General features: G+C 35.6%; 55 protein-coding genes and 1 pseudogene (1 of these 56 running past the window's edge). 6 read left to right on the top strand and 50 right to left on the bottom strand.

Translation table 11 applies throughout. From position 1 onward, the window contains the following. The 18 genes from RV04_RS09715 to RV04_RS09630 all read right to left on the bottom strand — a co-directional run. Nucleotides 1–577, bottom strand: partial view of an acetyl-CoA carboxylase carboxyl transferase subunit alpha gene (locus RV04_RS09715; RefSeq protein ID WP_071858269.1) — the 5' portion only. The gene continues 209 nt to the left of window position 1, outside the view; only the first 577 of its 786 coding nucleotides appear in the window; its start codon is at nt 575–577; its stop codon lies off the left edge, out of view. 3 nt (nt 578–580) lie between these two features. Further along, entirely contained in the window at nt 581–1,444 is an 864-nt protein-coding gene (gene accD / locus RV04_RS09710) for an acetyl-CoA carboxylase, carboxyltransferase subunit beta (RefSeq protein ID WP_071858268.1), read from the bottom strand. Nucleotides 1,445–1,455: 11 nt separating this feature from the next. Further along, nucleotides 1,456–2,820: an acetyl-CoA carboxylase biotin carboxylase subunit gene (locus tag RV04_RS09705; RefSeq protein ID WP_071858267.1), complete on the bottom strand. Its 1,365-nt coding sequence runs from the start codon at nt 2,818–2,820 to the stop codon at nt 1,456–1,458. A gap of 6 nt (nt 2,821–2,826) precedes the next feature. Then, a complete protein-coding gene (fabZ, locus tag RV04_RS09700) occupies nt 2,827–3,249 on the bottom strand; it encodes a 3-hydroxyacyl-ACP dehydratase FabZ (RefSeq protein ID WP_071858266.1) in 423 nt (140 codons plus the stop codon). A 61-nt stretch (nt 3,250–3,310) separates the two neighbouring features. Continuing rightward, the gene (accB, locus tag RV04_RS09695) at nt 3,311–3,781 is read right to left on the bottom strand and encodes an acetyl-CoA carboxylase biotin carboxyl carrier protein (RefSeq protein ID WP_071858265.1); all 471 of its coding nucleotides are present in this window, start codon (nt 3,779–3,781) and stop codon (nt 3,311–3,313) included. Nucleotides 3,782–3,783: 2 nt separating this feature from the next. After that, on the bottom strand, nt 3,784–5,010 hold the full coding sequence (fabF, locus tag RV04_RS09690; protein WP_071858264.1) for a beta-ketoacyl-ACP synthase II: 1,227 nt from the start codon (nt 5,008–5,010) through the stop codon (nt 3,784–3,786). A gap of 17 nt (nt 5,011–5,027) precedes the next feature. Beyond that, nucleotides 5,028–5,759 (bottom strand): 3-oxoacyl-[acyl-carrier-protein] reductase, encoded by a 732-nt coding sequence (gene fabG / locus RV04_RS09685; protein WP_071858263.1) that lies wholly within the window; start codon nt 5,757–5,759, stop codon nt 5,028–5,030. A 9-nt stretch (nt 5,760–5,768) separates the two neighbouring features. Then, nucleotides 5,769–6,707, bottom strand: coding sequence for an ACP S-malonyltransferase (gene fabD / locus RV04_RS09680; protein WP_071858262.1), 939 nt, complete (start codon nt 6,705–6,707; stop codon nt 5,769–5,771). A 65-nt stretch (nt 6,708–6,772) separates the two neighbouring features. Continuing rightward, entirely contained in the window at nt 6,773–7,000 is a 228-nt protein-coding gene (locus RV04_RS09675; RefSeq protein ID WP_071858261.1) for an acyl carrier protein, read from the bottom strand. 54 nt (nt 7,001–7,054) lie between these two features. Further along, nucleotides 7,055–8,014 (bottom strand): beta-ketoacyl-ACP synthase III, encoded by a 960-nt coding sequence (locus RV04_RS09670; RefSeq protein WP_169818205.1) that lies wholly within the window; start codon nt 8,012–8,014, stop codon nt 7,055–7,057. Beyond that, nucleotides 8,011–8,451, bottom strand: a complete 441-nt coding sequence (gene fabT, locus RV04_RS09665; protein ID WP_071858259.1) for a fatty acid biosynthesis transcriptional regulator FabT — start codon at nt 8,449–8,451, stop codon at nt 8,011–8,013. The genes RV04_RS09670 and fabT overlap by 4 nt, the downstream gene beginning before the upstream one ends. Nucleotides 8,452–8,677: 226 nt before the next feature. Then, the gene (locus RV04_RS09660) at nt 8,678–9,841 is read right to left on the bottom strand and encodes an SAM-dependent methyltransferase (protein WP_071858258.1); all 1,164 of its coding nucleotides are present in this window, start codon (nt 9,839–9,841) and stop codon (nt 8,678–8,680) included. Between the two features lie 158 nt (nt 9,842–9,999). Then, nucleotides 10,000–10,230 carry a YkuJ family protein gene (locus RV04_RS09655; RefSeq protein ID WP_010740403.1) on the bottom strand — a complete coding sequence of 77 codons (231 nt, stop codon included), beginning with the start codon at nt 10,228–10,230 and terminating at the stop codon, nt 10,000–10,002. Nucleotides 10,231–10,340: 110 nt separating this feature from the next. After that, complete coding sequence (locus RV04_RS09650; protein ID WP_071858257.1) at nt 10,341–11,246, bottom strand: NAD(P)-dependent oxidoreductase; 906 nt, start codon at nt 11,244–11,246, stop codon at nt 10,341–10,343. Between the two features lie 19 nt (nt 11,247–11,265). Further along, the gene (locus tag RV04_RS09645; protein ID WP_071858256.1) at nt 11,266–12,504 is read right to left on the bottom strand and encodes a glycosyltransferase family 4 protein; all 1,239 of its coding nucleotides are present in this window, start codon (nt 12,502–12,504) and stop codon (nt 11,266–11,268) included. A 15-nt stretch (nt 12,505–12,519) separates the two neighbouring features. Further along, nucleotides 12,520–13,563 carry an LTA glycolipid anchor biosynthesis glycosyltransferase, IagA/BgsA family gene (locus RV04_RS09640; RefSeq protein ID WP_071858255.1) on the bottom strand — a complete coding sequence of 348 codons (1,044 nt, stop codon included), beginning with the start codon at nt 13,561–13,563 and terminating at the stop codon, nt 12,520–12,522. Between the two features lie 164 nt (nt 13,564–13,727). Continuing rightward, nucleotides 13,728–15,455, bottom strand: a complete 1,728-nt coding sequence (gene ptsP / locus RV04_RS09635) for a phosphoenolpyruvate--protein phosphotransferase (protein WP_071858254.1) — start codon at nt 15,453–15,455, stop codon at nt 13,728–13,730. Beyond that, the gene (locus tag RV04_RS09630; protein WP_071858253.1) at nt 15,455–15,721 is read right to left on the bottom strand and encodes a phosphocarrier protein HPr; all 267 of its coding nucleotides are present in this window, start codon (nt 15,719–15,721) and stop codon (nt 15,455–15,457) included. Before RV04_RS09630 ends, ptsP begins: the two co-directional genes overlap by 1 nt. Before the next feature lie 424 nt (nt 15,722–16,145). On the opposite strand from RV04_RS09630, the gene RV04_RS09625 reads away from it, so the two are divergent. Together RV04_RS09625 and RV04_RS09620 are read left to right on the top strand one after the other, a co-directional pair. After that, on the top strand, nt 16,146–18,362 hold the full coding sequence (locus tag RV04_RS09625) for an ATP-dependent Clp protease ATP-binding subunit (protein ID WP_071858252.1): 2,217 nt from the start codon (nt 16,146–16,148) through the stop codon (nt 18,360–18,362). A 140-nt stretch (nt 18,363–18,502) separates the two neighbouring features. After that, nucleotides 18,503–18,799 (top strand): DUF1827 family protein, encoded by a 297-nt coding sequence (locus RV04_RS09620; RefSeq protein WP_071858251.1) that lies wholly within the window; start codon nt 18,503–18,505, stop codon nt 18,797–18,799. 17 nt (nt 18,800–18,816) lie between these two features. Here the strand turns inward: RV04_RS09620 and RV04_RS09615 are convergent, their stop codons facing one another. The 4 genes from RV04_RS09615 to RV04_RS09600 form a co-directional block, all read right to left on the bottom strand. After that, on the bottom strand, nt 18,817–20,595 hold the full coding sequence (locus RV04_RS09615) for a hypothetical protein (protein WP_071858250.1): 1,779 nt from the start codon (nt 20,593–20,595) through the stop codon (nt 18,817–18,819). A 23-nt stretch (nt 20,596–20,618) separates the two neighbouring features. Further along, nucleotides 20,619–22,196: a peptide chain release factor 3 gene (locus tag RV04_RS09610; RefSeq protein ID WP_071858249.1), complete on the bottom strand. Its 1,578-nt coding sequence runs from the start codon at nt 22,194–22,196 to the stop codon at nt 20,619–20,621. A gap of 172 nt (nt 22,197–22,368) precedes the next feature. Beyond that, on the bottom strand, nt 22,369–23,745 hold the full coding sequence (locus RV04_RS09605) for a hemolysin family protein (RefSeq protein ID WP_071858248.1): 1,377 nt from the start codon (nt 23,743–23,745) through the stop codon (nt 22,369–22,371). Between the two features lie 123 nt (nt 23,746–23,868). Continuing rightward, a complete protein-coding gene (locus RV04_RS09600; protein ID WP_071858247.1) occupies nt 23,869–24,993 on the bottom strand; it encodes an AI-2E family transporter in 1,125 nt (374 codons plus the stop codon). Between the two features lie 76 nt (nt 24,994–25,069). Here RV04_RS09600 and RV04_RS09595 point away from each other — a divergent pair, with 76 nt between their 5' ends. Continuing rightward, nucleotides 25,070–25,504 (top strand): GNAT family N-acetyltransferase, encoded by a 435-nt coding sequence (locus RV04_RS09595; protein WP_071858246.1) that lies wholly within the window; start codon nt 25,070–25,072, stop codon nt 25,502–25,504. An 84-nt stretch (nt 25,505–25,588) separates the two neighbouring features. Here RV04_RS09595 and RV04_RS09590 read toward each other — a convergent pair whose 3' ends face one another. The 4 genes from RV04_RS09590 to recX form a co-directional block, all read right to left on the bottom strand. Next, nucleotides 25,589–27,337, bottom strand: coding sequence for a DUF6056 family protein (locus tag RV04_RS09590; RefSeq protein WP_071858245.1), 1,749 nt, complete (start codon nt 27,335–27,337; stop codon nt 25,589–25,591). A gap of 200 nt (nt 27,338–27,537) precedes the next feature. Next, nucleotides 27,538–28,071, bottom strand: coding sequence for a nucleoside tri-diphosphate phosphatase (ntdP, locus tag RV04_RS09585; protein WP_071858244.1), 534 nt, complete (start codon nt 28,069–28,071; stop codon nt 27,538–27,540). Between the two features lie 96 nt (nt 28,072–28,167). After that, nucleotides 28,168–29,319, bottom strand: a complete 1,152-nt coding sequence (gene mutY, locus RV04_RS09580) for an A/G-specific adenine glycosylase (protein WP_071858243.1) — start codon at nt 29,317–29,319, stop codon at nt 28,168–28,170. Continuing rightward, nucleotides 29,312–30,109, bottom strand: a complete 798-nt coding sequence (recX, locus tag RV04_RS09575) for a recombination regulator RecX (protein WP_071858242.1) — start codon at nt 30,107–30,109, stop codon at nt 29,312–29,314. The genes mutY and recX overlap by 8 nt, the downstream gene beginning before the upstream one ends. A 273-nt stretch (nt 30,110–30,382) precedes the next feature. Here recX and rlmD point away from each other — a divergent pair, with 273 nt between their 5' ends. Then, nucleotides 30,383–31,756, top strand: coding sequence for a 23S rRNA (uracil(1939)-C(5))-methyltransferase RlmD (gene rlmD / locus RV04_RS09570; protein ID WP_071858241.1), 1,374 nt, complete (start codon nt 30,383–30,385; stop codon nt 31,754–31,756). Nucleotides 31,757–31,797: 41 nt separating this feature from the next. Here the strand turns inward: rlmD and RV04_RS09565 are convergent, their stop codons facing one another. The 3 genes from RV04_RS09565 to RV04_RS09555 all read right to left on the bottom strand — a co-directional run bounded on the left by RV04_RS09565 (nt 31,798) and on the right by RV04_RS09555 (nt 34,432). Next, nucleotides 31,798–33,054, bottom strand: coding sequence for an LCP family glycopolymer transferase (locus tag RV04_RS09565; RefSeq protein ID WP_071858240.1), 1,257 nt, complete (start codon nt 33,052–33,054; stop codon nt 31,798–31,800). Between the two features lie 230 nt (nt 33,055–33,284). Further along, a complete protein-coding gene (locus RV04_RS09560; protein ID WP_071858239.1) occupies nt 33,285–33,893 on the bottom strand; it encodes a superoxide dismutase in 609 nt (202 codons plus the stop codon). 71 nt (nt 33,894–33,964) lie between these two features. Next, nucleotides 33,965–34,432, bottom strand: a complete 468-nt coding sequence (locus RV04_RS09555; RefSeq protein WP_071858238.1) for a GtrA family protein — start codon at nt 34,430–34,432, stop codon at nt 33,965–33,967. Between the two features lie 161 nt (nt 34,433–34,593). On the opposite strand from RV04_RS09555, the gene RV04_RS09550 reads away from it, so the two are divergent. Both RV04_RS09550 and RV04_RS09545 read left to right on the top strand, forming a co-directional pair. Next, the gene (locus tag RV04_RS09550; RefSeq protein ID WP_071858237.1) at nt 34,594–35,409 is read left to right on the top strand and encodes a DUF1189 domain-containing protein; all 816 of its coding nucleotides are present in this window, start codon (nt 34,594–34,596) and stop codon (nt 35,407–35,409) included. A gap of 83 nt (nt 35,410–35,492) precedes the next feature. Beyond that, nucleotides 35,493–36,440 carry a phosphoglycerate dehydrogenase gene (locus tag RV04_RS09545; RefSeq protein WP_071858236.1) on the top strand — a complete coding sequence of 316 codons (948 nt, stop codon included), beginning with the start codon at nt 35,493–35,495 and terminating at the stop codon, nt 36,438–36,440. 11 nt (nt 36,441–36,451) lie between these two features. Here RV04_RS09545 and RV04_RS09540 read toward each other — a convergent pair whose 3' ends face one another. The 21 genes and pseudogenes from RV04_RS09540 to RV04_RS13260 form a co-directional block, all read right to left on the bottom strand. Further along, nucleotides 36,452–37,384, bottom strand: coding sequence for a glycosyltransferase family 2 protein (locus RV04_RS09540; RefSeq protein ID WP_071858235.1), 933 nt, complete (start codon nt 37,382–37,384; stop codon nt 36,452–36,454). A gap of 12 nt (nt 37,385–37,396) precedes the next feature. After that, the gene (locus RV04_RS09535) at nt 37,397–37,684 is read right to left on the bottom strand and encodes a HesB/YadR/YfhF family protein (RefSeq protein WP_071858234.1); all 288 of its coding nucleotides are present in this window, start codon (nt 37,682–37,684) and stop codon (nt 37,397–37,399) included. Nucleotides 37,685–37,694: 10 nt separating this feature from the next. After that, the gene (locus RV04_RS09530) at nt 37,695–38,360 is read right to left on the bottom strand and encodes a potassium channel family protein (protein WP_071858233.1); all 666 of its coding nucleotides are present in this window, start codon (nt 38,358–38,360) and stop codon (nt 37,695–37,697) included. Nucleotides 38,361–38,475: 115 nt separating this feature from the next. After that, nucleotides 38,476–39,108: a response regulator transcription factor gene (locus tag RV04_RS09525; RefSeq protein ID WP_071858232.1), complete on the bottom strand. Its 633-nt coding sequence runs from the start codon at nt 39,106–39,108 to the stop codon at nt 38,476–38,478. Nucleotides 39,109–39,186: 78 nt separating this feature from the next. Further along, nucleotides 39,187–40,242, bottom strand: coding sequence for a sensor histidine kinase (locus RV04_RS09520; protein WP_071858231.1), 1,056 nt, complete (start codon nt 40,240–40,242; stop codon nt 39,187–39,189). Next, complete coding sequence (gene liaF / locus RV04_RS09515; RefSeq protein ID WP_071858230.1) at nt 40,239–40,961, bottom strand: cell wall-active antibiotics response protein LiaF; 723 nt, start codon at nt 40,959–40,961, stop codon at nt 40,239–40,241. Before liaF ends, RV04_RS09520 begins: the two co-directional genes overlap by 4 nt. Nucleotides 40,962–41,092: 131 nt before the next feature. Then, entirely contained in the window at nt 41,093–41,572 is a 480-nt protein-coding gene (gene greA, locus RV04_RS09510; RefSeq protein WP_071858229.1) for a transcription elongation factor GreA, read from the bottom strand. 96 nt (nt 41,573–41,668) lie between these two features. Continuing rightward, nucleotides 41,669–42,811 (bottom strand): endolytic transglycosylase MltG, encoded by a 1,143-nt coding sequence (gene mltG / locus RV04_RS09505; RefSeq protein ID WP_071858323.1) that lies wholly within the window; start codon nt 42,809–42,811, stop codon nt 41,669–41,671. A gap of 680 nt (nt 42,812–43,491) precedes the next feature. Continuing rightward, nucleotides 43,492–44,442: a glycosyltransferase family 2 protein gene (locus RV04_RS09500; RefSeq protein WP_071858228.1), complete on the bottom strand. Its 951-nt coding sequence runs from the start codon at nt 44,440–44,442 to the stop codon at nt 43,492–43,494. Nucleotides 44,443–44,511: 69 nt separating this feature from the next. Beyond that, a complete protein-coding gene (locus RV04_RS09495; protein WP_071858227.1) occupies nt 44,512–45,462 on the bottom strand; it encodes an NAD-dependent epimerase/dehydratase family protein in 951 nt (316 codons plus the stop codon). Between the two features lie 129 nt (nt 45,463–45,591). After that, the gene (locus RV04_RS09490; protein ID WP_071858226.1) at nt 45,592–47,016 is read right to left on the bottom strand and encodes a lipopolysaccharide biosynthesis protein; all 1,425 of its coding nucleotides are present in this window, start codon (nt 47,014–47,016) and stop codon (nt 45,592–45,594) included. A gap of 16 nt (nt 47,017–47,032) precedes the next feature. Then, nucleotides 47,033–48,013 (bottom strand): glycosyltransferase, encoded by a 981-nt coding sequence (locus RV04_RS09485; protein ID WP_071858225.1) that lies wholly within the window; start codon nt 48,011–48,013, stop codon nt 47,033–47,035. A 122-nt stretch (nt 48,014–48,135) separates the two neighbouring features. After that, nucleotides 48,136–48,981 (bottom strand): LicD family protein, encoded by an 846-nt coding sequence (locus tag RV04_RS09480; RefSeq protein WP_071858224.1) that lies wholly within the window; start codon nt 48,979–48,981, stop codon nt 48,136–48,138. Next, nucleotides 48,978–50,390, bottom strand: coding sequence for an O-antigen ligase family protein (locus RV04_RS09475; RefSeq protein ID WP_071858223.1), 1,413 nt, complete (start codon nt 50,388–50,390; stop codon nt 48,978–48,980). Before RV04_RS09475 ends, RV04_RS09480 begins: the two co-directional genes overlap by 4 nt. 13 nt (nt 50,391–50,403) lie before the next feature. Next, nucleotides 50,404–51,381, bottom strand: a complete 978-nt coding sequence (locus tag RV04_RS09470; protein ID WP_071858222.1) for a glycosyltransferase family 2 protein — start codon at nt 51,379–51,381, stop codon at nt 50,404–50,406. Beyond that, nucleotides 51,381–52,436 carry an NAD-dependent epimerase/dehydratase family protein gene (locus RV04_RS09465; protein WP_071858221.1) on the bottom strand — a complete coding sequence of 352 codons (1,056 nt, stop codon included), beginning with the start codon at nt 52,434–52,436 and terminating at the stop codon, nt 51,381–51,383. The genes RV04_RS09470 and RV04_RS09465 overlap by 1 nt, the downstream gene beginning before the upstream one ends. 10 nt (nt 52,437–52,446) lie before the next feature. Next, nucleotides 52,447–53,148: an IspD/TarI family cytidylyltransferase gene (locus RV04_RS09460; RefSeq protein WP_071858220.1), complete on the bottom strand. Its 702-nt coding sequence runs from the start codon at nt 53,146–53,148 to the stop codon at nt 52,447–52,449. Beyond that, complete coding sequence (locus RV04_RS09455) at nt 53,149–54,021, bottom strand: LicD family protein (RefSeq protein WP_071858219.1); 873 nt, start codon at nt 54,019–54,021, stop codon at nt 53,149–53,151. 14 nt (nt 54,022–54,035) lie between these two features. Then, a complete protein-coding gene (locus RV04_RS09450; RefSeq protein ID WP_071858218.1) occupies nt 54,036–55,076 on the bottom strand; it encodes a glycosyltransferase family 2 protein in 1,041 nt (346 codons plus the stop codon). A gap of 14 nt (nt 55,077–55,090) precedes the next feature. After that, complete coding sequence (locus RV04_RS09445; RefSeq protein WP_071858217.1) at nt 55,091–56,482, bottom strand: sugar transferase; 1,392 nt, start codon at nt 56,480–56,482, stop codon at nt 55,091–55,093. A gap of 202 nt (nt 56,483–56,684) precedes the next feature. After that, nucleotides 56,685–57,671 (bottom strand): annotated as a pseudogene (locus RV04_RS13260) (hypothetical protein); the annotation flags it as partial.

The following is a 57,671-nucleotide window of genomic DNA, read 5'->3' as shown; positions in this document are numbered from 1 at the left end:
CCGCTTCATCGGCCCTTTTTCCATCTTTCCATAGAATCGAAGCAAAACCTTCAGGAGATAAAATTGCATAAATACTGTATTCCATCATCCAGACTTCATCTGCTAGTGCTAGAGCTAATGCACCACCACTTCCACCTTCACCTGTAACAATCGAGATAATCGGTACTTTTAAATCAGCCATCTCCATCAAATTTTGTGCGATTGCTTCGCCTTCACCACGTTCTTCTGCTTCAACGCCGCAAAAAGCCCCTGGTGTATTAACAAAACAAATCACTGGTCGGTTGAATTTTTCCGCTTGCTTCATTAATCGCAAAGCTTTGCGATAGCCTTCAGGATTCGGTTGACCAAAATTACGGGCCATATTTTCTTTTAAATCATTTCCTTTTTGGATCCCAATTACTGTCACGGGCTTACCAACAAGCTTAGCGATTCCGCCCACAATAGCGGGATCGTCGCCAAATAGTCGATCTCCATGGAACTCTTGGAAATCAGTAAAGACTTTTTTAAAATAATCCAAACTAGTTAAACGATCTTGATGTCGTGCTAACTTAACGATTTCTCCAGCAGTCAGACTCATCCATTAACACCAGCCTTTCTGTTGGTGAAGATCCAATAGTTGCGCTAACCGACCTTTAAGTTCCAAACGTGGAATGATTTGATCAATAAACCCATGTTGCAGAAGAAACTCTGCTTTTTGGAAATCTTCCGGTAATTGTTGACGAATCGTTTGTTCAATGACGCGACGACCAGCAAAACCGACTAATGTCTGTGGTTCAGCTAAAATGATATCGCCTTCCATCGCAAAACTAGCTGTGACACCACCAGTAGTTGGATCAGTCAAGACAGTGATATAAAGCAATCCGGCATTGCTATGACGCTTGACCGCTGCAGAAATTTTAGCCATCTGCATCAAAGAAAAAATCCCCTCTTGCATTCGAGCCCCACCAGAAGCAGCAAATAGTACCACTGGCAGCTGTTGTTCGGTTGCTTTTTCAAACAGACGGGTAATTTTTTCTCCAACAACAGTCCCCATACTACCCATAATAAAGTTAGCATCCATGACGCCGATGGCTATTGGCTGTTCAGCAATCGTAGCTAAACCAGTAACAACGGCTTCATCTAATCCAGTCTTCTCACGCATCTTATCTATTTTTGCTAGATAATCTGGGAAGTTGATTGGGTTCTTTTGCTCCAACTCATTGTCCCAATCAACAAAACTTTTTTCATCAATTGTTAGTGCCAAGCGTTCCCAAGCACTGATTCGAAAACTATATCCGCAATGAGGGCAGACTTTTTCAGCACCCATTTCTTTTTTATAAAGTGTTCGTTTACAATTCGGGCACTTCGCCCACATGTCATCAGGCACAGTTGGTTTAGTTGTTGGCATGTTATCACGGTTAGGATTGATCCGAATGTAGTTTTTTTTCTTGTTAAAAAGTCCCACCTATATTCCTCCTACTCGCTTTGTTGCCACTCTGGTAAAAATGTTGTTTGTAAGAAACTTGTATCATAGTCCCCAAATAAAACATTCGGATGACTGATTAGATCCATTTGAAAATCAACGTTAGTGATCACACCTTCTGAAACGAATTCACTTAGTGCACGTTGCATCTTCATCAAAGCATCCAAACGATCATCACCATGAACAATAATTTTAGCAATCATTGAATCATAAAATGGCGGAATCGTCACGCCGCTGTACATCGCACTATCCACTCGTAATCCTAAACCACCACTTGGTAAAAGAAGGGTCTTGATTTTACCAGGAGACGGGGCAAAATTGAATGCTGGATTTTCAGCATTAATTCGACACTCGATTGAATGGCCTTGGAACGTCACATCGGATTGTTCTAGTCCTAATGGCTCCCCTGCTGCAATATTGATTTGCTTTTTAACGATATCGATTCCAGTTACCATTTCTGTAATTGGATGCTCTACTTGAATCCGAGTATTCATTTCCATGAAATAAAAATTTCCCGCTTCATCCCGTAAAAATTCGATCGTACCAGCACTTTCATAATTCACAGCTTTCCCTGCTTTGACTGCGATATCCCCTAACATAGTTCGCGTTTTGTCATCAATCACAACAGACGGCGATTCTTCTAATACTTTTTGATTATTTCGCTGTAAAGAGCAATCACGTTCACCTAAATGGATGACATTTCCGTGTTGATCACCTAAAATTTGAACTTCGATATGACGAGCTGGATAAATAATTTTTTCCAGATACATCGCATCGTCACCAAAGGCCGCTTTAGCTTCTGATTTAGCAGATAAGAAATTCTTTTCTAACTCATCTTTATTGGGAACTTTTCGAATCCCTTTTCCACCGCCGCCTGCAGCTGCTTTTAACATAACTGGGTAGCCGATTTCATCCGCTAAAGCTTCTGCTTCAGCCAATGTATCGATGGCACCATCACTGCCTGGAATCACGGGAACGCCAGCTTGTTGCATCAATTGACGCGCATGGATTTTATTGCCCATCGCATCGATCGTTTCTTCACTAGGACCAATAAATTTAATATTGCACTCCGCACACATCGTCGCAAACAAACTATTTTCTGATACGAAACCAAATCCCGGATGGATTGCTTCGGCATTTGTTACGATTGCTGCGCTTAAAATAGCTTGCATATTCAAATATGAATCTGCCGAACGAGCAGGTCCAATACAGATTGCTTCATCTGCCATCTCTGTGTGTAATGCTTCTTTATCCGCTTCCGAATAGACAGCGACTGTCAAAATTCCTAATTCACGACAAGCACGAATAATTCGAACAGCGATTTCGCCACGGTTGGCGATCAATATTTTTGAGAACATAGACATCTATCCAATCATAAAAGTTAGTTCTGCTTCGGCCACTTTTTTTCCATCGACATAAGCGATGCCTTTTCCGCAACCAGCTGAAGAACGAACTTTTGTTAATTCTACTTCTAAGACTAACGTATCACCAGGCACTACTTTCTTACGGAATTTTGCTTTGTCAATTCCGCCAAAATAGGCTGTTTTTCCTTTGAATTCATCCATTGATAGTAATGCGACTGCACCTGCTTGAGCCATTGCCTCAACGATTAGGACACCAGGCATTACTGGTTCGTGAGGGAAATGTCCTTGGAAAAACGGTTCGTTAACCGAAACATTTTTCTTGGCTTTAATTGTTTTACCGGGTTCTAATTCTTCCACACGATCAATCAACAGCATTGGATAACGGTGGGGAATAATTTCTTTGATTTCTTCAATCGTTAACATATTTACGCTCCTTGTTTATGAAAAAGATTTTTATTCAAACGATTCTAGTACCTATAGTTTATTACCCAATTCGAAAGAGTGGTTGACCAAATTCAACAACGTCTTCGTTTTCTACTAAGATTTCAGTAATCGTTCCTTCAAAATCACTTGTGATTTCATTTAATAATTTCATCGCTTCGATGATGCAAACTGTGTCACCTTTTTTAACTGTTTCACCAACCGCTTTAAACGCGGGTTGTTCTGGTGAAGGTTGTAAATAAACGATCCCAACGATTGGTGAAGTAATCACTTGACCTTCTGCAGCAGGCTCAGTAACTGAAACTGTTTCAGTAGCCGTATTCGTTGCATTCGTTGACGGTATAGTTGGTGCAGATACAGATTCACCGATTGTTTCTGTTTGAACAGGAACCGCTTGGCGACTCGTTTGATTTTTATTCATGTATAATTCAAAACTACCTTCACGTAAATCAAATTCTGTAAGACTCGAATCATTGAATTGATTTAATAGTTCTTTGACTTCTTTTATTTCCATTGTTAAGCCTCCCAGCGTTTTAAGCAGATTACTGCATTGTGTCCACCAAAACCTAGAGAGTTACTTACGGCGTAATTCACTTGCGTTTCTTTTGATTCGTTCACAACAACATTGACTTCGATTTCAGGGTCTACTTCTTTGATATTTGCAGTCGCTGGAATGAATTGATGTTGAAGCGCCATTAATGAGGCTACTGCTTCGACTCCTCCAGCTCCGCCTAATAAATGTCCGGTTAATGATTTTGTACTGCTGACATAAGCATTTTCAGTTAAAGCTGCTTTGATAGCTTTACTTTCGGCTTTATCATTTGCTTGTGTACTTGTTCCATGAGCATTTACATAATTGACTTCAGCTGGATCGATTCCAGCTTCTTTGACTGCTTCTTTAATTGCACGTGCAGCTCCTTCACCATCTGGTGAGGGCGAGGTCATATGGTAAGCATCACAAGTAGCGCCATAACCCACGACTTCACCTAAAATAGTTGCACCACGTTTTTGGGCGTGCTCTAGTGATTCAAGTACTAAAACACCTGCACCTTCGCCCATTACGAAACCATTACGATCTTTATCAAACGGAATCGAAGCACGAGCTGGATCTTCAGAAGTACTTAAAGCTGTTAATGCTGCAAAGCCTGAGATCCCGATCTTATTGATACAAGACTCGGCTCCGCCCGCGATGATCACATCTGAATAACCATGCTTAATATTTCTAAATGCTTCACCGATTGAATGTGTACCACTTGCACAGGCGGTAACCGTACTAGTACAAATACCTTTCGCACCGATTCTCAAAGCAACATTTCCAGCGGCCATATTTACGATTGCTAATGGTACGAACATAGGTGATACACGAGCTGGTCCTTTTTTATCCATTTTGATTACTTGGTCTTGGATTGTTCCTAAACCACCAACACCTGAACCAATCATTACACCGAAACGTTCCATATCTTCTTCTTCTGTATTGATGCCACTCATTTCTAAAGCTTCTAATGCTGAGTAGATTGCATACAATGAATAGGTTTCCATCCGTTTTGTATCTTTTTTTACGAAATATTTTTCTAATGGAAAATCTGTTATTTCACCAACAACGCTGATCCCCGTTTCACTAGCATCAAAGCGAGTGATTGGTCCAAAACCATGATTTCCTTCTTTTAAGTTGTTTAAAAATGTTTCTTCATCATTACCAATCGGTGATGCAACACCGAATCCTGTAATTACGACACGATTCATTTTTTTACTTCCTTTCTTTACATGACCATTCCGCCATCAACATTTAATACTTGTCCTGTAATGTAATTATTTTGAGCTAGGAATAAAGCAGCATTTGCCACATCCTCTACCCGACCAAAACTTTTAAGCGGAATTTGTCCTTCCATTTGTTCTTTGACTTTATCATTTAGTTCATTTGTCATATCTGTTTTGATAAATCCTGGTGCTAGCGCATTACAAGTGATGCCTCGAGGAGCAACCTCGCGAGCGACCGCCTTCGTAAAGCCAATCACGCCGGCTTTACTAGCCGCGTAATTACTTTGACCGACATTACCGATCAATCCAACAACACTAGAAAGATTAATGATCACGCCAGCGCGTTTTTTCATCATTTGCTTCAATACTTGCTGCGTCATGTTGAATGTTCCTTTTAAATTGATCGCTAAAACTGCATCAAATTCTTCTGGTTTCATTCGCAAAAGCAATTTATCATTTGTAATGCCGGCATTATTGATCAAGATATCGATCGTCCCTAATGTCGTTTCACATTTTTTGATCATTTTTCCGGCATCCTCAAATGAACTGATATCTCCGCAAATACTGATACACTTCACGCCGAACGACTCGATTTCTGCAATTTTTTCTTGCGGAATTTCTTTTCGTCCGTTCAATACGATATTTGCCCCTGCCTGGGCAAAAGCTTGGGCAATCCCCCAACCAATCCCCCGGCTACTTCCAGTGATAAAAACGGTCTTATTCGTTAATTCCATTCGGACCTCCTACTTCTTTTTCTCAGAATCTAAAAAGCTGATGGTTTCAGCTAATGTTTGTTCATCTTCTACTCGACTAGTTCCTAGTCCGCGATCGATTTTTTTGATAAAACCGGTCAGTGTTTTGCCTGGCCCAATCTCTACAAAATTTAAGATCCCGAAATCTTTTAGCGTTACGATACTATCGCTAAAGCGAACCGGTGACATGACTTGTTGGGTTAATAAAGAAACGATAGCTGACTGATCCATAACTGCCGCAGTCGTATTTGAAATAACTGGAATTCTCATTTCTTTAAACGAAATCGTCTCTAATACTTCGTTCAAGCGTTTACTTGCTGGTGCTAATAAAGCAGTATGAAAAGGTCCACTGACATTTAACGGAATCATTCGTTTTGTTCCAGCAGCTTTTAATAAGGCTTCCGCTTTTTCGACTGCGGCTACTTCACCGCCAATCACGATCTGTTGCGGAGTATTATAATTAGCTGGTGAGACAATACCTAGATCAGAAGCTTGCTTACAACACTCTTCGATCACGGCTGCATCGGTATTCAATACGGCAACCATTTTGCCGCTGCCTGTCGGTGCTGCTTCACTCATAAATTGTCCACGTTGATGAACTAGTTGAACAGCATCACCAAATGACAATGCTCCTGATGCAACCAATGCTGTATATTCACCCAGACTTAAACCCGCAACTGCATCTGGTTGAAATCCTTTAGCTTGTAGCACTCTTAAAAAAGCTGTACTAACAGTTAAAATAGCTGGTTGAGTATATTTGGTCTCATTCAACTGGTTGTTTTCTTCGAAACATAGTTCTTCCATTGAAAAACCGAGTAAATCACTAGCTTCTTCAAAAGTTTCTTTTACAATTTTTTCTTGTTGGAATAATTCTTTTCCCATTCCAACATACTGAGCGCCCTGCCCACTGAACAAGAATGCTGTTTTCATGTTTTTCTCCTAATAACAGGAAAGGCCAGGCCTGATGCCTAGCCTTTTCCTAAAAATTTTATTGATTAAGCGTTTTGTTGTTTTTCAACGTAGTCAACTAAATCTTTAACCGTTGCAATTCCGTCTTCTGTTTCGATTTTCACATCGAATTCATCTTCGATTTCGTTAATGATTTGGAATAAATCTAAGCTATCTGCTTCTAAGTCTTCTTGGATGTTCGTATCCAATTTTACTTCTTCTTTTTCTACTCCTAGTTCTTCCACGATGATGTCTTGAATTTTTTCGAATGTCATAAGTTGTTTCCTCCGATAATTTTTAAATTTAATTTTTTATATTTTTAACAAAACTTACAGCTGGATCAATAGGTTTCCCCAGGCCAATCCACCGCCGTAGCCTGTCAATACCACTTTTTGTTTTTCGTTTAAAGTTAAAATGCCCGCTTCAATCAATTCATCCAATAAAATTGGAATACTTGCTGCCGACGTATTGCCGTAGTTCATTAAATTCATTGGAAATTTTTCAATCGGCTCATTCATCTTACGTGCTATTTTTTCAATGATTCGTTTATTGGCTTGATGCAGTAAATAGTAATCGACTGATTCATCACCGATAAATTCTTTCAAACTTTTTGTTACATCGTTTAAGGCAAAGTTCCATATTCCTCGACCATCCATCGCTAAAGACGGATTTACTTCGGGATTGGTACAGAATGGATTTTTATTTTGGCGATAACCGGCAGTTAACGACGTTGCTCTTTCGCCATCTGCTCGCAGCATTTGTTTCATGATAGACGCTTGTTCACTTGCTTCTAATAAAACACCTGCAGCACCATCACCAAATAATACTGCTGAAGAACGATCCTCCCAGTCTAATAACTTGGATGTTTTTTCGCCACCGATCACAAGACCACGTTTCATACCGCTGCGAATAAAGTTTTCGGCTGTTGCTAATGCATAAACAAATCCAGCACATGCCGCTGTGACATCAAATGCCATTGCTTGATTAGCCCCAATCATTCCTTGAACTTGGCAAGCAACTGATGGTGACGTGTAATCCGGCGACATCGTAGCAACGATCACGAAATCCAAATCAACTGGTTCTAATTTGCTTTTGGTCATCAATTTTTCCGCAACTTTAAAACACATATCAGAAGTATTTTCGGCTTCTGCTATGTGACGCTGCCGAATCCCTGTGCGTGACTGAATCCATTCATCGGATGTGTCCATCCATTTAGTAAGATCTTCGTTGGTCACGACTTTTTTTGGGAGATAGCGAGCAGTTGCGGTTATTTTTCCGAAACTCATTATTTGATCTCCCCTAAGTAATTATAAAGATTGACTAATGCTTTCAAGAAAACTTCTTGTTCGTCTGCATCTAAATCCTTGATTGCACTCTTCACCATCTCATGATGAAAATGCTGATGGATTCGAAAGACTAAACGGCCCTTCTTCGTCAACCCTAACTTTACAACACGACGATCGTCTTCACTGCGAATACGCTCTACATAACCTTTTTTAACTAATCGGTTGATCGATGTCGTAAGTGTCCCTACCGTAACAAGTAATTCTCTTGCCACTTCGGTAGTCGTCTTCTTTTTGTACATCCCGATCGCATCGATCGTATGCATTTCCGTGATCGTCAAATCGCTAAATTGCGATTTCTTTAGTTCGTTTTCTTCAATCGATAAAACATCATTGAAGATTGAAACTAAATAGGTATTTAATTCTTCCCAGTTTCTTTCCATATCCTCACCTAATTAGTTTGATTATCAAATCATTTGATGTTCAAACTATATCTTATTTTTTTTATGAATGCAACAACATTTTTTCAATTAACTAAAAATTAATGATTCGTGCAATAAACAAAGTATTTTGCTGACGATTATTTACTTTGGTCATCAAACAAGTTGTACTAAATAATTGGTCTTGATCTTCAATTAAATCAAAAAAAATAAGCGGGAGACCCGCTTATTAAACATTCCGATGCATCGGAATCGTATTATTGTTTGGATGGACCAACAAGTATTGAATGACATCAATATTACTTGCTTGGAATGATGCTGCACAAGCTTGTAGATAAAGATCCCACATTCGATAGAAGTCTTCGCCTTTTTGGGCAATAACTGCTTCTCCTACTTGATGGAAATTTTCTGTCCAGTGTTCCAATGTTAATTGGTAATCACGACGCAAACTTTCTAAATCAAGCAATTGTAAATTATTTTCTGTGATATGACCGACCAATTCAGTCACGCCTGGAATATAACCACCTGGGAAAATGTATTGGTTGATCCATGCATTTTTAGCGCCACCTTGTTGACGAGTGATTCCGTGAATCAAGGCTGTCCCGTTTGGTGCTAAATGATTTTCAACAACTTTAAAGTACTCTTGTAGATTTTCTGCCCCTACGTGTTCAAACATTCCGACACTTGTGATATGATCAAATGTTTCTTTCAAATCACGATAATCCATCAGTTCTACAGAAACAGTCTCTTCCAAATGTTCTTCTTTGATAATTTCTTGGATATGTTGGTATTGTTCCTCACTTAATGTGATTCCCTTGGCTTTTACTTTATATTCTTTCGCTGCAGTAAGGATCAATGTGCCCCATCCACAACCAATATCTAATAATGTTTCACCGGGTTGAATAAATAATTTATCTAAAATATGATGGACTTTATTAATCTGAGCTTGTTCCAGTGTATCCTCTGGCGTCTCAAAATAAGCGCAAGAATACGTCAATGTGCGGTCTAACCACATTTCATAAAAATCATTTCCTAAGTCGTAGTGACTATGGATATCATGAGCAGATTGTTTTTTGGTATGTTTTTCTTTTGGCATCCATTTTTTGAAATTACTATTATGGAAAAACCCATTGGCTTGATTATAAATATCATAAATCAACGCTTGGATATTTCCTTCGATTTCGATTTTCTTTTCCATGTAAGCTTCACCGAGTGCTAAAGACGCATTATTCAGTAAATCCTTGACTGGAATCTTTTCATTAAAAATAATTTTAAAGACAACGTCACCTTCAGAATTGCCATATTCTTTAACTGAGTCATCCCAAAAAGTCACTTGTGTTTTTTGAGAAAACGATGGTTTAAATAATTGATTGTATACTTCTTTATCTAACATATTATCCCTCCATAAGATATTTTGTTCCTAAAAAGAGATAAGTTCAAAAGAAAAACTAGCCATTTGAAAAAAAAATAGCTAATTCTCATTGAATTTTAATTAAAAATGCATGTAACCCCTTAAATAAAGGTAAAAAAAATAAAACGGGAAAACCCGTTTTATTGAATCAAATCATAAATTTCCATCGCAACGATATCAATGTTATCAAATTGATATGATTGTTTGCTGTCGCTTTCAGTAAGCTCGAACGTTTCTGTTGTATTATCATAAGTTACAGTACATTTTTCAACGCCTTCTTTTTCAAAACGACGTAATTGTACTTCATTATCAGTTGATTCAGTCATTGCTTCTAAGCGTTTAATAATGGCAACTAATTGTGAGTGTTTCATCTAGATGCCCCCCTTCTTCTCAATTCTGTCTTATTGTATCAAATAAGATCGTCTCTTGCATTGATTTTAATCAATTAATTTATGAATTTTTTGCTAAATCTAACTTAAGTTTACGACCACCATAATTTGATCAATGCTTGAGTCCCATCATTTTCAAATCCATCCGCTGCTAAACGTTCATAAAGTTCCGTGGCAAGTTTTGTGGCAGGTAAGTCTAACTGCATCTTTTCAGCTTCATCTAATGCTATTTTTAAGTCTTTGATAAAGTGTTTAACAAAAAAACCTGGCGTATAGTCCGCTTTTAAAATACGAGGGGCATAGTTGTCCATCGACCAATTCTGTGCTGCTCCACCGCCTAATGTTTCTAATACTTTAGGAACATTCAATTTTGCAGCCTTCGCATACACCAACATCTCTGTCATACCAGTCATTGTACCTGCAATCATGATTTGATTCGCCATTTTAGTATGTTGACCTGCCCCAGCAGCACCTTGTAACGAATAACTTTTACCCATTGTCTCAAATAAGGGGACTACTTTATCATAAGTTGTTTGATCTCCACCAACCATGATTGTCAATGTTCCATTTTTCGCACCCAGATCACCGCCAGAAACAGGAGCATCTAACGCTTCTGCATCCTTCTCCTTGGCTGTTTGATAAATTTTTTGCGCTAATGTCGGCGTTGAGGTTGTTAAATCAATCAATATTTTTTTCGTGACATCAACTGAGAAAATTCCTTCAGCTCCATAGAAAATCTCTTCTACATCACTAGGATAACCAACCATTGAAAAAATGATTTCACTGGCTATCGTCACAGCAGCAGGCGTATTTTGCCAAACAGCCCCTTGTTCTACTAATTCATTGGTTTTACTTTTGGTACGGTTATAAACACATACTTGATGTCCCGCAGCTAAAAAGTGTTTAACGATCGATTTCCCCATGACACCGGTTCCGATAAATCCTATCTTCATTCCACTAACCTCCAAAATAAAAAATAATCCATCTCTAGTATACATGAAGAGATGGATTCCAGCTTTATTTATTCTCGTTATTTTTCAAAGAATTAATCCTTACGCGCACTTTACGAACTGTCCGCTTAGGTAATTTTTCTTCATGTGGCATTTTAACATAGCTTGCAATTAATTCTTGATAGAAGTCCAAGACATCTTCACCAAAACGATCCGCCGAAATTTCAAGTAGTTTCGCTTCTTGGACTTTTGAGTCCAACGGTATCTGGCGTTGAATATAGCTGACTAACGCCCCGCTAAAATCTTCGTCACTTTCAAAGGTCCAACCCAAAGATTCATCATCAAAAAGCGCATTTAAGTAATCATTGCCTTCCACAACACACTGCGTTCCCGAGGCGATTGCCTCAGCATAGGTAAGGCCTTGTGTTTCAGAGGTAGAAGCACTCACGAAGTAATCTGCTGAATGATAATAACAAGCGACCTCATCATGAGGTATTTCCCCTGCAAATTGAACATACTCCTCAATGCCTAGCTCGTGGGACATTTTTTTTAATTCTTCGCAATAAGGTCCTTTGCCAACTATGACTAAACGAGCGTTCGGTAGTTTTTCTAAAACTTCTGGAAACTGCTCTACAATCACTTGAATATTTTTCTCATATGAAATACGACTTAACGACAGAATCATTAATTGATTAGCTTGAATCCCTAAGCGTTTTCTTAACTTTTCCGTGTCAGCTTTTGTAATATCAGGACGTATAAACCCTTCTATTTCAATCCCAGTCGGAATAATTCGCATCGGAACATCAACTTCGTAACGTTTCATCGTATCTACTACGCGTTTACTGGGACAAATCACACCGGACGAATGGTTAACAAACATCCTGATAAAATGCTTGACGTGTGTTGGTCGCACGACTTTTCCATTGGCGATATAGTGCAGATAATCTTCATACATCGTATGGTATGTATGGACTACAGGTATCTGTAAGCGACTGGCGACTAATTTTCCTAAAAAACCAGAGCCAAACTCCGTATGAGTATGAATAATATCCAATTCTAATTCTTTTGCGATTTGATAGGCAAACCAAAGACCCCGCACCACGATTCTGCGATCTTTGAAAGATACGAACGGTACACTAGGCATCCGAACGATGTCTTTTTCAAATTCGTCTGCTTCAGGATCAGTCGTAGTAAAAATATAAACTTCATGTCCTCGCGACTCCAATTGATTTTTTAATGTTTTGATTGATGTGGATACCCCGCTGACTTGGGGGAAATAAGTGTCTGTAAAAAAACCGATTCGCACGTTTATTCCTCCGAACTATTTTACAACTTTTGCGTACATTTGATGGTCATAAGGGACATCCAATACTGCTTGGTAGACCGCTTCTAACTCTTTACCGATTTGGTTGATGCTTTTTGATTGAGCTGTTCGAAAACCCTCCATCGAAAGATTTGGCAAACGGTGGTTTACTAACTCACGAATCAACGTTAGAAATATTTGGTTGTCTTCCGCCATATAACAATTCTTTCGATCGATCATCCAGCCTTCATAAACCGGGATATTTCTCAATAATACTTGCTGCTGACTAGCTAAAGCTTCAAGGACTACGATCCCTTCTGTCTCTTCATAAGACGGGAAAAAGAATAAATCCGCTCCTGAATAAGCTCCTTCTATTAAGTCCCCATCGATATACCCAGGAAATAATACATTTTGAGGATGATCTTTTTTTACTATTTTACGAATATTTCTTGGTATCGAGGCCATCGGTACATCACCAAACCAAATGAATGTATATTCTGGCATTTTTTCAGCAATTTCTACAAAGTCTAAAATCCCTTTTCGTTCAAAAAATAGTCCTACACAAATAATTACTTTTTGTTCTTTTGATAACCCAAAGTGTTTCCGAAAAGCAGCTTCTTTTCGCGCATCAGGATAATATCTTTTCAAATCGATTCCATTTGAGATCGCTGCAATTGGTTGCGTCAATCCATAGTTACGTAATAGTTTTTTTGAATACGGCGTCGGTGTGATCAAATGATCGGCCTGCTGATACAGCTTCACCAACCATTTTTTTACTAATGGTGCTAATTGATTTGATCCAATAAAAGAATTGCGAAAATCTTCTTCTGTAGAATGAGCATGGTAAATGACTTTCTTCCCCATCTTTTTAGCTTTATTCACTAGCAATAGGCTTTTTGGTCCATATGTATTTATATGTAAAATATCATAATCAGTTGATTTTGGATCTAATGTATACTCGATTCCTACTGAAGCCAATGCTCTTTTTTGATGACTAAGAGCGCGACCGATCCCAGACTTTCCGATAACATTTTGTCCTTCAAAATATAGTAAAACTTTCATACTACGCCTCCTCAAAAACAAGTCAATTATATCACAAGCATTAACTTATATTCTCCATCTATGGTATGAGTTTAACATATCAACTGAAATTAATTTACTATAAGCAAAAAAATCTGTCTAAAAACAAAAAAAGACCGTGGCCGTAAAGCCACGATCAAAAAGAATTATTTTACGTATTCTGCAACTAATTCTTGTACTTCTTCCATTGTGTCGCATTCTTTCAACGCTTTGTCAGCTAATTCAGCCATCTTAGTCGTCGTTAGACGTTTCATCAAGCTACGTGTTCTAAGAACAGATGTTGCGCTCATAGAGAACTCATCTAATCCCATACCCATTAATAATGGAACCGCTGTTTGATCGCCCGCCATTTCGCCACACATACCAGCCCATTTACCTTCAGCATGTGCTGCATCAATTACGTTTTTGATCAAACGTAGAATTGATGGGTTATATGGTTGGTAAAGGTAAGAAACACGTTCGTTCATACGGTCAGCCGCCATTGTGTATTGGATCAAATCATTTGTTCCAATACTGAAGAAATCGACTTCTTTAGCAAATTTGTCAGCTAATACAGCTGCTGCAGGAATTTCAATCATGATTCCGACTTGAATCGTATCTGAAACTTCTACGCCTTCTTTGACTAATTTTTCTTTTTCTTCATTAAACAATTGTTTAGCTGAACGGAATTCTTTCAATGTAGCTACCATTGGGAACATGATACGTAAGTTTCCGTGAACAGAAGCACGTAATAGAGCGCGCAATTGTGTACGGAACATGTCATCACCTAACTCAGATAGACTGATACGTAATGCACGGTAACCCAAGAATGGATTCATTTCATGAGGTAATGTTAAGTATGGTAATTCTTTGTCTCCACCAATATCCATCGTACGGACAACAACTGGTTTGCCATCCATGCCTTCCAATACAGCTTTGTAAGCTTCATATTGGTCGTCTTCTGTAGGGAAATCTGGTGAATCCATGTATAAGAATTCTGTACGGTATAAACCAATCGCTTCCGCGCCATTGTTATGAACACCTTCTAAATCTTTTGGTGTACCAATGTTCGCAGCTAATTCAAAATGCTTGCCATCAGCCGTAACTGTTTCAGCATCTTTTAATTTATCCCATTCTGCTTTTTGTGTCGCATAAGCTTCACCGGCTTTTTTGTATTCAGCCGCTTGATCGTCAGTTGGGTTAACGATTGTTTCACCGATAATTCCGTTAACTGCTAATACATCGCCTTCTTTAACTTTAGAAGTGATCTCTTTCGTACCAACAATTGCAGGGATTTCTAGCGAACGTGCCATGATTGCTGAGTGAGACGTACGTCCACCGATATCGGTTACAAATGCTTTAACAAAGTTTTTATCTAATTGTGCCGTATCACTTGGAGTCAAGTCATGCGCTACAACGATAACTTCTTCGTCAATCATTGAAGGATCAGGTAATGAAACACCTAATAGATGTGCTAAAACACGTTTTGTTACGTCGCGGATATCCGCCGCGCGTTCTTGCATATAAGCGTTATCATCCATCGCCTCGAACATGCCAATGTACATGTCTGTAACTTCTTTAAGTGCGCTTTCAGCATTCACTTTATTATCATTAATATGTTGTTTAATTTGACCAATCATTTCTGGATCTGAAAGAACCATCAAATGAGCATCAAAAACTTGTGCTTCTTCTTCGCCTAAACTTTTTGCTGCTTTATCCCGAATTTTTTCTAATTCAGCAGAAGAAGCCGCCAAAGCGTCATCAAGACGCTTTTCTTCGGCAGCCGTATCTTCTACATTATTTTTCTTGAAAGATAAATCCGGTTGTACTAGCAGATAAGCTTTAGCAACGGCAACTCCGTCACTAGCGGCAATACCTTTTAGTAATTCAACCATTATTCAGATAATCCTTCCTTTTTCATTGTTTCTTCGATAGCTTCGATAGCTTCTTTTTCGTCAGCACCTTCAGCAGAGATAACAACGTCAGATCCTTGGCCAACACCTAAAGACATAACGCCCATGATTGATTTTAGGTTAACTGATTTTCCTTTATACTCTAAGTTGATATCAGAGTTAAATTTGCTTGCAGCTTGCACCAATAAAGTTGCGGGACGTGCATGAATCCCCGTTTCTGCTACTACGTGAAAATCTTTTTTTTCCATATTGACCGTTCTCCTTTATAAAAAGTTGTTTTTTTATGTTAGGGGTCAGAATAATAATCGACATTATTTTGCGCCCTTCATTTCCTAAGATTACCATTTTTTTACGCTAGATACAACAATTTTAGACGAATATTCCTCTCTTGTTGTATCCCCTTTCTTAAAATATCTAGACCGAATCAGTTAGTTATTGATTTGTCTTGTTTTCATTTTTTTTCCATAACATAAAAAAATATTTTTTTATTTTTAGCACTCACTATCTATCAGTGCTAAAAATAGAGACGAACTGTTTGCATTTATTAAAAATCTCGCTATAATTGTCTATAGGTCAGTGAAAGTCAAAAAACTGGCTAGCGTTTCTTTTTACGAAAAACGCCTACTCGATGTACAATGGAAGAAATAATCAACTATTGAAAGGGTGAAACGAATGCTTTGCCAAAACTGTCATGAAAATGAAGCAACGATTCATTTATATGCAAATGTTAATGGACAACGAAAGCAGCTAGACTATTGTCAAAATTGCTATCAAAAATTAAAGAATCAAGCTGGAGGTGCACCGCAAATGGCTGGAAATGATCCTTTTGGTTTCGGAAGTTTAGATGATTTGTTCCGCTCAATGTCGCAACAAATGCAACAACGACAAGGCGCAACAGATCAAACTCCACCAACTCAATTCGGTGGTGGAAATGGAATGAACAATCAACCGCCTCGTGGAAATGGTGGATTATTAGATGAATATGGTATTAACATTACCGGTCTTGCTCGCGAAGGAAATATCGACCCTGTCGTAGGCCGCGATGATGAGATCCAACGAGTAATTGAAATTTTAAATCGTCGAACAAAAAACAACCCAGTGTTAATTGGAGAACCCGGTGTTGGTAAAACGGCTGTTGTGGAAGGCCTAGCTCAAAAAATCGTTGATGGCGATGTCCCACAAAAACTAATGGACAAAGAAGTGATTCGTTTAGATGTTGCTTCACTTGTTCAAGGTACCGGAATCCGTGGTCAATTTGAAGAACGGATGCAAAAATTGATTGAAGAAATTCGCCAAGCGGAAAATATTATTCTATTTATTGATGAAGTGCATGAAATTGTTGGTGCTGGATCTGCCGGTGATGGAAACATGGATGCTGGAAATATTTTAAAACCAGCACTAGCTCGTGGCGAATTACAAATGGTCGGCGCGACAACATTAAATGAATATCGGATTATTGAAAAAGATGCCGCTCTAGAACGACGGATGCAACCAGTACGGGTCGAAGAACCTTCTGTCCAAGAAACGATCGCAATCTTAAAAGGGTTACAACCTCGTTATGAAGATTATCATCATGTGAAATATACAGATGAAGCTATTCGTTCAGCGGCTGAACTCTCGAATCGCTATATCCAAGATCGTTTCTTACCAGATAAAGCGATCGATTTATTAGATGAAACAGGTTCAAAGAAAAATTTAACGATTCAAATCGTCGATCCTAAAACCATCGATAAAAAATTAGCGGAAGCAGAACAACAAAAATCACAAGCCTCACAAGAAGAAGATTTTGAAAAAGCAGCTTACTACCGCGATCAAATCAATAAATTGCAAAAAATGAAAGATCGTCAAATCACGGATGAAGAAACACCCGTCATCACTGAAAAAGACATGGAGCAAATTGTTGAAAAACGAACAGGTATCCCGGTTGGTGAATTGAAAGAAAAAGAACAAACGCAATTAAAAAATCTTGCTGTTGATTTGAAAAAACATGTGATTGGTCAAGATGAAGCAGTCGATAAAGTAGCAAAATCAATTCGTCGAAATCGTGTAGGATTAAACAAGAAAAATCGTCCAATCGGATCATTCTTGTTTGTCGGACCTACTGGAGTCGGCAAAACGGAATTGGCACGTCAATTAGCGGAAGAATTATTTGGTTCAAGCGACTCAATGATTCGTTTCGATATGAGTGAATATATGGAAAAACATAGTGTTTCTAAATTGATCGGTTCCCCTCCAGGCTATGTAGGTTATGAAGAAGCTGGTCAATTAACGGAACAAGTCCGTCGTCATCCATATAGCTTGATTTTATTAGACGAAATCGAAAAAGCTCATCCAGATGTATTGCATATGTTCCTACAAATTCTTGATGACGGCCGTTTGACAGATTCTCAAGGTCGTACAGTCAGCTTTAAAGACACCATCATCATTATGACAAGTAATGCCGGTACTGGAAAAGTAGAAGCGAACGTCGGCTTTGGCGCTGCACGAGATGGTGTTACCAACTCTGTCTTAGGTCAATTGAAAGATTTCTTTGCTCCTGAATTCTTAAATCGTTTTGATGCGATCGTAGAATTTAGTGCGTTATCTAAAGACAATTTGATGAATATCGTTTCGTTAATGTTAGACGATGTCAATGAAATGTTGGCTGCTCAAAAATTACACATCGATGTTCCTGAAAATGTTAAAGCAAAATTAGTCGATTTAGGTTATGATCCAGCAATGGGGGCTCGTCCACTTCGCCGTACGATCCAAGAAACGATCGAAGACGGTATCGCTGAATTTTATCTAGATCATCCAACGATTACTGATCTTAAAGCAAAATTGGACAAAGAAGACCATATCGTCATTACCTCTAAGCCAGAACGTTTGGTAAAAGAAACGAAAGAATAATAAAAAGGTTCCCAATATTTTGGGAACCTTTTTTAAATTATTTATTTAATCTTTCCCTTGTGAGCAAAATTTTTCTTTTTTCTTGTTTTCTTTTATATAATTACTATACAAACAATTTTTATGAAGGAAGGTGTTTCGCTATGAAACTGATCAATGTAACTAATAGCCATTCTAAAATGGTTTACAATCAACTAAATAATACAGATGCTAATATGATTAAAGTATATACAATTGGGAATACAACTGTGATTTATACCGATGCTGCTAAGCATGCTGAAATTGTTATCAAGAATGACAATCGAAACATCCTGCCAAATGAAATCGATTTCGTACATAACTATTTTCAACGCAAACTAAGTGATGGAACATATGATTTTGAACATATCTCTTATTTAGAATCTCCTGGCTTGATTGAAATGTCGATCATAAAAAAATAGCTGAGGCTAAGCCTCAGCTATTTTTTTATTTTTTTAGCAATGATTGGTAGCTGTAATAGCCCTATCAATGTAAGTACTTCAATCCATTGAATCACTGGAACGCCTGCACCCGTATAAGTCATCATAAAAAGTTCCTTACGATCTGGTGCCCAAGAACAAAACCAAGAAACACCAATTAAGAAAACTAAGTAAGTCAGCATTAACCCAACAATTAGCAATAATAATCCTCTAAATGTAATTAATTGGGATTTAGAAAAAAAGCTTCCTGCTAAAATAATCCCTAGTCCTAAAACATTTATTATTAGCCAGATAGGTAATAGTTTTTGATACAATCTAATAATTATATTAGATATTTTGGCAATCAAAGTTATTTTGATTGGTGCTTTATTTTTTTCATTTACATCACGCCAGTTATTATCGAAGGAATGCCCTAATATTTTTTCTGCTTCAGTAATATCTTTTTTCAAGCCCAAACTTTGATCAGAACCTTGGCTATAATCCTTATAAAGTAGATTATACGCTAGACCTGTTCGCATAAATTCCCCCACCAAAGGTAGATCCTTTAAAGTTTTACCATCGCCAGTAGCACTTAAATAAATTTCCTTTTTCTTTTCCAACTTCCCATTTGCATAGGCATCAGATAACTCAGTATTTACTTTTTGCCAAAAAGCTTCTGTTTGCTTGGCATTTTTGTAGTAGCCTGCTTGAGCAGCTGCATCTCTTAATGCCCAAAAAATAATATCTCCCGCAATTTCTTCTCCACCAGTCCATGGGCTGCCATTATAGATCCAATCAATATTTTTTGAAATGGATTTTAATGTTGGTGATACTTTCTCAGCTTTCTTCAAAGCCTCTTTTGAGACCCAAATTGTTGCATTCGTTTGATTTAAACTTGTTCCGTCATCCATACGAATCAATTGTTTTGAAACATCTTTAAAAGCCCCGCCAGTACGATCATTAACTAATGAAACACCGTAATGCTGAGTATTTAAACTTTGCAATACTTTAGTAGTAGTAAATAATAATATAAACGGCAACAAACACAAAACTAATTTGATTGCTTTTTGTTTTGTGAATACAAGACTTTTAAAAACTATCTGCCATTCTTTCATTTTAAATGGTTTAATCGTATCAAAAAGTACCGATCCGGCAATGATTACTAGTCCGAAAAAGACGAGCGGAAAGAGCCACAATGAATCTTCTCTGATATACCAAAAAAATGGAAATGAACAAGCCAAACCGATACTCCAACAAGCAAATATTTTTATGCGCGCATTTTTTCTAAAATACAGCCCCACTAGACAACCTATAACTAAAAATACGGTCGGTATGACCAATGGATTACGATAAATTCTAGTACTATATTCACTCGTTAATCCGACTGGTGAAAATAAGAAAAATGTATAGATAAAGACTAATATCCATCGATTTTTTATCAAAGGTTTCAATGCTAAAGCAGCTACACTACTCGCTAAAACATTAAATAAACCTAAAAAAAATCCATATGAAAAATGGAGTTTATTCGACCATACCATAAACAGCGCATAAGAAACTCCTTTTGACAAAGCACGTGTCGAATATGCTCCTAGCCAATTGCCAGACAATATACTTTTACTATACTGCACAAATAACTGGTCATCATAACCCGCGTACATATTAACAAAATAAGGGGCCTTAAAGCTAAGAACCAAGCGTAAAATAGTTAGGCTAAAAACAGCAATGAATAAAAAAACTGTAGTTGGCTGATTTAACATTCTTTTTAAATCTATCGTCGTCCTATTTTTTATCTTCTGCATTAAGGCTACCTTCTTAAATTTATTTACATCAAACTTTTTAGTTCTACTTCTGGATATTTATCTGCAAACCAACGCATCGCAAATTGATTTTCAAACAAGAACAATGGTTGATCAAAGCGGTCTTTGGCCAAAATATTACGACTTGAACTCATTCGTTCGTCTAGTTGTTCTGGATTGATCCAACGAGCAATCTTATTCCCCATTGGTGTCATCACTACTTCGGCGTTGTATTCGTTCAACATCCGATATTGGAAAACTTCAAACTGCAATTGCCCCACAGCACCAATGATATATTCATCTGTCAAATACGTTTTGTATAATTGGATTGCACCTTCTTGAACCAATTGATAGATACCTTTATGGAATGATTTTTGCTTCATTACATTTTTGGCGGTAACTTTCATGAATAATTCAGGGGTAAAAGATGGTAACTCTTCGTAAGCCACTTTTAATTTTCCTTCATAGATCGTGTCACCAATTTGATAATTTCCCGTATCATAAACCCCAATAATATCTCCAGCAACCGCTTCTTCAACATTTTCACGCGCATCTGCCATAAATTGAGTTACATTGCTAAGTTTCATTTTCTTACCTGTACGCCCTAAAGTAACGTCCATTCCACGTTCAAACGTACCTGAACATACGCGAACAAAAGCGATTCGGTCGCGATGGTTTGGATTCATGTTCGCTTGGATTTTGAAAACAAAACCAGAAAATTCTTCTTCATAAGGTGAAATAGCTTCTTCATCAATTGTTTTATGTGCATGTGGTTTCGGTGCTAAATCAACGAATGATTCTAAGAATGTTTCCACACCAAAATTAGTCAAAGCCGAACCAAAGAAGACCGGTGTTTGATCGCCACGGCTAATTTTTTCTAAATCAAATTGATCCCCTGCTTCGCGGACCAACTCTACTTCCCCAAGTACGTCTTCATAGATTGATTTTTCTTTTAATGGATGATCACCCGCGATTTCTCCATTCGTTAATTTAATATAGCGCTCACCTTCATATTGTTCTGGACGATAAAATTCGATACGTTCGTTATAAATATCATAGATACCTTCTAATCCTTTACCCATCCCAATCGGCCAATTCATTGGATAAGATTCAATCGCTAATAATTCTTCCAATTCTTCCAACAATTCTAAAGGTTCACGACCGTCACGGTCTAGTTTGTTGATAAACGTAAAAATCGGGATTCCTCGGCGTTTGACAACTTGGAAAAGCTTTTTCGTTTGGGCTTCGATCCCCTTAGCGCTATCAATGACCATCACCGCACTGTCCACAGCCATCAATGTACGATAAGTATCTTCAGAAAAATCCTCGTGTCCAGGCGTATCCAAAATGTTCACGCGTTTATCATCAAAATCAAACTGCATCACAGAGCTAGTAACAGAGATTCCCCGTTGCTTTTCGATATCCATCCAGTCAGACTTAGCAAAATTCCCAGTTTTTTTACCTTTAACAGTACCTGCTTGGCGAATCGCTCCACCAAATAATAAAAGTTGTTCAGTGATCGTAGTTTTACCCGCATCCGGATGGGAAATAATAGCAAAGGTACGACGACTGTCCACTTGTTGTTTTAAATTAGGATTGTTCATTTTCTTGCTCCATTCATTTATCTAATATCATAAAATTTCAACCCAATCAGTATAGCATGGATCGCCATCTGATGGAAAGTTGAATCCATCGTCTTATTAAGTCTTTCTGCCTAATTTTGGCTAGATAAAAGAAAACATTCTGCATCTGCAGAATGTTTTCTTTTACTCTTATTTAACGACGCGGTTCAGTATCATCAAATTCTTTCGTGAACAACCGCCGTTCTTCTTCTGGTTCTACCATATCAGAATCTTCTGGATGGAAGATCGCACGAATCATTAAGACCCTCGAACCTTCCATTTCCTCTGAGATTAATGTAACATTATCGACATCAAAAGAAAGTTTTTCTCCTTCATCAGGAATCGTTCCTAATGCCGTGATCAAATAACCAGCCATTGTATCGACATCACTCATATGAAGATTGGTTTCGAACTCTTCATTGAATTCATCGATCAACATTTTACCATTGATTAAAAATTCATTCTCGCCAACTTTTTCATAAAGCTTTTCGATTTCATCAGATTCATCATCGATTTCACCAACGATTTCTTCTAATAGATCTTCTAGCGTAACTAATCCGACCATGCCACCGTATTCATCTAATAGAATCGACATTTGATTTTGAGTTTTTTTCAATTCATATAATAAATCGTCGATAAAAATCGTTTCAGGAACAAACAGTGGTTCTTGTAAGATTTTTTGTAGTTTTATATTTTCAAAACCAAATTGACGAGCAGCTTTCAACAATGTCTTCGTATGTAAGATTCCGACAATTTTATCTTTGTCTTCATCATAAACCGGAATTCTTGAATAACTTTCGTTTAGAATTTCATCAATATTTTCCAATACCGAATCATTGATATCAATCATAAAAGAATCCGTCCGAGGAACCATAACTTCTCGAGCTACTTTAGTGTCTAAAGAAAATACACCTTGTAACATCTCGATTTCGTCGTTGTCCAAGACGCCCTCATTTTCTAACATATAGCGCATCTCATCACGCGTCATTTTTGTATCTTCATCATCAAAGGTCATCGGCGTCAATTTAGCCAATAAGTTGGTTGAAGCTGTCAACAACCATACAAACGGTTTAGTGATGATTCCTAAAGTTCTGACGACCCCGGAAGTAAGCTGTGCTACCTCTTCGGTTTTAGTCATAGCAATACGTTTGGGATATAATTCACCAAATACAATTGAAACATAGGTCAACAAAAGCATCACAATCACAGTTGAAATCGTCTTAGCGGCAGCAGTTCCACCTAGTAGTGGTGCTAACTGAGCAGACAAACTATCTGCTAACGAAGCTCCTGATAAAATATTGACTAACGTAATCCCTACCTGAATCGTTGATAAGAAATTATTCGGATTTTGGAGTACCTTCAATAATTTTTGAGACTTGAGATTTCCTTCTTCTGCTTTTTGTTCTACTCGGTTTTTATTGACCGAAACCACCGCAATTTCAGCCGCAGCTAAAAATCCGTTGATTAACGTTAAAACTACTAGCAAACCTAGCTGTAGAAATAACGACTGACTATCGGGGTCAGCATTCATAATTGCATTCGCTCCTTAATTTAAAGTGTAAAAAAAGTGGCACAAAGGCCACGATAAAATCGTATCACATCGATTGATTTAATGCAATCTTTTAACCAAGTTCCACTTTTCCTGTTAATTGTGCTAACTTAGAAATTCTTGTTCTCGTTCTTCTTGTTTGCTTTGTTTAAAAATTTTAATAATAAAAACGACGATCGTCCGTAAAATCGCATAGACTGGAACGCCTAAAAAGACGCCTAAAATCCCCGCTAGATTCCCAGCAACTAATAAAATTAAAATGATCGTCAACGGATGGATATTCAATGATTTTCCGATCACATTCGGATAGATTACGTTGCCATCGACTTGTTGAACAACCAAGACGACTAGAATACACAACAACGCGCGGGTTGGTGAATCAAAGAACGTATAGATCAAGGTAGGAGCCAAACCAAGATAAGGACCTAAATAAGGAATCAAATTAGTTAATCCAGCAATCACGCCGAATAAAAAGGCATATTCCACACCAATCAATAAATAGCCTAAAAAGGTAAATGTACCGACAAATAAACATTCAATTGCTTGACCACTGATATAGTCAGACAAGGTCTTATTTAATTGCTTAAGTAATTCATTAATATTCCCTCGTTGTTTCTCAGGGAAGACGCGTTCAATATTTGGAACCAGTTTATCGCCATCTTTCAACATATAGAACAAAATAAAAGGTACTGTGACCAAGAGCAAAACGATCGTCGTGATTTTCCCAATGAACGATCCTAACCCATTGGTTAGACCACTTAAAAATTGTTGTAGTAAATCGCCGGCTGAAACATCTAGATTATTGATGTATTGATCGACATTTAATTCCTTGAATAATGGAAAATGAGTAGCTTTATCTGCAGTTTCTTGTAACCAAGTCTGCATATTATCAATAAAGCCTGGGATATTTCTTGCTAACGAGACCAATTGTTCAACTAAATTAGGAATGATACTCATGAAGACTAAAATTATGATGCCAATCAATAGGATAAAAATCAATGCGATTGCTAATAGACGCTTCATCCCTAACTTCATTAATAAATTCACTAAAGGATTTAACAAATAATATAAAAATCCCGCAATCAAAATTGGCCCAAAAAGTGTCGTAAAAAAAGTCCCGATAGGTTGAAAAACAAAATCAATTTTGGACGAAACAAGGATAAACGTCGCAATGATCAATAGTTCGATCGACCAAAACATTAATTTTGAATTTTTTATTTTTTCAAACATTCATCTACTCCTTTTTTTCAATTTAGTTTATAGTATACATCATGTGAAGAAAAATACCCTTTAGGAAGGTGTCATTATGAAAATTTTAATTACTAAAGATACAATGAGCGAGATTTATCTCGATGCCGTTCGGATTCGTCAAAAAGTTTTCGTCCAAGAACAAGGTGTTCCATCAACGCTTGAAATTGATGAGAATGAAGCGTATGCGGTCCATTTTGTTTTATATACAGAAGATCAAAAGGCTGCCGCAACCGTTCGTTTATTACCCTTAGATGAAGAAACATTCAAGCTTCAACGGATGGCCGTCCTTAAAGAGTATCGCGGTCTAAACTTAGGCGCTGCAATCGTGGAGGAAGCTGAACGGTTTGCAAAACAACATCGCTTTAAAACGATCGAACTCGGTGCACAACTGAGCGCAGAAAAATTTTATCAAAAACTTGGTTATAGTGCCTATGGCGAAATTTTTCAAGACGCTGGTATCGATCATATCCATATGAAGAAAGATTTATAATTTTTAGTTCTTTTAAATCCTAGTATCATTGAGAAATTGAAAAGGCTTGGGATGATTTTTAATCATCTCAAGCCTTTTCGTCGCTTACTTATATTTATTCTCTATATTAATATTTGTTTCAATATAATTTGTTTTTTCCACAGAATTGTATAAACCTATATCAATGCTGTCTATGTCTTTGGGACGGATATTTCCTATTGGAGATGAAAATATATATTTTCCATCGACATTTAATTGATTATTTAATGAGGTATCGGCATTAAACATTACGGTTGATGCTTGTGCTTCCCTCTTCCAGTTTACGTGAATGAATAATATAAAATCATTTGGAGAATATTGCTCTAAAAGATTATTATCAAACGTCAAGTTAACACTAAAATTGTTTAAATTACGTCCATCAGAAAATATGTTTAAGGCTTTCAAATTTATATTTCTCCCAAAAGATCTATTTAGTGGAATTTGTTTAGAATTAATAAGTTTTTTATTGCCATAGTCAAAACTGAAATCTTTATTATACTGAATCACACTCGTAGAACTATTCACTTTATAAAATGATTTAAGATCTCCTTGATACAAGTCTATACTATCAGAAGGGTTGTATAATTTACCTACATAATAATTGGGTATATATATTTTTTTAAGGTCATCTTTTTTGCCATCAATAATTATAGCTTCTCGTATTTGAAATTGTCTATTTAAATTCACAACGCTTTTCGTAGCATAATAATAACTAATAATAAAAGGTACACATAAAATAATAATGACATAGATAATACTTCTTTTAAATAAAGGGGCTTCAGAATAAGATATATCAGCAGATAAAAATGATAGCGCTACTAAAAATAATATTAGAGCTCCATTTAATGATCTTAATGCTACTGGAAAAGCGTATGATCCTCCAAAAGCAGCATTCGCTATAATCGCTGCAAAGAAAAATATTATGGAGTAAATCACATTATTTTTTTTAGGAATTTGATGTTTAAAAAAATAAATAAATCCGATTAGAATGAACCCAACAAAAACCCATGAAAAACTTTGAAATGTCTCAATAAACCAAGGTGATGAAAAATAATTCCACAGTCTTTGAAGTAATGATTGTTCTCTTAAAATTTGAAACGAAGCATGCTGAAGTCTTTCGTGTTGACCTGGAGATAAGAGTAAGGTCAAAGTTCCTATAATGGTAAATGGCAGACCTACAATAAAAATTTTCTTATTATTCTCAATTATGAAAAAAACAATTGTCAATAATACAACAACTATAGAAGTGTTCTCATTCGAATTTCCTGCTAATAAACCTAAAATACCAACAAAAAAATAATATCTGAAACTAATTTTTTTGTCTTTTATAAAAAATATTAATGAAAAATAAGTGATAATAAAAAAATTTGTAAGAAGATAATTGGTATAGCCTACTGTCCAAAAAGATGTTTGTCCTAAATTAGGATTTGCTATCCAATACAGTAAAAATACAATTATAAAGCTATACACATTAAACTTATACTTTTCTTTTGATAGATAAGGTAATTGTGAAATCAAAAAAATTAAAGCAATCCAAATAATTGATTTAATAATCTTATAAATAATTGACGGAAGTTGTAGTAATAACAAAGAAGCTGAATCTGCTACAATTCGTCCCGACCAGTGCATATAACGCCACATCAAATTAGACCAATGTGGAATTTTAGCTACGTAAATAAAATCATCACTCGATACAGGTGTAAAAAATATCGGTAATGCAACTAATATTAGTGAAATGACTAAAGCTAAAAATAAACCGACATACTTCTTGCTAATTTTTTTCTTTTTTGCATTACTTCCTCTTAAAGATTCCAAATTTAACTCCCCTTATTCATAAGCTATAATGTATTAAGTTTAACAAAAAAAATTTTTTAATCAATAAGATAGCTATAAAGAGAAGCTACTATTTTAACCCCTAAAAGAATATTTATATTGAAAATAATTTTTTTGTTTAGCAAATAATTTCTACTAAAAAAGGCTATGTCAATTCACTTTGACATAGCCTTTTCTTTTGTTTACTTACGCGACAATTGCTTGTAACGATCATACCAAATATCGACATAGCCTTGAGAAAAAGGCCCTTTTTCATTGTTGATCCAGTCCACTAAGATCTTGACGTTCTCTTTAAGGATATAATCAATCTCTTTTGAGTAATGCATTTGCTGACTATGGGCTTCATATTCATCTACGTCCAATAACCGTTTTTCACCATCTGGGAAAACTTTGACATCCAAATCATAATCAATATATTTTAACGCTTCGTCATCTAATACATAAGGTGATGCTAGATTACAATAATAAGAAACTCCCTTCTCTCGAATCATTGCTATTATGTTGAACCAGTATTTCTGATGAAAATAAACGATCGCTGGTTCACGAGTGACCCATCTTCGACCATCGGATTCAGTGACCAATGTATGGTCATTCAATCCGATCAATGAACACTCGCTTGTTTTCAATACCATGGTATCGCGCCACGTTCGATGCAAACTGCCGTCGTGTTTGTAACTTTTGATCGTCACAAACTCTCCTTCTTTTGGAACCTTCATAGCTACCCTTCCCTCAGCGAAATTCATTTCGCATTTGTTTGGGTGTTATCACACCGACATCAGAATTATTATAGCAATAAAATGAAAGATTGCCTACTAATCTTTGTCGTCAGCTTGATTATTTTCAAAAACTTCGACTATTTTTTGTTGTGGCTTCGGAAAAACATAAGTAGAAAAATTACTCTGTTTGACCCAATCGCCTTTAAGTGAGACTGAATCAGTACTTCGACCATAAAAAACCAAAATGTGCCATCTCAAATGGCTGAAAACATGTTTAACCTCTCCCAAAATTTTCTTTTGCCAAATAATTTCTTGGTCGGTAAAAAAATCAGGACTATCTTCTGCAATCTGACTATTAGAAAAAAGATCCCAGCTGCTTGGATCATAGTGTTCTTTCAAGGAATGGAAGTGTGCCTCAGTAACTTCTTCCATCGGAAATAGCCACATATTGGCTAGTAACCCTTTTTCTGCTCTTTTTTGTAACAAAAAAGCCTGCGCTTGATTCTCAATAATTCCCGCGACATAATAAACATCTTTTGGTTTTTGTTTTTTGGATTTAACGGGAAAATCCGTTTGACGATTTTCTTGATATGCTTGACAATATTGTTGAATCGGACAACTGTCACATTGAGGGCTATTCGGTGTGCAGATACTTGAGCCAAGATCCATCATCGCTTGATTAAAATCTCCAGCTTGCTCTTGACTAATAATTTTACGCATCGCCTCGTCAAAAACTTTTCGACTACTGGCTTTTGCGATGTCTTCTTCGATACAAAATAAGCGACTAACGACCCGCATAACATTTCCATCGATCGCTGGTTCAGGAAGCTCAAAAGCAATACTGCTGATTGCCCCGGCGGTATAGGGACCAATTCCTTTTAATGACCGTATGTCTTCGACCGTTGTCGGAAATTCCCCACCAAATTCTTCCATGATTTGCTGCGCAGCTGTCTGTAGATTACGCGCACGAGAATAGTAGCCTAACCCTTCCCATACTTTCAATAATTTATCTTCATCGGCTTCAGCTAAATCTTTGATGGTCGGAAAACTATCCATAAAGCGATAAAAGTAATCGATCACTGTATCGACACGGGTTTGCTGCAACATAATTTCTGAAATCCAAATACGATATGGGTCTTGATTATAGCGCCAAGGCAGATTTCTTTTTTCGTGTTGATACCAAGTCAAAAAGTCTGTTTGAAAAGCATTGATGGTTTCTTCTGACCAAACTTGCCAAGCATCATTCATCTTGTTCCTCTTTTCCTCGAATAAATGCATCGATTTGATCTAATTGAAAGCCTTTTTGATAAAGGCTTTGTTTTACTTTTTGACGTCTTTTAGCCGATTCAAACCGTTGATTTTTACGCCATAATTTATCTCCTTGAATCTCTAAGGCGTCTGTTTCTTGTTCCTCGATTTCGGAAAAATCAATTTCAGCCAAGACACTTTTACTGACATCACTGCTAAATCCTTTTGTCATTAATAACTGCTGGACTTTTTGTTTCGCTTCACGCGGACTTTTGCGATGGAATTTTTTTAGTGCCTTTTGGCCGGTGTGTAAGGCCACTTCAAACTGACTTTCCGTTTCATAAAGATAAAGTGCTTGTTGGATTACATCCTCTTTTAGCCCTTTTTGTTTCAATTTTTGTTGCAAGACTCGTGGTCCTTTATCGCCTAATCGAATTTGTGTACGAACATAACTTTCGCCATAAACCAAATCATTGATCAAATCGAGTTCTTTCAAACGAACAATAATTTTTTGACGGTCAGCCTGTTCAATTTCATGATCTTTTAAATAGATCCGGATTTCTTGTTCTGTTCGCAATTGATAACTTAAATAATTTAATGCTAGTTGAAAACCTAAATCTTCTTTGCCTTCTTGTTTAATTTCAGCTAACAAGTCTGCTTCTAATTCTTGTCCTTTCAACAAACGATGGCGAACAACTGTATCTTCTGAAAGGCGTAGTTTTTCACCATTAGAAAATTCAACTTTATAAAAAGGTCCCCGACCTTGACTAATTTTTGTCACTGTTAACATGTCATTTACTCCTTAATATGAAACAATTAAATTATCTGTTGCTACTATGTTGAATGCTTTCAAAACCACTTGATTCACAATGCTCCAATAAAGATTAATTCTATCATAGAAAGCCAAATGACCGCTAAAAATATGCTAAAATAGTGCCAGTTTAACTTTTCATTGTTCACTCAACGAAAGGCCGAGTTTTTAGCGATAAGGATCTTACGGACTTCGTTTATAATAAAAAGAAAGAAACTAAAAAAAGTTTTCAACCTAAGAAAGGAGCGGCTTATGGCTGTTCAATTACAAAACAATCAAACATTAACGTTAAAAATCAAACGTCTTGGGATCAACGGTGAAGGAATCGCTTATTATAAACGCTTGATTGTCTTCGTCACAGGAGCCTTACCCAATGAAACAGTCGTAGCTAAAATTACAAAAGCGACCCCTCGTTTTGCCGAAGCAGTACTCGTTAAAATTATGAAAAAGAGTCCCGATCGGATCACCCCACCTTGTCCTGTCTACGAAGAATGTGGCGGATGCCAACTGCAACATCTAATTTACAGCAAACAGTTAGATTTTAAAAAAGATCTTTTAAAACAAGCGCTGGAAAAATACAAACCTGAAGGCTATCAAAACTTTGACTTGCGTGATACTTTAGGTATGGATGACCCTTGGCACTATCGAAACAAAGCGCAATTCCAATTACGTAAAAACAAACAGACGCAACAAGTCGAAGCAGGCCTTTATCAAGCAGACTCGCATCAATTAGTGCCCATCAAAGATTGTTTAGTCCAAGAGCCAACAACACAAAAAGTCATTAATACAGTCACAAACTTATTAACTAAATATGATGTTCCGATTTATGATGAACGTAATAACTCTGGTATCTTGCGTACACTGATGGTTCGTATCGGTATTCACACCGGCGAAGTTCAGTTAGTATTGATTACTAAAACGAAAAAATTACCGAAGAGTAACCCCTTGATCCGTGAGATCACTACTCGCTTGCCAGAAATCGTTTCGATCATGCAAAACATCCAAGACAAAAAAACTTCTGTTATCATGGGGGATGAAACCATTCATTTATGGGGAAAAGAAGTTATCAACGAAAAGATCAACGAAGTAAGTTTTGAACTTTCACCACGGGCTTTTTTCCAATTAAATCCCCAACAAACTAATGTCTTGTATCAAGAAGCGATTCAAGCATTGGATTTAGAAACACCAAAAACAGTCGTCGATGCCTACTGTGGTGTTGGAACGATTGGGTTGTCTTTAGCCAAGCAGGCGAAAGAAGTTCGCGGGATGGACATCATCCCTCAAGCGATTGAAGATGCTAGAAAAAATGCAGCTGCTATGAACCTGACGAATACCCATTATGAAGTCGGGACAGCAGAAAGTTTACTGCCTAAATGGTTAAAAGAGGGGTTTGCTCCGGATGCGATCGTGGTCGATCCGCCAAGAACCGGCCTAGATACTCAGCTATTGACGGCTATTCAAGCAGCGCCCAGTCCCCAAATGGTTTATATCTCTTGCAATGTGTCTACACTAGCTCGTGATCTTGTCAGTCTAGCAAAAATTTATCATATAGAATATTTACAATCAGTCGATATGTTCCCGCAAACAGCCCGCTGTGAAGTGGTCGTAAAACTGATTAAAAAATGATATATAAAAAAGACGTGTCCGTTTTGGACGCGTCTTTTTTATTAATAACCGGCAGCTGGTTGACCATAAGCATCATAAGTATTATTTTGCTGTGTAGTATCGTTAGCATTTGGATCGGTTGCTGTTCCACCATATCCTTGATCTTGGTTATTCGTGTATCCTTGATCATTTTGCGTAGTCGGATCACTATACCCTTGATACCCATTATCTGTTGTCGCAGAACTGTCATAAGTGTTTTCATCGGTACTATAATTATTCGCATCATCGTAGCCTGGCGCATACTGACTAGTATCGTCACTGGCTTTACCATCGGAATCATCATAAAACAATGTATCCGCATCTGTTTCTGATAAGTTTGGTAAAGTCGTTGCTGTTGCAATCCCTAATTGTTTCTTCAACGTATTTTGAATACCTAATAGTTCGTTCGTTCCTAAAATTTGATAGTAGATATTATCAATCATTTCATTTTTACCGACTAACTGTTTTTGCTTGATTGTATCAAATGCCGGTAGATAGTTTGTTCCGATATCCAGCATATCATCCCAAGATAAATCGGTCGTCATATTTTTTTCGACGGCCTTTAAGATTTTCTTGTAGTTTCCGACGCCATTGATCGACATCGCCTTTTTCAGGATCTTTGTAACTACTTCACGTTGTCGTTTTTGACGACCGACGTCCCCTTCAGGATCCTCATGCCGCATCCGAGCATAGGCCAAACCAGTCTCGCCATTTAATGTTTGTTTCCCTTTTTTGACGTGGACACCATCTAATGTGAAATCAATTTTATTATTAACTTCGATTCCACCAACAGCATCAATCAAATCCTTCAAGCCCTTCATGTTGATCGATACATAATGATCTAACGGAATATCTAAAAGATTTTCGATCGTATCCATCGACATATCGACACCACCAAAAGCATAGGCGTGATTCAATTTATCATTCGTTCCGTAACCAACAATTTTAGTTAAAATATCACGATCAAGGCTGACGATCGTTGATGTTTTTTTCTTAGGATTGATCGTAACCACCATCATACTGTCAGAACGCCCTTGTTCTGTCCGTCCTAAATCTCCTGTATCCACACCCGCTAACAAAATGGAGAATGGTTCTGCATTATCAATATTAGGTTGTGTTGATTTACTTCTTTTTGTACTGTTTCGTTTTGTTTTACTATTTATACTATCGACCATTTTACTCGCGTCATTGGTCACTTGGACCGCGTAGTAGGTGATTCCGCCAACAAATAAATTCAATAAGATCAAGATTCCGACAACAATTTTTTTTCCGCGACTCATGCTACACCTCTATCAGCAATTTTTACATTTTTTATTTTCTCATAACTCAATTTAGCATACAACTAGCTTCAATAAATATTAAGTATACTATTCTAAATACAACGTATTAATTTAAAATTACCCTATATCCTTGATTTATACCATATAAATATGAATATTTTAGGAAGCTTTTAGAAATTAGACAAAAAAAGAAAGACTGAAAAACAGTCTTTCTTCGAAAAAGCCACTGATTATTTTGCGTCAGCTAAGTTTTTATTTGCTTGATCCCAATTAACAACAGCCCAAAAAGCCGCAATGTAGTCAGGACGAACATTTTTATATTTTAAGTAATAAGCATGTTCCCAAACGTCTAGTCCGATGATTGGTGTTTTGCCATCCGTTAACGGACTATCTTGATTAGCAGTTGATGTGATTTCAAGTTTACCATTGTTCAATACTAACCATGCCCAACCAGAACCAAAGCGACCAGTTGCAGCCGTTTTAAATTCTTCTTGCATTTTTTCAAAGCTACCGAACGCTTCATCGATCGCGGTTTTGATTTCTCCTGTTGGTTCACCGCCAGCATTAGGTGCTAAAATTTTCCAGAAGAAACTGTGATTTGCATGACCACCGCCGTTGTTGCGGACAGCCGTTTGGATATCTTCAGGAACGTCATTCAAATTACTGACTAATTCTTCGATTGATTGTTCCCCTAATTCTGGATGTTTCTCGATTGCTGCATTTAAATTTGTTACATACGTATTATGATGTTTATCATGATGCAAGTGCATCGTTTCTGTATCGATATAAGGTTCTAATGCATCGTAACCATAAGGTAACTCGGGTAAAGTATAAGTCATTGTCTAATTCCTCCTTAAGTATCTTACATAAAGACTGTATCAAACAATGCATAGTTCTTCAAAAAATATGCCTAGCGCGGCGAAGAATCCGATTTCTCTTCTTCGATGCCCTCGATTTTTTTGAAAATAAATACTTTACTAAAGAAATAATTTGCGATTACTACGACTACTTGTGTAATGATTTTAGCAATCAAATTTCCGGTATGGAACATATCGATAAATAAATACATGCAGGCCATATCCATTCCATAGGAAATGATACGGGCAACTAAAAATTTACTAAATTCCCAAACCAATGCACCAATGCCTTCCGTTTTTGATTGGAACACCCATAATTTGTTCGTGACAAAGGCAAATAAAACCGAACAAATCCATGAGATCGTATTAGAAATCGGCCAACTAAGATGAAAGGCTTGATACGCTAACAAAAAAGTAACGATATTAACAACTGTCGCTAAGCCACCAAAAAATAAATAAATAAAAACTTCCCAAAGCTTTTTTTCTACTAAATACTGTTTAAATCCTTGATAAATTTTCATACGTTCACTCTTTCTATTTAAGCTCTCCCTTAGTAAGATAACGAAGCTTTGAATGGGAGTCAATTCTTTCTTGATTTCTTTTTAGTTTTTTATCCTTCACCTTGTTATTTCAACCCTACTTCGCTACAATGACATTTGTATATATAGATTGGAGCGATCACATGACTTTTCGTCAATTATTTAAAGGATCTTTGTTTCGTTTTGAAGATCTTAGCCAAGCTAGAAGCACGCCCTTCTGGAAATCAATTATCTATTTAATCGGTTTGAGTATCCTATTAGCTATTCCGACTGTTTATCAAGCCTTCCAAGTAATGACTCAAATCAAAGCTGATAGTTTGAAAATCGTTCAAAAAGTTCCTGACTTTACGATTGAAGATGGACAAATTAAAACTGATTCGAATGATCAGGGATTTATTTACCAAACCGATTCGATTATTTTCACTTTTGATCCAGCTGGCAAACGGAGTCAAAAAGAAGTCGAAAAAGATTTAGTTGGTAATTACTTTAGTGTGGGGTTACTTAAAAGTAAAGCTGTCGTCGTTTTACCCGATTATGGTGGCATCAGTTCGACAATGTTTGGAGATAACGTCCTAACCTTTTCTTACAAACAAGAACCATTAAAAAGTCTGACGGGTGAGAAACTGAAAGCTGGATTGAAAGACTTAGAAATTCCTGCTTGGACACCGTTGGTAATGCTGATTGCTGGATTATACCCCGCTTTCATTAATTTATTTGTTACTTTGTTGATTGCGGGAATTGCGGGAACGATTGTAGCAAAACTAAGATTGCGCCGGATCACCTTTTTCGAATCGTTTAAGACAATTGTTTATTGCGCAACGATACCAACGATCATCGCAACACTGATTTCACTATTTCAACCCGAATTTGATGTCAGCCTCTTGATTACATTTATTAGTTTATTTATCTTTTTTAGAGTCACGACCTTTTTTCCACGAATTGAATTACCAATGAAATAACTGCTTACGATTTCGTAAGCAGTTTTTTTTCACTTATTTTGTTAAAATAGAGCCAAGATGTGAATTGAAATGAGGGAAGTTTAATGTCAAAACCAATTATTTTTTTACAACGAGAATTCCGAACTGAATTTATTGAAAAAATCCAAGCACTCGCTCCTGATTATTTAATTAAGACCGCTCTTTCTAAGGACGAAGTAGATCATGTAGCAATTTCGGTTGGCTGGAAAAAAGAATTAAATGATGCTTTGCTAGCGAGCACACAATTGAAGTGGGTCCAATCGATTTCAGCCGGTGTGGATTACTTACCTTTAGAACAATTCTCAGAACGTGATGTTCTACTTTCAAACGGCAGTGGGATCCATGCTCTATCGATCAGTGAACACATCATTGGTACGTTATTGAGTTATTATCGGGGGCTAAACCAAGCTGTAAAATATCAAGAAAAAAAAGAATGGGTGGCTGATTTTACTCATTACGACCAATTAGCCGGGAAAAATTTATTGGTTGTCGGAACTGGCCATATTGGGCAGCAATTGTCAAAATCCATCCGCAGCTTAGGAGTAAATGTTTACGGTATCAATACGACGGGGCATTCCGCTGAAGGATTTATCGAAACTTACTCAATCAAAAATTTGACTAAAATTGTTTCCGATATGGATATTGTAATCGGTATTCTACCAGGCACTGCAGATACCTATCATATTTTTAATAGTGATGTTTTTGATCAAATGAAATCCTCAGCTGTCTTTGTAAACGTAGGCCGTGGGAACACTGTTCATACCAAAGAATTGACCACAGCATTGAAAAAACAGCAAATCGCATTTGCTGCTTTAGACGTATTCGAAGAAGAGCCACTACCAAAAGATAGTCCATTATGGGAACTTGATAATCTATTGATCACCCCTCATATTTCAGGACTCACTGTTGATTTTCAAAATAAATTTATGAAGATTTTTTTAATAAATTTAAAAAGTTACCTTGAAAAAAATGAGCTGGCTGTCAATCAAGTAAATTTAAAAAATGGGTATTAAAAAAGTTGAAGCTACGGCTTCAACTTTTTTTCAGTCTCTTTCACAATATAAACAGGTCTATTTTTGGTCTCCAAGAAAATCTTTCCAATATACTTTCCGATAATTCCGATTCCCAACAATTGAACACCACCGATAAACAAAATAATCGTCACTAAAGAGGGCCAACCTGCTGTAGGATCTCCAAAAAGGAGTGCCCGAACAATAATAAAAATCATGGCAATGACAGAGGCCACACAAGAAAAACCGCCAACAAATGAGGCGATGCTTAAAGGTACATCTGAGAAATTGACGATCCCATCAATTGAATAATTAAAAAGTTTCCAAAATGACCACGAGGTTTCCCCAGCTGCTCGTTCCCTATTTTCAAATGAAATGTACTCTGTTTTAAAACCGACCCAACTGAACAATCCTTTAGAAAAGCGATTGTGCTCCGTCAATTCTAAAACGGCATCGACCATTTGACGCGTCATTAACCGATAATCTCGAGCACCATCCACCATTTCGGTATCACTGATGTGGTTGATCAATTGATAAAATTTCTTAGCAAAAAAGCTGCGAACTAACGGTTCTCCCTCTCGGTCAGCCCGCCGAGTCCCAACACAATCAATATCAGTCGTCTCAACTAAATTAATCATTTGAGGTAAAAGCTCGGGTGGATCTTGAAGATCTACATCCATGACAGTGACTAGCTCTCCTTTAGAGGCCTGCAGTCCAGCATATAAAGCCGCTTCTTTTCCAAAGTTACGTGAAAAAGAAATATAGCGGACATCATTATATTTCTCTGCTAATTCACGTAAGACCTCTAAGGTTTGATCACTTGACCCATCATTGATAAAAATATATTCAAACTCATGTAAAACTTCTTTTTTTATTTTTTCCATTGCTGTAAAAAATAATGGGATCGCTTCCTCTTCATTAAAACAGGGGACAATTACTGACAACATTCAAATCACATCCTAGTTAAACTTATACTTTGGTTCATCCAACTCTTCATCATAATCCACTTCTAAATCGTACCCTTTGAAAAACCATTCATCCGCTTCTTCAATAAAAAATAATTGACTACCAATCGTTTCTTTAACTAATGTTTTTTCTGGTGTATCGACGGCTATACCAACGGAAAAACCATCATGAACTTGCGTTTTGCCATAAACTTTTCCATAAAACTTAATTCCTTGATCGTCCGTTGGTTCCATTTCTTTTTTGAACCATTCTTGTGCTTTTGGAGTAATCGTCAATTCCATCTATTCTCACCTATCCATTCATTTTTTCATCTAAGTAGTCCACATCTTCATCACGACCAATCACCACTAAATGATCATCTTTTTGTACCACTTCTTCTGCTCCTGGTGTAACGATTGGATCTTGTTTATCACGGCGAATTGCTACGACATTCAAACCAAAGCGGCGCCGAAAATCTAATTCATTCAGCGTTTTTCCATAAAATTTACGGTTGGTTACATTGATTTCAGCCAATGAAAATTCATCTGATAATTCTAGGTAATCTAAAATATTTTTAGAAACTAAATTGTGTGCTAAACGTTGCCCCATGTCACGTTCTGGGTGAACAACACGGTCTGCTCCAATTTTTTCTAACACACGGGCATGGTATTCATTTTGAGCTTTAGCTACGATGTCTGGCACACCCATTTCCTTGACCATCAAAGTGACCAGAATACTTGCCTGGATGTCTTCTCCGATAGCCACGATCACATGGTCAAAATTTCGAATACCTAATGAACGCAACGTCATTTCATCTTGCGCATTCGCAACTACAGCATGTGTGGCAATATTCATATATTCATTGACTCGATCTTCATTACTATCAACCGCTAAAACTTCCTGACCAGACTCGATCAATGTCCGACAAATACTTCCGCCGAACCTTCCTAATCCAATAATTGCAAAATTTTGTTTCATGATAGCTCCTTATTTTATACACTAATAACATCAAAGAGATGCTTGCTTAAAAAAGAACAACAACTATAAATCCAAGTATAACAAAGAGCGGGTTAATAAAACAGAGATGACCTCTCTATTTTATTAACCCGTGTTTAAAGGCATAGATAGCGGCTTGCGTCCGATCCTCGACTTCCAATTTTGCCAGGATATTTGAAACATGCGTTTTGACTGTTTTTAAGGTAATGAATAATTCATCCGCAATTTCTTGGTTACTCATGCCTTGAGCGATCAATAATAAAATTTCTTGTTCACGATTGGTTAATTCTTCATGTAATACGTGACGATGGCGATTGGATAATTGATCCATCATCTTAGTCGTCACTTCTGGTTCCAATACTCGTTCACCTTGGTAAGTTGCCCGAATAGCATCTGCAATTTCATGGGCTGTTGATGTTTTTAGTAAATAGCCCGATGCCCCAGCTTCAATTGCTGGATAGACTTTCTCATCATCGATAAAACTTGTCACGATCAATATTTTAGCTTCCGGCCAATCTTTCAGGATTTTTTTGGTTGACTCTATCCCATCCATTACTTCCATCACCAAATCCATTAAAATCACATCTGGACGTAGGACTAAAGCTTTATCATATCCTTCTTCACCATTCTCTGCTTCTCCCACTACCTCAATATCTTGTTGAATTGATAAATAAGAGGAAACACCTAGACGAACCATTTCGTGATCATCTACTAATAACACTCGAATCATTTTTTACCTCCTAGCGACGTTAATAATTTTCATTGATTCTATAGTTACTTGTTTGTACTTACAAATTCCAACACCTTTTTACTGTGTTACTACAGGCACTTTGATTTCAACACTTGTTCCTTGACCTTTAAAACTAATGATCTTAGTAGTCCCACCAACACTCGCAATCCGCTCACGGATATTTCTCAGTCCGTAGCTTCCTGCATGTTCGTCTTTGGCTTCAAAGCCAACGCCATCATCAATGATTCGCAATAAAACATTTTGATCAACAATTTTTAAGTAGACTTCTAACTCATTCGCTTTTGCATGGCGTAATGTATTAGATAAAAGTTCTTGGACCACTCTGAATAACTGATCCTCAATGCTTGAAGCAACGGAGATATCCTGGATGTCCCATTTTAATTGGATCTGAATTTTTGTTTGTAACTCTTTCAATAATTGCTCGATTCCCTGACGCAGACTTTTTCCTTCTAAACTAATCGGGCGTAAATGCAAGAGCAACGCTCGCATTTCAGATTGTGCAGCATTGATGATATCCGCAACCATTGCTAGTTGTTTCTTGTACGGTTCTAGCTCTTCAGAATATTGTGACTGCTCATTTAAGGCTGACATCATCATCATCGCCGCAAACAGCTGCTGAGAGACCGAATCATGTAATTCCCGAGCTAAGCGGTGCCGTTCTTCTTCTAAGATTTTTTCTTTCGTTGTCCCATCGATCATTTGCGGTTGGCTACTCAATTGTTGTAAATCCCGAGAAGTCGTAATCAATTTCTCTTTGATACGTTTAATATCATGATCGACTAGCAACATTTCTTTGTTTTGTGAAATCGGTGTATCTAAAAACGCTTGTTCATAATTTCCAGCTGCCAAAATTTGTAATTTTTTTTCGATTTTTCCTAGTTGGCGTTTTTCTAAAAATGCGACTAAAAAGTAAACAATCGCACACACTGTCAATGATAAGATCACGATATGAATAAACAATGGAATGTAAAATATTCGTGCTCCGAACAGTTGACCAAACAATCCTCTTTTTCCAATGGCGTACATATACAGAAACAATGTGCTTAGAATCAACAAAAAAGAAACTAACCCAGAATAAAGCGCGATCTGCACACGCGAATATTTTCCCGTCATACGCGAATCACCTCAATATCTCCGACCAAGGTATTGGTGATGATTTTCAAACGCCGTTGACTTCCATCATAATCTTCGCTATATACTTTTAACGACTCATTACGCAGCATATATTGTTCATCATCAAAATCGACTTTACCATATAACGTCGCATGTTCTAAAACTAACCCCACACCATAGGGAACTAAAATACGCGTCCGACCAAAACCCTTGCGGACAATTACGATACTGTCCTCTTTAGGAAGTAACGTATTTCCTAAATCAACCAGTGTGTCCCCTGCTAAAATCGAGATGTTGATATCATCCCATTCAAACACTTGAGTACCAATCCGTTCATTTCCGATCCAGCCCTGCCGCTTTCGCTCTCCGTTATGGCTGATTGGCTCTGTGCTATCGACCATCACTATGCTTTTTCTTTTTTTTAAAGAATGACTTGGCATTGAGATACCTGCGAGTTCAAATCCTTTAAGCCCTAAAAATAAAACCGCAAAAACAAGCATCAGCCATGTAGCTGGACTATTGACTAAACAAATAATCACGATCACTGACCCCAAAATCAATTGGAACTTCCGCCGTTCTTGTTTTCGTAGGGCAAAGTAAATATTCAAACCACCAAAGAGAAGCATGATCAGCATTGCCGGATTAGAAGATAATTGCCATAATAAAAAGATCGCTAGCAAAGCTTCTACCACGAAAAAAAAGCGCCATGGATTTTTCAAGTTATCTTCCCCCTCACCTACTTTTATTCACCTCTTATTTTACTGGGTTTCTTACAGTAATACTATCGGTCTTAAGTCGCAGCCGTAAAAAAGCCTAAAAGAAAAGAGGCGACTAGCGCCTCTTGGAATTCTTAGCTTTGTGACACTTTAGTAATTTTCACTTCCATACTTCCACCTGGGGTAGCAATCGATACGACATCGCCCACACTCTTACCAATCAACGCTTGGGCAATCGGTGAATCATTTGAGATTTTTCCTGAGAACGGATCCGCTTCTGCTTTTCCTACGATTGTATACTCTTCTTCTTCATCATCCGGTAATTCAACAAAAGTAACCGTTTTACCAATTGAGATTTCGTCAGAGTCAACGTTATCTGTATCAATAATTTGTGCAAAACGAATCATGCTTTCTAATGTATTAATACGACCTTCAACAAAAGCTTGTTCATCTTTTGCTGATTCGTACTCAGAGTTTTCTGATAAGTCTCCAAAACTACGGGCGATTTTGATACGTTCAATAATTTCACCACGTTTTACTGTTTTTAATTCTTCTAATTCTTGTTCTAATTTAGCTTTTCCTTCTAATGTCATCGGATACGTTTTTTCTACCATGTTTTCTTCTCCTTCAGTCAACAAAATTACGAAAGGTAATCTTTTATAGATTTAATCCACAAAAGATTACCACGTAATGATTGTATTGTAAATTATTTATTGCCCTTTATTGACATATTTTTCAACAAGTTCCATGTGTTCTTCATACGTCTTGGCATAATAGACTTTTCCGGTTGAGATATCCGCTACGAAATAAACATAGTCATTATCGGTTGGATTCAAGACAGCTGAGATTGCTTCTTGACTCGGATTATCAAATGGTCCCGGACCATAGCCTGTATTCACATACAAGTTATATGGGGAATCTATTTGTGTGTCTTTGATTGTTACTACTTCCTTATGTTCACCTAAAGCATAAAGAATTGAGATATCTGATTGTAAGGCCATCCCTGCATCAATACGATTGAAGAAGACTTGGGCAATATTCTTACGGTCAGACTCAGTAACCCCTTCTTTTTCCACTAAGGAAGCTAAAGTCATTACTTCTTGCACATCCATGCCTTTTTCTTTTATTTGACTATAGTATTGAGACATTACTTGATTCGTTGTATCAACCATTTGAGTAACTAAATCTTTCAAACTACGGCTCTTATGGATATTATACGTCGCTGGGAATAGATAACCTTCTAAACGATAACGAACATCTTTTGCATTGCCTGCATCTGTCAATAGATCTGGATATGTGGTTTTCAGTTCTTCAAAGAACTTGTCATCCTTCATCAATTTGATGAAATCAGCTTTTTTGAAATCTGTCTTTTTGGCCACTAAAGTAGCAATCTGATCAATATCATAGCCTTCAGGAATGGTTACTTTAGAAGCATCATCCAATGGTTCTGCACTACCGCCTTGCTGCAGCTCTTTACCGATTTGATCCAATGTCATATTAGGTGAAAACTGATAATACCCTGCTTGAAAATTGGTCAGATTTTTGAATTTGGTATAGAAGTTAAAGATCATTCCATCTCGAATAACATCACCATCTTCTAAAATATCCCCAATTTGTCGATTCGATGAACCACTAGGTACTTCTACTTGAACTAATTTCTTATCGTTTTTATCCAACGGTTTCAATCCAGCATTCACATAATTATAACCAGAGATTGCTAAAATCCCTGCAACAATCAAAATGCCGATGGTTAAAACATAAACAATTTTATGGACAACTCGATCTTCTTTACGACGTTCTGCTCGTTTCAAGTTACTCTCCTCACTTATATTGCCTTCAAATTCAGCATCCATTTGATGAAGTTCATCAAATTTTTCACCAATCCGGGTAAAAATAGAAGGTTCTTCCCTCTGATCCTGCTCACTTGAAGCCGTTTTTTTCTCTGCTTCAACTATTATTTTTGAATTATCCTGCCCCGACTTTACAGAATTCGAATGACGAGAAGTCATTTTTTTCTCTTTTTTTACCTTTGGTAATATGGACTTTTCTTCGTCCACCTGTTTTTTTTCAGCTTTTTTTGAAGGCTCAACTATTTCTTTTACAGATTCTTCCCTAGCTTTTTTAACAGGTGCTTTCTGCTCAACTACTGGTGAATTAACAGATTGCTTTTCAACTGATGTTGAGGGACCTGCAGATTCTTTTTTGAAGGCTTCATTTTTTTGCTTTTCATTCTTACTTTGTCTCTTGCCAAATAAACGCTCATAGGAGGATGCTAACTCTTCATCGTCCTCACTTTTGTTTTCTTTATCTAAACGTCCACTAACAGTAGTCGTTTTTTCTGTTGATTCAACTTCACGATTTTTCCGGCCCTCTTCTAAAGCGCGCATAATCTGCTCTTTGAAAGAACCTTCTTCCGAGTGTTGGTTTTGATCCTCAGACAAAAAACAACTCCTCCTTACTTCATGTCATAACTTTAACCATTATACATGAAATAAAAGAGGAGTAAAATGTAAAATTTATTTAGTTAAGGAAATTATAGCTTTTTCCTCTGGTTATTTTCTTCATACAGACGATGGAGATTTAATTCATAGTCTTTTTTTGCATTTGTTACGACCGTATCCAATATAAAACCTGTTACTAATAATAGTAATCCAAAAACCATTAGTCCAGAGGCAAGAATTGATGAAGGTACTTTAGTAATAAAACCTGTATGGAAAAATTCATTAATCACAGGAACCCCACTAATTAAACCTAATAAAAAAAAGATGATACTCAATGAGGTGAAAAATAACATTGGTTTATAATCTTTACACATCTTCATGATTGTTAGCAATACCTTGGTTCCATCAGAAAAAGTATCTAGTTTAGATTCACTACCTTCGGGTCGATCTCTATAGTCAATCGGGATTTCTATTAATTTAAATCTTTTATCTAATGAATGGATTGTAAATTCTGTTTCAATTTGAAAACCTGAACTCATTACTGGAAAGCTTTTGACAAAAATACGATTGAAGCCACGATAACCCGTCATTACATCTTTAATAGATGCTTTATACAAATGGTTGATTGAATTTTTCACTAAATTATTACCAAAATCATGGAAAGCACGCTTGTTTTCATCAAAATAAGTCCCATTTGATAAACGATCGCCAATTACCATATCAGCTTTACCTTCTCGTAATGAAGCAATCATCTCATGAGCATGTTCAGCAGGATAAGTATCATCACCGTCTACCATTAAATAGTAATCGGCATCAATATCAAAAAACATTTGACGAATCACATTTCCCTTACCCTGGCGGGGCTCTTTTCTAACGATTGCTCCTTCTTTTAAAGCAATCTCATAAGTATTATCTGTTGAATTATTATCATAAACATAAATATCTGCCTCTGGTAATTCCCTTTGAAAATCATTGATCACTTTTTTTATTGTCAATGCTTCATTATAACAAGGAATCAAGATTGCTATAGTCTCATTGTCCATTTTTATTTTCTCCTAACTACAACGCTAACTATCATGATACCAAAAAAAAGTCGGAGATGCTCCGACTTTTTAAACTAAATTTTCTGATATTAAATATTCTCTAATTCCTTCATGGACACTAAAGTTTGATTGATAACCTAGTGATTTTAATCTTGAGATATCTGAAACAGATTTTTTGATATCTCCTTCACGTTCAGCTTCGTACTTAACAGGTAAATCAACATGGACTATTTTATTTATCACATCAATCAATTCCTTCAACGACAAAGCATTCCCTGTCCCAACATTAAATTGTTTACCCAAAGCTGCTTCTTTACTAGCCACTAACAATAATGCTTGAATGACGTCCTCTACAAATACAAAATCCCTTGATTGAGTCCCATCACCAAACAAAGTAAATTCTGTCTTCTCTCCATTTTTCAATTTTTTATATCGATCAACTAAAATAGAGATAACACCACTATAAGGTGATTCTGGATTTTGATTTGGTCCATAAACATTAAAGAAACGAACTGCACTTGTATTCACCCCATAAAGATGATTGTAGTCCAATACATATTGTTCAGCAGCAAATTTATCTATTGCATAAGGAGTAAGTGGTCGAATTACTGATTCTTCTTTCTTTGGTAGTGTAGGTTCATCTCCGTAAACAGCCGCAGAAGAACTAAAAACCAAACGTTTTAAATTCTTTTGGTATTTTCTAACCAGTTCCAATAACATCAAAACACTTTCAAAATTAATTTGGTGTGTTTCTACTGGGCGTTCAACAGAGTCAGCCACACTAGCAATTGCTGCTAAATGAAAAATATAATCAAATTTATTTTCTGAGATGATTTTTGTCATCAGGTTTTTATCTGTGACAGATCCGTTAATAAAATTCAAATTATCGGATTTTTTTAAATTTGATTTCTTTCCCATTGATAGATCATCAATTACCACTACAGTATTTTCTTTAGATAAATGATTAGCCAAAGTGGAACCTATGAAACCAGCACCACCAGTGATTAAATAATTATACATAAAAACTACCTCATTCTGTCTATTATAGACTTATAGTTCAAGCAACCACTTAAGTAAGTTTATCATTTAGAAATGAAAAAAACTATAAAAATGTAATACAAAAAATGTTTGTATCACATTCTATCTTTACTAGTTATCTTTTATTAATTTCAAAAAATTTTTCCCACTAGTAATTATAGAGCGATGAATTAGCAATAGATATATTAGATAACAAATTCCATACATAATTAAACTCATAATTGACCCTTCAAATATTAAATTGCTCGCTATGAATAAAATAGTTACTGTAGTCTCTAAAATTGTTCTATAACCAAATTTTATATCCATAATTTGACACAAGTAATACTCTGCAAGATTACATCTTAATGCTAAACAAAAAATTATTAGCCCGACTGACATAGTTAAATTACCAACTATGAAAATTACAAACAGAGACATCAAAAGAGATGTTACTAAAGTAACCACATTGACTAGTAAAATTGTTTTTTCCTTCCTCAAAGATTTTAGATATGTGTTTATCAATAATGACATTCTTCCTTCATAAACCACGATTGGAAATAAAATCCCCATATAAACTAAGCTATCCTTATATTCTGGTAACCAGGCTCCCAAAACTAATTTTGCTGGAATATAAAATAATAGAATTCCATAAGTTACTGGAACAAAAATATTACGTAAAGTAATGAATAATTTAGGAAGTTTTTCCTGATTTGTACGTCTTAATAAGGGAAACATAACCACTCCGACTGCGTTAACAAAAGTTAAAAACATATTAGATATACTTAGAGTAAAAGACAATTTACCAAAAACTTCAATTGACCATTTCTGTTGGACAAAAAATCTGATTGTTCCGAGAATTAACATACTAGCAATATTGCTAAGTAATAATTTACTACCAATATTTATATTAGAGAATATTTCCCCAATAGTATTTTTTAAAGGACGAATTTTTTTTGGAAACATATCCTTAATGCGGAAAATACCCCATAATGTCAAAATTAGCTTAGACAAAATATCCATTATGATTAACCAATAAAAATCTCGACCACCAAATAAAAAATATATCCCGATAAAAATTACATATAAATAGCGATCGTTTCTTGATAATTGGGCGTACTCTTTAATCCTATTAGTTGACTGGAAAATATATAGAATAAATGTTTTCATTATAGTGATAATTGAAACAACAGCTGTCAAAATTAAAATTAATGACTTGTTTGTTTGAGGCATAAAGAATACTGACCAAACAATTACTAATGAAGATAGCAGTGTCTCAAAAATCATTAAATACCAAAATTGAGATCCCAGTAATTCCTTATCTAAATCATCATATTCTTCCCCGCCAATTTTTAAATAAATTCCGTCAATCCAACCAAAATGTAAAAAACCAACATAGGAAGAATAAAACACATATAATTGCCAATAACTATACTCTGTAACTCCTAAAAGTTTAGGTACAAATAAATTTAACAAAACTGATATACCTAAAGTTGCAAAATTAGCAGCAACTGTATAGTACAAGTTTTTAATAACCGATTTAGCTTTATTATTCACAATTTTTCCATCCTTATTATTTAAATTGTTTGAAAGAAGAATTGAATTTATAAAGATGTAAAATATCTGAAAAAAAGTAAAATTTAGTTTTATATTTAAAAAATGCTTTAATGATTAAATTAAACTGTTTTTTACTTAAAATAGAAATTCGCATATTTAATTCTTCTAATGAATCTATAAGAAATTTTTCTTTCAAATCATAATTCAAAACAAATTGGTTTCTTTTTAAATAGTTCAAAGCTCCTGTTAAACGATCATATCTACGCTTTAAATCATTTAATCTTTTTATATAGGGAGTATTTTTTTCAGATTTATCAATTTCTTTTTTGAAAGAACTAAGACCATGTTTTCTCCAAGAAATCAGATTCTCATGAATTACATAAAGACCATCACTTAAAATCCCACTACCCCACATCGCTTGATCATGAACAGGATTCTTAGTTCCTTCTATATACTCTAGAACATTGGGAATGAAGTTTTTTCTTACTGCATAAACACAACCTGGTCTTCTTAAATATATATTGTTAGCATTAAAAACGACCAATTCTTCTTTGTTAGTACTTTTAACCGTATCAATTTTTTTGAGTTTTTCAGCCAATCCGCCTTTTTCAACTAGTTCGGTATAATCGGATACTAGAACTTTTACCTTCTGATTATTTGTAAAAATATTTGCCATTATTTCTATTTTACTAGGGTTCCATTCATCATCTTGATCACTAGTAAAAATAATATCTCCCTTAGCAGACTTTAATAATTCAATAAAATTTTTTCGCCAACCAACATTTTGCTTATTCAATTCTAAGGTCCAAGTATCTATAAGGTTATTTTTCTCTATATAGTTCTGAATGATTTCAACAGTAGAATCTGTTGAACAATCATCTCTAATCAGGACTTCATCAACATGTTTTGTTTGATTTTTTAAAGATTCTAGCTGTTGTAAAATATTTTTCTCTCCGTTATAGGTTGCCATTACAACTGATGTTTTAGTAGTTACCATAGTATCCCTCTTTTCTAACCGCTCACATCTATCCTAATATTCCGACTCAAGTTAATATCCGAGTAATAAAATACCGCATTTGATCTAACTGGTCAAATGCGGTATAGATAGTTATATCACTTTTAATTTTCCGAACAGTTATTCACTTTATAAAAAATATATGGATGATGTGTTTTTCTTTCTTCAATAGGCGGCATTTTCATATAATCCCCATATCTTAATTCTAAGAACTCACGTCTTGCTTTAATAGCCATTACAGAATGACCCTTAAAGCTTACATCTTCAACATCCTCAAACCAACTCTTAGGAAATACTCCCCAATCAATATCAGTAAATTCCATGTAGCCACAATAATTTGAATCCCCAGCACTATATTTTTGCGCTGTAGTTTCATATAGATTACGCCAATATTTATATCCACCTTTTTGAATAAGTGAAAGATGTCTTGGAAACCTAACTATCAATTTAATACAACTTTTAATTTTAGAATATGATCTAGCATAGCAAAGTTTGAGTGAATCCATCATATTTAAACGATACTTTTCAACAATATCATGATGCCGTTTTTGCTCTGCTTGGTTCTTAGGAATAGTGTCCAAAGGAAAAATATCGACAAAAACACCTAAATCTTTTTCTTCACCATTAAATAATTGTTTTGTTTTAACACTTGTCCTAGTATCAACTACTTTTGCAAAAGGATACCTATAAGTTTCTCTAGTTTTAAATTCTAAAAGAGTATAGTTATTATCTTGTACTTTTAGAATTTCCATAAGTCTTTCATATTCGGAACGAAGTAAAACAATATCAATATCATCATCCCACGGAATAAATCCTTTATGACGTTCAATCCCAATCAAACTACCATAAAAAACTGAATATTTAATCTCATGTTCTCGACAGATTTTATCAATATATAGTAAAATATCTAATGCTATTTCTTGAACTTCAGAAATTCCAATTTCTTTCAATTTTTATCCTCCTTTATTAATTCATTCTTTGCTTGAACAGAGGCTAAAAAAACCCAAAAAATTAAAGCAGAACTTGTTGCCATTAAAAACATTTCATTGTGGAAAAAACCAGATAAGAATAATGTTAAAACCGCTAATAAATGATAACCGTGCGAATTTTTTGAAAAAATATCTCTAGTAAACGCACTTATTATTGAATTTACTATCGCTTTTAGTAAAAAGATTAGCATAATTATTGCCCCAATAGTACCGGTGGACACCAAAACATTTATATATGCATTGTGGACTGCTAATTTTGTTTTTGCTAAATACGTAGTTGGCATTTTTTTTTCTGCATATTCATGTAATGATTTGGGTGGAACACCTAAAAGGGGGTTTTCTTTGAAGATATCCACAGCACTTTTCCAAATTGTAAACCTCAAATTAGAAACATCTGAACTATCTGAAACATCTTTTCTTACCAAACTCACTGATTTATCATGATTTATATTTTTATCATTCTCTTTTTTCAAAAATTTACTACCATCAAAAGCGGTAATTGCAGGCGTTTTTGCAAGTAAATTTTTTGTCTGATCTACCACAACAAAACTCATTGCAGCACAAAACATAGCCAATATTAGGCTTATTATAACTCGGATATATATATTATAAGCTTTAGTTTTCACGCTATGAAATAACTTGAAAAAAATAAAAGTAAATGTAACTAATGTTAAAACTATTAAACCATTTCTTGATCCTGAAAGACCAATATACATTATTTGAATAATAATATTAGCGGTATAGAAAAGACGTAACCCTGTTTTTAGTTTTTGATAACCTAGTAAGTAGTAAAGAGACAAGATAATAATCACAACCGCCATAACAGCTGCATAATTTGGATCAGTATAAGACCCAAATAATCGATTTTCTACAATTCCAATTCTCAATGGATTTTGCTTGTTTTCTAACCCTGTAGAATAAGAAAAGCGAATAGCAAACATTGCCAGAGAGACAATGGACATAAAAAAACCAAATATAACAATGATATTTCGGAAGATGTCAAAAAATAGCTGGTTATTGAAATCGTGAAAAATGGTCGAATATATCATCAACAGGAAAATGGCTTGCCAAGCTAAAACTTTAATATTTCCTATAGGACTAAATTTATAATTTACTATTGTTGATAGAAAAAGCACCGTTAAAAAGGCTATAAGCAACCAATTGTAATACTTAAAATTTCGTTGTTTTAAAACTTTTAATAATTGACTAATGAACAAAATTTCGCCAACTAATCCGGCAAAAGTAAAGACCAAAGAGTCAATTCTTGTGGGAACCAAACTATAAGCACCTATAGTTCTAAGCAAATAAGCTAGTAATAAAAAAAGTATGTAGATTTCAATAATATTTATTTTATATTTTTTTGTTTGCATGACGACACTCCGTTTACTTGTTTACAGTTGTTATATAATGCTTTTGTATTTTTGATGGTACACTATACAATCTAACGCTTATCATTAATAGCAACATCGATATTTTTCTATTTTTTGTAAAAATTGAGTTTTTCATTATAAAACTAAAATTAGAACGTAAATATCGAACAATCTCTTTTGTTTCCGAAATTTGGTTTTCCAAATTAGCATTTACAATCTTATCTAGTACTAAAAAATTAGCAAAACAAACTCGTTGATGAGCTGCCTCTTCAATTTCTTTTGTTCGACCTGAAACTTTTTTTTCATTTTGTTCCCAAGCATCAATATATTCTAAATGTTTTTTTGAAAAAGTCTGACTTGTAATACTATCATCACGATGATAGTAATAATATTTTTGCCTCGTATCTACAACAACCTTTTCACATTTATCAAGGATTCCTACAATAGTAAAAGAATCTTCATGATATTTTCCTTGAGGGTATCTCAACTCAGAAAAAATCGACTTTTTATATAATTTATTTACCGCATGATCAGAAATTTGATTTCCATGAAAAATTAGCACAGTAGCCTCATCACGATTAAGAATCAAATATTTTTTTTTCTTTTCACTAGGTTTCTTTCCTTCATAAACATGGTAGATACCACAGATTGATAGATCTGCCTCTTCCTTAACAATATTATTATGAAGAAGTTCATACATATCTTCAGCAATATAATCGTCACTATCAATGAAACCTAGATATTTACCTTTAGCACTATCTATTCCTGCATTTCTAGCACTACTTAATCCACCATTCTCTTTATGAATTACTTTGACCCGAGAGTCTTTCATAGCATATTCATCACAAATAGTTCCTGAACTATCAGGTGAACCATCATCCACTAAAATTAGCTCAAAATCAGTAAATGTTTGAGCTAAAATTGAATCAACACATTTTTTTAAATATTTTTCTACGTTATATACTGGCACAATAATACTTATCTCACACATTAAACTCGCTCATTTCTGATTAATTCAACTGTATTTTCTAAAGCTTCTTTCAACCCAAAAATTGGTTTCCAATCGATCGCTTCAATCTTTTCAGATGCTAAAATAGCTTGACTAGCAGTTGAAAATCCTTTAAGCTCTTCTTCATCTGGAAGATCAAAAATTACTGTTTTTTGATTTAATGCAGCTAATTCACTTGCTAAATCCCTTAAATGTAAATTAAATTCTTCTACAGCAATATTATAAGCCTCTCCATTTTCACCAATAGCTAATAGATAAAGTAATGCATAAACAACATCACCCACATAAGCATACGAAAAATACTGATTGCCCTCACTTTTTAACACGATGTCTTCATTATTGACTGCATTAAGAATAAATTGCGAGGAAGCCTTTGAATCATTTAATAGCATTGTTGGACCAAACGTACGGCAAATTCTTGGAATCACAATATTTAAATTATGTTTAGCCATATACGCTTGGCACAAACTCTCACTAGCACGCTTACCTTCGGGATAGCCGGCTCTCAATGTATTGCAATCAATATACCCACAATAATCCTCAGAAAATTTTTTTACATCTCCTCTGTTTTCACCATATATTTCAACAGTCGAGAGGAAAGCAACTCGCTTAGATTGATTATTAACAGCAAAGTCCAAAACTTGTTGTGTACCCATTAAATTAGTCATGATAGTTCCAATTGGATCTGTTGTGTACGCTCTAGGGTGTGTATTACTAGCTCCATGAAAAATATAATCTACTTTAGCATCTAACATAATTTTTTGAGTGACATCCGCTTCTAACAAGTGGAAAAAATTAGAATCCAGATATATCGAAAATCGATTCTCTAAGCGTGCTATACTTCTACCCATCGCAAAGACATGGATATTTGCATTTGATTTCTCATTTCTTCTCATTAAAACATCAACCATGTAAGAACCAATCATACCTGTTGCACCAATAATTAAAAATGAATGATTATCAATTTTATTCCAGTCATTTTTCGCAAAATTTACTCTGTCTAACTCAGCCAGATAGGTTTCATTTTCTAGTAACACATTTCCACCTCTAATCTTTCATCTTCAAATATGCTTTAAATAGTTCCAAATCATCTTGAGTAGTTAATTTTATATTTTTATCCGAACCTGCCGCAAAGTATAGGGTCTCTCCTAACTCTACCATCATTGTATTCGTATAAGAAGAATCAGACATTCCAATATTTTCTTTAACAGCTTTATCATACGCCCAAGATAATTTACCAAATTGATACGCTTGGGGTGTTGAAACCCGACGTAATGTATTCCGGTCAATATATTGCTTAGTGGTCTCTTCAGTATATTTTACAAAAATTTGTTCATTATATGGTAATGATGTTACACTATTACCAAATTCTTGAGATTTTACAATTACGTCAGATAAAACAATTTCATCCACCAACGGACGAATTCCATCATGAATAATTATTGTATCGTCATCCTTAGAGTGCTCCTTCAAAAATTGAACGCCATTATTAATTGATTCTTGACCTTTTGATCCTCCAGGAATAATCCATTGTACTTTCTTAAGTCCGTATTCTTTAATATACCCCCACAAGGTATCTTCCCATCCATGTTTACATACCACCAAAACTCGGTCGACCATTGGATGCTGTTCAAATGATTCCAACGTATAGATAATAATTGGTTTCCCATCAATTGTAATAAATTGTTTGGGAATAGTTTGCCCCATTCTTTTTCCGACCCCGCCGGCAATGATTAATGCTGTGATCACTTATTTATCCTCCTTATTTACTAAATAATAGGTGCCTTTATACTTTTTATATGAATTATTTGGATTTATATATACTGTCTCGTGATGAGCCAAACGCTGCTCTACAGGAGGAAGTTCCATATAATTACCAAATACTTTTTTTAAATAATTATCATAGCCTATAGGTATTGGTAACTCAGTATCCTCAAAAGGTACAATTTTAGCGCTAGAAAAATCATTTTTGGGATAGATATTCCCCATATATCTAGGACCAACACATAATTCAGTTACCCATCCAGTATTTTTAGAATTAAACCTAGTCATTTTTTTTTCTGCAAATTTCCATAAGCGATACTTATTAGCTTTTCCAGGAACTACCCCTAGCAGTACTTTGCCTAACATAGTAACTATCTCCCCATGATTTTGAGGTACTTGTTGACTACAATAAATTGCATAGACTGTTGCCCAAAATTTCTGGATTTTTCTTTGATAGTTTTTTTCAGGTGCTACATCTAAAGGAAAAATATCAATTTGTATTCCATGGCAAATATCTAAATCATCCTGATAAGTTTTGATAAAAGTAGTATCTGCATCTCTCAATGTAGTGAAAGAATTTCTATCATTATATTCTTTGCTGGCTCTTAACAATACATACTTTGAATTATCTTCTTGAGTTTTCCATAGTTCCATCAATTTAATGTAATCATTTCTTGGCATAAAAAAATCTAAGTCATCATCCCAAGGGATAAATCCTTCATGCCTGATTGAACCTATAGCACCACCACCACATAAATAGCACAATAAATTATTCTTTTTGCAAAATTCATAAAAGTATTTCGCAAGGTGTAGACTTTTATTTTGTACTTGCTGCAATTGTTCATCTTTACTATACATATCGACCCTCAACTTTAATACTTTCTCTTTAAAATCGCCATAATTCCCGGCATTTTGTTTTCAACAAAAGATCCTGTAGTCAATACCGTTCTCACTACTGGGTTCGGCATATTGAATAACAACTTAGTAATTTTTTTTGCTGTGGTATCTGTTTTAGCAATTTTCTTAGCCTCAATGATAGTGCTATCTTTCAATATGGAATTTACTGCGGCTGCTTTTTGTTGCCTATTCAACTTATTAGTCGCTAAAATTGAAAAAATGACTGACGTAGTACCTTTCAGTAATAGTGCAGCCATTCCCTCCTTGTGTTCATCATTTGTAATTGAATTACTGCGCTCATAAAACTCTTTAAATGTCTTAAATTTATTTTCGTTATATTGATTGGTTATACCTGCTCCACCTTCAAATTCATATATATATTCAATCTTAGGATTCATTACGATCTTAGAACAATATTTATAATAATCTAAATTGAATATTCGATCTTCACAACTACGATAATTTTTAAATCGAATAGCATATTTTAGAATAATATCTCGGCGATAACACTTATTCCAGACAACATACATTAATTGTTGGTTCATTAATTCATACATGTCCGCTAGGAATTCCTGATTCGTTTCATAAACATAGTCATTTACTAAATAATTTTTTTCATCTGCTACTTGTTCTTTATCCAATGTTCTAAAAGTAAACGAACTAATGATTAGATCAAGAGCAGAATTAGCCAAAATAATTTTTTCATAATCTTGTAAAATCGTTTTTTGGGGATAATCATCTGCATCAAAGAAAAGTAAATATTCCCCTTTCGCATGTTCTATTCCATAATTACGAGCAATGCCAGGACCTTGATTTTTTTTATCCAACACTTGAAAACGACTATCTAAGGAAATGCATTGTTCTAGTACCTCTCTTGTATCATCAGTCGATCCATCATTAACAAGTAATACCTCAAAATTATTATTATCTAACTCTTTTAAAACATTGATTGTTCTAGCGATCGTCGTAGCAGCATTAAACACAGGAATAATGATGCTAAATTTGGGAGTTAGCATGTTTTCACCTCAGATTATTGTAAAACCTTTTCTTTTGGAAAATCTATCTTATCTAACGATGTACAGATTTCATCTTCTTCTAAACCTTGTGAAGAAACTTTATCAAATAAAATCTTGATTGTTTGTAATAGAATTTTCAAATCTAACATGAAAGAATATTTCTTGATATACAACAAATCAAATTTCAATTTACTATTATAATCAGAAGCATACTTTCCATATACTTGGGCGTAACCAGTTATTCCCGCTCGTACATTATGACGCAAATAGTAGTAAGGATTTTCGGCATTAAATTGCTCAACAAAAAAAGGGCGCTCAGGACGAGGTCCGATAATCGACATATCGCCTTTTAAGACATTGATCAATTGTGGTAATTCATCAAAACGGACTGCACGAATAAATTTCCCTACAGGTGTCACACGAGCATCATTACTTTTAGCTAAGACCGGACCCGATTTTGATTCTGCAGTAGCGCTCATTGAACGAAATTTGTAAATTGGAAATTCTTTTTGATCTTGTGTGATTCTAATTTGCTTATAAATAATTGGTCCAGGAGATGTTGCTTTGACCAAAATTGCTGTAATCAACATAAAAGGCGATGCGATCACTAATAAAATTAATGAAACAACAATATCGAATAAACGTTTAAGAGTAGCATCTTCAGAAGGAATCTTAAATCCAGAAGATTCGATGATACTCTCATCTTCAAAATTCATAATGTTTGGATTAATCGTTACTAAGTTTTCAAATGTTGTATTCAAAAATAATTTTTTTTCTTTTTTGATGGCAAGTTGATAAATTTTCAATTTTTCAGCTTCATCAATTTCTGATGCCAAATAAACAATATCAACCTCATCAATAATTTTTTCTAGATTTTTATAAAAGTGGTCTAACACCACTGATTGTATTTTATGCTTATTGTTTTTTTGTGAACTGAAATTTTGAATAGCTGGCGCAACTTCTTTTTCAAATCCGATGATCGTCACATTTTTATCGGCACCAAATTTCATATACGCTTTATAGATAATCGTTCGATAAACGATCAGTAGTACTGTTCCTAAAAAGAACGAAATCAAGATAACCATTCTTGGAAATGCAAACCAACGACCTGCGAATGTAATGATCATAATACCTAATGACATCAAGAATTGCCCGATGACAGTGACAAAAACAATATCGCTGACAATCCGATTATAAAATACGTACGTCCCCAATAGTACATTTAATATAATGAAGAAAATTGAAATAAACAACGCTGAACTTTCAAAGGTTTGAAAGTTTCTTTCAGGAATGGTTCCCCCAAACTTCAGCCAAAAACTAAAATAAATAGAGACATTATAGACAATCACATCCATCAGAATAATAATTATCCGACGTGCCGCACTCCATTCACCATTTTTATTCATATAAACACTCCTAATCCACAAAATAATCCATTACACATCTTACCATATAGCCTAAAAAAAAAGTAGCGTTGCCTAACAAAAGTAACGAAAAAGAAAAGAACAGAAAGTAGTCAAAATTCTTCATTTGACTACTTATCCATTCCATTTCAAAATTGATTTACTTAGCTACTAAACTAGACCATTTAAATTATTCAGTTCAGCATTAATCTTGAGGAAACAAATAAATTTTAGAAAATCTTGTTCCAGAAAAAATATTTGAAGTCATGTTTCCAGCCAATACTTGATGCCAAATTCGATTTTCGTTTGAGCTATTCCCCCAGAAAATTCCGATATGACAATCGTAATTTATATCCGTCCATACAGGATCAAAATAAATAATATCTCCTTTTTGTGCTTTTCCACTTTTTAGTAAGGCATCGACTGAACTAAAAGTGTAATATTCAGTATTCCTCATCAAAGCATCTCGCCAATTATAAGCATTGGCATAGCTCCCCCATCCTTGAGTGATACCTGAAATTCGGTTTAGGTTTCCACCACTTCGGCGCATCACACAAGCTACAAATCCAGTACAATTCATCCCCGGACCGTAAGCGTTCGGTGCTCCATAGGGACTCAAAAAAGGTTCTGGATTACTAGAAGATAATCCGCGATAAGGAGTACCAAAATAGAAACGATCATTTTGATGAGCAGTCAATTCATTGACCACGCGTTGGCGAGTTGTCCCTAGGTAGCTTGCCGTACCCTTGCGTTCTCGCACTGCGTCACTATTTACATAACCAAACCATTTGCCATTAGATTCATATAAGGAATAATATGTCGATCCATTTATGTGTTTGTAATACCATTTTACCTGATACGTTTTATTAATCAGCGAATTGGTTCGTGTTTTTTCACTCCAATTGAAGTTATTCCAAATTGAATACCCATTTTTGATAACTAGGACTGACTTATTCGTTGAAAAACCTGTTCCTTGAGCTCCAGATACGGAAGCAGCTGCGCCTTCATTCAAATAGCCCTGCCATTTTCCATTATTATCATATAAAGATAAATATTTTGAGCCATTGTAGTGTCGATACCAGCCTGTAACTTTATAAGTTTTTGTATTTAAATTTTTAGTGGATCTTCCACTTTTGAAATCAAAATCTTGCCAAATTGTCCAATTACTCTTATTGACTGTGACATATTGATT

The sequence above is a fragment of the Enterococcus hermanniensis genome (genome assembly GCF_001885945.1).
Lineage (GTDB): Bacteria > Bacillota > Bacilli > Lactobacillales > Enterococcaceae > Enterococcus_A > Enterococcus_A hermanniensis.
This window is presented reverse-complemented; position numbering and strand designations above follow the sequence as displayed.

Bases quoted from the DNA above. Each gene is read 5' to 3' on its own strand.
- RV04_RS09625 (WP_071858252.1), top strand. From the start codon at position 16,146: ATGCTTTGCCAAAACTGTCATGAAAATGAAGCAACGATTCATTTATAT.
- RV04_RS09525 (WP_071858232.1), bottom strand. From the start codon at position 39,108: ATGATTCGAGTGTTATTAGTAGATGATCACGAAATGGTTCGTCTAGGT.
- ntdP (WP_071858244.1), bottom strand. From the start codon at position 28,071: ATGAAGGTTCCAAAAGAAGGAGAGTTTGTGACGATCAAAAGTTACAAA.
- RV04_RS09610 (WP_071858249.1), bottom strand. From the start codon at position 22,196: ATGAACAATCCTAATTTAAAACAACAAGTGGACAGTCGTCGTACCTTT.
- RV04_RS09495 (WP_071858227.1), bottom strand. From the start codon at position 45,462: ATGTATAATTATTTAATCACTGGTGGTGCTGGTTTCATAGGTTCCACT.
- greA (WP_071858229.1), bottom strand. From the start codon at position 41,572: ATGGTAGAAAAAACGTATCCGATGACATTAGAAGGAAAAGCTAAATTA.
- fabT (WP_071858259.1), bottom strand. From the start codon at position 8,451: ATGGAAAGAAACTGGGAAGAATTAAATACCTATTTAGTTTCAATCTTC.
- RV04_RS09660 (WP_071858258.1), bottom strand. From the start codon at position 9,841: ATGTTAGATAAAGAAGTATACAATCAATTATTTAAACCATCGTTTTCT.
- RV04_RS09530 (WP_071858233.1), bottom strand. From the start codon at position 38,360: ATGAAACAAAATTTTGCAATTATTGGATTAGGAAGGTTCGGCGGAAGT.
- recX (WP_071858242.1), bottom strand. From the start codon at position 30,109: ATGTTAACAGTGACAAAAATTAGTCAAGGTCGGGGACCTTTTTATAAA.
- RV04_RS09600 (WP_071858247.1), bottom strand. From the start codon at position 24,993: ATGTTTGAAAAAATAAAAAATTCAAAATTAATGTTTTGGTCGATCGAA.
- fabZ (WP_071858266.1), bottom strand. From the start codon at position 3,249: ATGTTAACGATTGAAGAAATCAAAGAAATTATTCCCCACCGTTATCCA.
- RV04_RS09650 (WP_071858257.1), bottom strand. From the start codon at position 11,246: ATGTATACTAGAGATGGATTATTTTTTATTTTGGAGGTTAGTGGAATG.
- RV04_RS09605 (WP_071858248.1), bottom strand. From the start codon at position 23,745: ATGAATGCTGACCCCGATAGTCAGTCGTTATTTCTACAGCTAGGTTTG.
- fabD (WP_071858262.1), bottom strand. From the start codon at position 6,707: ATGAAAACAGCATTCTTGTTCAGTGGGCAGGGCGCTCAGTATGTTGGA.
- RV04_RS09455 (WP_071858219.1), bottom strand. From the start codon at position 54,021: ATGTATAGTAAAGATGAACAATTGCAGCAAGTACAAAATAAAAGTCTA.
- rlmD (WP_071858241.1), top strand. From the start codon at position 30,383: ATGGCTGTTCAATTACAAAACAATCAAACATTAACGTTAAAAATCAAA.
- RV04_RS09565 (WP_071858240.1), bottom strand. From the start codon at position 33,054: ATGAGTCGCGGAAAAAAAATTGTTGTCGGAATCTTGATCTTATTGAAT.
- RV04_RS09595 (WP_071858246.1), top strand. From the start codon at position 25,070: ATGAAAATTTTAATTACTAAAGATACAATGAGCGAGATTTATCTCGAT.
- fabG (WP_071858263.1), bottom strand. From the start codon at position 5,759: ATGGAATTAACGAATAAGACCGTTTTTATCACTGGAAGTAGCCGGGGG.
- RV04_RS09520 (WP_071858231.1), bottom strand. From the start codon at position 40,242: ATGACGGGAAAATATTCGCGTGTGCAGATCGCGCTTTATTCTGGGTTA.
- RV04_RS09450 (WP_071858218.1), bottom strand. From the start codon at position 55,076: ATGCTAACTCCCAAATTTAGCATCATTATTCCTGTGTTTAATGCTGCT.
- RV04_RS09485 (WP_071858225.1), bottom strand. From the start codon at position 48,013: ATGGTAACTACTAAAACATCAGTTGTAATGGCAACCTATAACGGAGAG.
- mutY (WP_071858243.1), bottom strand. From the start codon at position 29,319: ATGAATGATGCTTGGCAAGTTTGGTCAGAAGAAACCATCAATGCTTTT.
- RV04_RS09540 (WP_071858235.1), bottom strand. From the start codon at position 37,384: ATGTTGTCAGTAATTGTCCCCTGTTTTAATGAAGAGGAAGCGATCCCA.
- RV04_RS09475 (WP_071858223.1), bottom strand. From the start codon at position 50,390: ATGCAAACAAAAAAATATAAAATAAATATTATTGAAATCTACATACTT.
- RV04_RS09550 (WP_071858237.1), top strand. From the start codon at position 34,594: ATGACTTTTCGTCAATTATTTAAAGGATCTTTGTTTCGTTTTGAAGAT.
- RV04_RS09630 (WP_071858253.1), bottom strand. From the start codon at position 15,721: ATGGAAAAAAAAGATTTTCACGTAGTAGCAGAAACGGGGATTCATGCA.
- ptsP (WP_071858254.1), bottom strand. From the start codon at position 15,455: ATGGTTGAATTACTAAAAGGTATTGCCGCTAGTGACGGAGTTGCCGTT.
- RV04_RS09500 (WP_071858228.1), bottom strand. From the start codon at position 44,442: ATGGACAATGAGACTATAGCAATCTTGATTCCTTGTTATAATGAAGCA.
- RV04_RS09560 (WP_071858239.1), bottom strand. From the start codon at position 33,893: ATGACTTATACTTTACCCGAGTTACCTTATGGTTACGATGCATTAGAA.
- RV04_RS09555 (WP_071858238.1), bottom strand. From the start codon at position 34,432: ATGAAAATTTATCAAGGATTTAAACAGTATTTAGTAGAAAAAAAGCTT.
- RV04_RS09535 (WP_071858234.1), bottom strand. From the start codon at position 37,684: ATGGAATTGACGATTACTCCAAAAGCACAAGAATGGTTCAAAAAAGAA.
- RV04_RS09620 (WP_071858251.1), top strand. From the start codon at position 18,503: ATGAAACTGATCAATGTAACTAATAGCCATTCTAAAATGGTTTACAAT.
- RV04_RS09640 (WP_071858255.1), bottom strand. From the start codon at position 13,563: ATGAAAGTTTTACTATATTTTGAAGGACAAAATGTTATCGGAAAGTCT.
- RV04_RS09655 (WP_010740403.1), bottom strand. From the start codon at position 10,230: ATGAAACACTCACAATTAGTTGCCATTATTAAACGCTTAGAAGCAATG.
- RV04_RS09470 (WP_071858222.1), bottom strand. From the start codon at position 51,381: ATGTGTGAGATAAGTATTATTGTGCCAGTATATAACGTAGAAAAATAT.
- accB (WP_071858265.1), bottom strand. From the start codon at position 3,781: ATGGAAATAAAAGAAGTCAAAGAACTATTAAATCAATTCAATGATTCG.
- RV04_RS09675 (WP_071858261.1), bottom strand. From the start codon at position 7,000: ATGACATTCGAAAAAATTCAAGACATCATCGTGGAAGAACTAGGAGTA.
- RV04_RS09445 (WP_071858217.1), bottom strand. From the start codon at position 56,482: ATGAATAAAAATGGTGAATGGAGTGCGGCACGTCGGATAATTATTATT.
- fabF (WP_071858264.1), bottom strand. From the start codon at position 5,010: ATGAATCGTGTCGTAATTACAGGATTCGGTGTTGCATCACCGATTGGT.
- mltG (WP_071858323.1), bottom strand. From the start codon at position 42,811: ATGGATGCTGAATTTGAAGGCAATATAAGTGAGGAGAGTAACTTGAAA.
- RV04_RS09705 (WP_071858267.1), bottom strand. From the start codon at position 2,820: ATGTTCTCAAAAATATTGATCGCCAACCGTGGCGAAATCGCTGTTCGA.
- RV04_RS09545 (WP_071858236.1), top strand. From the start codon at position 35,493: ATGTCAAAACCAATTATTTTTTTACAACGAGAATTCCGAACTGAATTT.
- RV04_RS09615 (WP_071858250.1), bottom strand. From the start codon at position 20,595: ATGCAGAAGATAAAAAATAGGACGACGATAGATTTAAAAAGAATGTTA.